Annotated in this window: 42 protein-coding genes and 4 pseudogenes; 26 read left to right on the forward strand and 20 right to left on the reverse strand. The window is 45.3% G+C overall.

The window, feature by feature from the left end; translation table 11 throughout:
* Positions 1–354, forward strand: a 354-nt coding sequence (locus MiSe_RS25090) for a hypothetical protein (RefSeq protein WP_226585869.1), incomplete at its 5' end; no start/stop codon positions are given.
* Here MiSe_RS25090 and MiSe_RS25095 read toward each other — a convergent pair.
* Complete coding sequence (locus MiSe_RS25095) at positions 322–1920, reverse strand: Hsp70 family protein (protein WP_226585870.1); 1599 nt, start codon at positions 1918–1920, stop codon at positions 322–324. The two genes, MiSe_RS25090 and MiSe_RS25095, sit on opposite strands and share 33 nt — an antisense overlap.
* A gap of 72 nt (positions 1921–1992) precedes the next feature.
* Here MiSe_RS25095 and MiSe_RS25100 point away from each other — a divergent pair, with 72 nt between their 5' ends.
* Both MiSe_RS25100 and MiSe_RS25105 read left to right on the forward strand, forming a co-directional pair.
* Positions 1993–3417, forward strand: coding sequence for an AAA family ATPase (locus tag MiSe_RS25100; protein ID WP_226585871.1), 1425 nt, complete (start codon positions 1993–1995; stop codon positions 3415–3417).
* Entirely contained in the window at positions 3407–3961 is a 555-nt protein-coding gene (locus MiSe_RS25105; protein ID WP_226585872.1) for a hypothetical protein, read from the forward strand. Before MiSe_RS25100 ends, MiSe_RS25105 begins: the two co-directional genes overlap by 11 nt.
* A gap of 15 nt (positions 3962–3976) precedes the next feature.
* Here MiSe_RS25105 and MiSe_RS25110 read toward each other — a convergent pair whose 3' ends face one another.
* Positions 3977–4354, reverse strand: a complete 378-nt coding sequence (locus tag MiSe_RS25110; RefSeq protein WP_226585874.1) for a VOC family protein — start codon at positions 4352–4354, stop codon at positions 3977–3979.
* Positions 4351–4929, reverse strand: coding sequence for a hypothetical protein (locus MiSe_RS25115; protein WP_226585877.1), 579 nt, complete (start codon positions 4927–4929; stop codon positions 4351–4353). The genes MiSe_RS25110 and MiSe_RS25115 overlap by 4 nt, the downstream gene beginning before the upstream one ends.
* A 371-nt stretch (positions 4930–5300) precedes the next feature.
* Here MiSe_RS25115 and MiSe_RS25120 point away from each other — a divergent pair, with 371 nt between their 5' ends.
* Positions 5301–5516: a hypothetical protein gene (locus MiSe_RS25120; protein ID WP_226585879.1), complete on the forward strand. Its 216-nt coding sequence runs from the start codon at positions 5301–5303 to the stop codon at positions 5514–5516.
* Positions 5517–5633: 117 nt separating this feature from the next.
* Here the strand turns inward: MiSe_RS25120 and MiSe_RS25125 are convergent, their stop codons facing one another.
* On the reverse strand, positions 5634–5837 hold the full coding sequence (locus MiSe_RS25125) for a hypothetical protein (protein WP_226585935.1): 204 nt from the start codon (positions 5835–5837) through the stop codon (positions 5634–5636).
* Here MiSe_RS25125 and MiSe_RS25130 point away from each other — a divergent pair.
* From MiSe_RS25130 to MiSe_RS25170, 9 genes and pseudogenes are all read left to right on the forward strand, one after another.
* Positions 5802–5918 carry a YqaE/Pmp3 family membrane protein gene (locus MiSe_RS25130; RefSeq protein ID WP_264196698.1) on the forward strand — a complete coding sequence of 39 codons (117 nt, stop codon included), beginning with the start codon at positions 5802–5804 and terminating at the stop codon, positions 5916–5918. The two genes, MiSe_RS25125 and MiSe_RS25130, sit on opposite strands and share 36 nt — an antisense overlap.
* 102 nt (positions 5919–6020) lie before the next feature.
* A pseudogene (locus MiSe_RS25135) lies at positions 6021–6743 on the forward strand (aldo/keto reductase); the annotation flags it as partial.
* 233 nt (positions 6744–6976) lie between these two features.
* Positions 6977–8260: an RNA-guided endonuclease IscB gene (gene iscB / locus MiSe_RS25140; RefSeq protein WP_444980546.1), complete on the forward strand. Its 1284-nt coding sequence runs from the start codon at positions 6977–6979 to the stop codon at positions 8258–8260.
* Between the two features lie 87 nt (positions 8261–8347).
* Positions 8348–8599, forward strand: a pseudogene (locus MiSe_RS25145) (aldo/keto reductase); the annotation flags it as partial.
* Positions 8600–9084: 485 nt separating this feature from the next.
* Positions 9085–12513 carry an ATP-binding protein gene (locus tag MiSe_RS25150; protein WP_226585881.1) on the forward strand — a complete coding sequence of 1143 codons (3429 nt, stop codon included), beginning with the start codon at positions 9085–9087 and terminating at the stop codon, positions 12511–12513.
* A gap of 369 nt (positions 12514–12882) precedes the next feature.
* Complete coding sequence (locus MiSe_RS25155; RefSeq protein WP_226585882.1) at positions 12883–13632, forward strand: energy-coupling factor ABC transporter permease; 750 nt, start codon at positions 12883–12885, stop codon at positions 13630–13632.
* Between the two features lie 15 nt (positions 13633–13647).
* Complete coding sequence (locus tag MiSe_RS25160; protein WP_226585883.1) at positions 13648–14007, forward strand: PDGLE domain-containing protein; 360 nt, start codon at positions 13648–13650, stop codon at positions 14005–14007.
* 493 nt (positions 14008–14500) lie between these two features.
* A complete protein-coding gene (gene cbiQ, locus MiSe_RS25165) occupies positions 14501–15274 on the forward strand; it encodes a cobalt ECF transporter T component CbiQ (protein WP_444980547.1) in 774 nt (257 codons plus the stop codon).
* Between the two features lie 104 nt (positions 15275–15378).
* Positions 15379–16188: an energy-coupling factor ABC transporter ATP-binding protein gene (locus MiSe_RS25170; protein WP_226585885.1), complete on the forward strand. Its 810-nt coding sequence runs from the start codon at positions 15379–15381 to the stop codon at positions 16186–16188.
* A gap of 267 nt (positions 16189–16455) precedes the next feature.
* Here the strand turns inward: MiSe_RS25170 and MiSe_RS25175 are convergent, their stop codons facing one another.
* Positions 16456–17025, reverse strand: coding sequence for a Uma2 family endonuclease (locus MiSe_RS25175; protein WP_226585886.1), 570 nt, complete (start codon positions 17023–17025; stop codon positions 16456–16458).
* Positions 17026–17637: 612 nt separating this feature from the next.
* Between MiSe_RS25175 and MiSe_RS25180 the strand changes: the two genes are divergently transcribed.
* The 10 genes and pseudogenes from MiSe_RS25180 to MiSe_RS25225 form a co-directional block, all read left to right on the forward strand.
* The gene (locus tag MiSe_RS25180; protein WP_226585887.1) at positions 17638–18180 is read left to right on the forward strand and encodes a transposase family protein; all 543 of its coding nucleotides are present in this window, start codon (positions 17638–17640) and stop codon (positions 18178–18180) included.
* A gap of 430 nt (positions 18181–18610) precedes the next feature.
* A complete protein-coding gene (locus MiSe_RS25185; RefSeq protein WP_226585888.1) occupies positions 18611–19252 on the forward strand; it encodes a hypothetical protein in 642 nt (213 codons plus the stop codon).
* A gap of 69 nt (positions 19253–19321) precedes the next feature.
* Positions 19322–19807, forward strand: a complete 486-nt coding sequence (locus MiSe_RS25190; RefSeq protein ID WP_226585890.1) for a hypothetical protein — start codon at positions 19322–19324, stop codon at positions 19805–19807.
* Positions 19808–19825: 18 nt separating this feature from the next.
* Positions 19826–20659 carry a hypothetical protein gene (locus MiSe_RS25195; RefSeq protein ID WP_226585892.1) on the forward strand — a complete coding sequence of 278 codons (834 nt, stop codon included), beginning with the start codon at positions 19826–19828 and terminating at the stop codon, positions 20657–20659.
* A 149-nt stretch (positions 20660–20808) separates the two neighbouring features.
* Entirely contained in the window at positions 20809–21813 is a 1005-nt protein-coding gene (locus MiSe_RS25200; RefSeq protein ID WP_226585894.1) for a multicopper oxidase domain-containing protein, read from the forward strand.
* 449 nt (positions 21814–22262) lie between these two features.
* The gene (locus MiSe_RS25205; RefSeq protein ID WP_226585896.1) at positions 22263–23279 is read left to right on the forward strand and encodes a 4-helix bundle domain-containing protein; all 1017 of its coding nucleotides are present in this window, start codon (positions 22263–22265) and stop codon (positions 23277–23279) included.
* 42 nt (positions 23280–23321) lie between these two features.
* Positions 23322–24593: an iron uptake porin gene (locus tag MiSe_RS25210; RefSeq protein ID WP_226585898.1), complete on the forward strand. Its 1272-nt coding sequence runs from the start codon at positions 23322–23324 to the stop codon at positions 24591–24593.
* Positions 24594–24632: 39 nt separating this feature from the next.
* Positions 24633–25271, forward strand: coding sequence for an IS607 family transposase (locus MiSe_RS25215; RefSeq protein WP_226585932.1), 639 nt, complete (start codon positions 24633–24635; stop codon positions 25269–25271).
* A gap of 51 nt (positions 25272–25322) precedes the next feature.
* Positions 25323–26768, forward strand: a complete 1446-nt coding sequence (locus MiSe_RS25220) for a zinc ribbon domain-containing protein (RefSeq protein WP_226585901.1) — start codon at positions 25323–25325, stop codon at positions 26766–26768.
* A 131-nt stretch (positions 26769–26899) separates the two neighbouring features.
* Positions 26900–27205: pseudogene (locus tag MiSe_RS25225) on the forward strand (iron uptake porin); the annotation flags it as partial.
* Positions 27206–27276: 71 nt separating this feature from the next.
* Here MiSe_RS25225 and MiSe_RS51180 read toward each other — a convergent pair.
* Entirely contained in the window at positions 27277–27402 is a 126-nt protein-coding gene (locus tag MiSe_RS51180; protein WP_264196695.1) for a hypothetical protein, read from the reverse strand.
* A 230-nt stretch (positions 27403–27632) separates the two neighbouring features.
* On the opposite strand from MiSe_RS51180, the gene MiSe_RS25230 reads away from it, so the two are divergent.
* Positions 27633–28067 (forward strand): ferritin-like domain-containing protein, encoded by a 435-nt coding sequence (locus MiSe_RS25230; protein ID WP_226585905.1) that lies wholly within the window; start codon positions 27633–27635, stop codon positions 28065–28067.
* A gap of 208 nt (positions 28068–28275) precedes the next feature.
* Positions 28276–29214 carry an FTR1 family iron permease gene (locus tag MiSe_RS25235; protein WP_226585907.1) on the forward strand — a complete coding sequence of 313 codons (939 nt, stop codon included), beginning with the start codon at positions 28276–28278 and terminating at the stop codon, positions 29212–29214.
* Between the two features lie 316 nt (positions 29215–29530).
* Here the strand turns inward: MiSe_RS25235 and MiSe_RS25240 are convergent, their stop codons facing one another.
* From MiSe_RS25240 to petG, 11 genes are all read right to left on the reverse strand, one after another.
* Positions 29531–31108 carry a glycosyltransferase family 2 protein gene (locus tag MiSe_RS25240; RefSeq protein ID WP_226585908.1) on the reverse strand — a complete coding sequence of 526 codons (1578 nt, stop codon included), beginning with the start codon at positions 31106–31108 and terminating at the stop codon, positions 29531–29533.
* A gap of 86 nt (positions 31109–31194) precedes the next feature.
* On the reverse strand, positions 31195–31632 hold the full coding sequence (locus MiSe_RS25245) for an FGGY-family carbohydrate kinase (protein ID WP_226585910.1): 438 nt from the start codon (positions 31630–31632) through the stop codon (positions 31195–31197).
* A 401-nt stretch (positions 31633–32033) separates the two neighbouring features.
* Positions 32034–33074, reverse strand: coding sequence for a xylulokinase (locus MiSe_RS25250; protein WP_226585912.1), 1041 nt, complete (start codon positions 33072–33074; stop codon positions 32034–32036).
* A gap of 354 nt (positions 33075–33428) precedes the next feature.
* A complete protein-coding gene (locus tag MiSe_RS25255; RefSeq protein ID WP_264196697.1) occupies positions 33429–34073 on the reverse strand; it encodes a mannitol dehydrogenase family protein in 645 nt (214 codons plus the stop codon).
* Positions 34048–34836 carry a mannitol dehydrogenase family protein gene (locus tag MiSe_RS25260; RefSeq protein WP_226585916.1) on the reverse strand — a complete coding sequence of 263 codons (789 nt, stop codon included), beginning with the start codon at positions 34834–34836 and terminating at the stop codon, positions 34048–34050. Before MiSe_RS25260 ends, MiSe_RS25255 begins: the two co-directional genes overlap by 26 nt.
* Positions 34833–35345 (reverse strand): HAD family hydrolase, encoded by a 513-nt coding sequence (locus tag MiSe_RS25265; protein ID WP_226585933.1) that lies wholly within the window; start codon positions 35343–35345, stop codon positions 34833–34835. The genes MiSe_RS25260 and MiSe_RS25265 overlap by 4 nt, the downstream gene beginning before the upstream one ends.
* Positions 35346–35369: 24 nt before the next feature.
* Complete coding sequence (locus tag MiSe_RS25270; RefSeq protein ID WP_226585917.1) at positions 35370–35582, reverse strand: HAD family hydrolase; 213 nt, start codon at positions 35580–35582, stop codon at positions 35370–35372.
* 530 nt (positions 35583–36112) lie between these two features.
* Positions 36113–37159 carry a mannitol dehydrogenase family protein gene (locus MiSe_RS25275; RefSeq protein WP_373872866.1) on the reverse strand — a complete coding sequence of 349 codons (1047 nt, stop codon included), beginning with the start codon at positions 37157–37159 and terminating at the stop codon, positions 36113–36115.
* Entirely contained in the window at positions 37156–37542 is a 387-nt protein-coding gene (locus MiSe_RS25280) for a mannitol dehydrogenase family protein (protein WP_373872867.1), read from the reverse strand. Before MiSe_RS25280 ends, MiSe_RS25275 begins: the two co-directional genes overlap by 4 nt.
* Positions 37543–38382: 840 nt before the next feature.
* Positions 38383–38919 (reverse strand): YciE/YciF ferroxidase family protein, encoded by a 537-nt coding sequence (locus MiSe_RS25285; protein ID WP_226585919.1) that lies wholly within the window; start codon positions 38917–38919, stop codon positions 38383–38385.
* A 501-nt stretch (positions 38920–39420) separates the two neighbouring features.
* Positions 39421–39534, reverse strand: coding sequence for a cytochrome b6-f complex subunit V (gene petG / locus MiSe_RS25290; RefSeq protein WP_226585921.1), 114 nt, complete (start codon positions 39532–39534; stop codon positions 39421–39423).
* Positions 39535–40003: 469 nt separating this feature from the next.
* Here petG and MiSe_RS25295 point away from each other — a divergent pair, with 469 nt between their 5' ends.
* Positions 40004–40378, forward strand: a complete 375-nt coding sequence (locus tag MiSe_RS25295) for a c-type cytochrome (RefSeq protein ID WP_226585924.1) — start codon at positions 40004–40006, stop codon at positions 40376–40378.
* A 68-nt stretch (positions 40379–40446) separates the two neighbouring features.
* Here the strand turns inward: MiSe_RS25295 and arfB are convergent, their stop codons facing one another.
* The 3 genes and pseudogenes from arfB to MiSe_RS25315 form a co-directional block, all read right to left on the reverse strand.
* Entirely contained in the window at positions 40447–40863 is a 417-nt protein-coding gene (arfB, locus tag MiSe_RS25300; protein WP_226585926.1) for an alternative ribosome rescue aminoacyl-tRNA hydrolase ArfB, read from the reverse strand.
* A gap of 78 nt (positions 40864–40941) precedes the next feature.
* A pseudogene (locus MiSe_RS53985) lies at positions 40942–42074 on the reverse strand (ARPP-2 domain-containing protein).
* Between the two features lie 24 nt (positions 42075–42098).
* Complete coding sequence (locus MiSe_RS25315) at positions 42099–43517, reverse strand: hypothetical protein (RefSeq protein ID WP_226585929.1); 1419 nt, start codon at positions 43515–43517, stop codon at positions 42099–42101.
* Positions 43518–43783 lie beyond the last annotated feature (266 nt).

The raw sequence follows: 43783 nt of genomic DNA on the forward strand, positions 1-43783 counted from the left end.
GTGTCCCTACCCGAATTTATGAAAAACGATCCGCAATCTTGTCGGGACACGGCATCAGAAATATTCTGGAGCCATCAAAATTTGATGATTGCCGTGTCCCTACCCGAATTTATGAAAAACGATCCGCCATCTTGTAGGGACACGGCATCAGAAATATTCTGGATAAATGAAAATTGTATGATTGCCGTGTCCCGACGCGAATTTATGAAAAATGATCGGCAATCTTGTCGGGACACGGCATCAGAAATATTCTGGAAAAATGAAAATTGTACGATCGCCGTGTCCCGACGGGAATCTGAAATCTCAAATCTGCAATTGTCTTTAACTCAACTGAACGACGGGTTGATTATCTAAAAGAGTTTGCTTGGTGAGTAAATCTTCAACCGTCATTCTGAGGAAACGTTGACTATCGACTTGGAAAAATACCTTGATGCGATCGCTTCCCGGAAAACCAAGCGGCGTCAGTTGAGCGATAGTTCTCGCACCATCGCGATCGTTGAGGGGTTGTACCTGGGTTTGACCGCTAGCAAGAGAACGAGTAACTAAGCGATCGCCGTCAAAATACACTTCAGTTCCTCCAGTTTCCGCTCCCAATTCTCCCACAATTAACTCAATGCTGGGCTGGCTTTCTACCGATGCACCCAAGAGTAATTCAAAAGGTTCGCTCATCGGGTAAGGTTGCCCAGTTTTAATAATAGGATGCCAGTTGTGGCGGTTTAAACGCCGATCCCAGTAGCGGATACCGTAGCTGTGGTAGAGAAAATCCTTCAGTTCGATGCCTTGGGTGAGTTGCAATGCGCCTTGAGCGATCGCTTCAAAAGGTCGTTCGCAGCGGATTTTCGTTGGCTCAAAATACTGCTGCACCCACGTTTGTACCGCCGGAATTTGTACCGTCCCGCCGACTAATAAAACCGCATCGATATCGGAAACTTCAATCCCTTGTCGCCTTGCTTGCTGGAGTACTTGGGTCATCGACTCGTCAAGACGGTCAAAAAACTTGCGTTCTTTGAGGATAGATTCAAACTGCGATCGCTCCAATTGCAAATCGTAGCTTTCAAACGTTTCATCGTCAAAATAAACTTCGCTTGCCTTTTGTTGCAAAGATAGTTGAATTTTGATTTTTTCTGCCAAACGAGTCGTTAGCGCAGTCGATGCAATTCCCTGAGTTTGGGCGAAATAATCCACCAGCCAATTATCCAGATCCGCACCGCCCAAATTTTGTCCAGCTTTGGCTAAAACGCGGGCAGTTTTGCTTTTTTGGGCTGAATTTTCTAGTTGCTTGTTCCCCCATTTCAGAATAAAACCCAAAGGCTTTGTACCAGCTTGAGAACTCGCATCTAAACGCACCAAAGATAAATCCAGAGTCCCACCGCCGAAGTCGATCACCAACAAAAGTTGCTGGTTAGTCATACCATAGCCTAATGCAGCCGCCGTGGGTTCATCAATCAGCCGCACCTGTTCCACAGGCAGAGATTGACAAACCGACGAAAGCCAATTACGGTAGGCTTCAAAACTATCTACTGGCACAGTTAATACCAAAGATTCCCCCACATCAGGCCAGGTAGATTGCAGTTTTTCTATTATCTGGGTTAAGAACCACTGCCCGACTTGCTCGAAAGTGATAATTTTGCCATCGAGTTCGGGGAGAAACCCTTGAATATCCGCACCTATACCGCGTTTAAAGCTGCGGAAAAAGCGGGGGTCGTTTTTGAGGTCGAGGCCCTTGTCCCGCACCCCCTGACCGATTACAACTCGATCTGACGAGGCATTTTCCACATATAGCAGACTGGGAATCAAAGGGGGATTTTGCGCCTGAGTCAGGGATAAACCCGGTAAACTCAAGGTTTCGGGTTGCTGGGTGACTGGGTTCCAGCGGGTAATCACCGTGTTGCTTGTACCAAAATCGATTGCGATCGCCATTGAGCTAAGTTCACCAGTAATTTGGGGATCGATCTTATTATGGTATGGGAGTTTAAACGCAAACCGGACATCATGAGCGAATCTACTTCAGAGGAAACAGACAAAAACCTGCCTATACAGACAACCACACTGGTTTTTGATCGCAATATCCAGGAGAATCTATCGTTAGAGGGAATTACCCGAATTTCAGTGAGTGGCTATAAGTCTCTTTACGAAGAGTGCAGCATTGAAGTGCGTCCCCTGACAATTCTTGCTGGTGCTAACAGTTCTGGTAAATCTAGTATGATGCAGCCTTTGCTGCTGCTAAAACAAACACTGGAAGCCACCTACGATCCGGGCGCGTTGCTGCTGGATGGGCCTAATGTTAGATTTACTTTAGCTTCTCAACTATTTTCTCAAATACCTGGTAAAAATTCTCCTAACTGCTTGATTGTAAATTTGGAGATAGATGACGCATCCATTAAAACTACCTTTAAAAAAGAACACAACCAGGAAATAGAAGTCATCTCTACAACCTGTAAATATCGGCAGCAAGAATTTACAGTATCGCTAGGAATGAATATCGAAGATGCTGAACGAGAATTAAAAAAATGGATTAGCGGCGATGAACTATGGTCAAATCTTTTTGCCAAGACGGAACAAGAAATTACATGTAGTTTTGGGCGATTGCGGTGCTTTCTCCACACCAACAGCCAGGTCAAGTTGCCGATCGAGAAATTAGGGACAGTTAATTTTACTATTTACGATAGTCGTTCGCACACAAGTTTGTTTGAGTCAGAAATTCGCAGATTGATTCATGTTCCAGCACTGAGAGGAAATCCGGAACGCGCTTATAAGACTACAGCGGTGGGGAGGGAATTTACTGGCACTTTTGAAAATTACGTTGCCAGTATAATCAATCGGTGGCAGAAAACAGAAGATAATCGACTTATAGATTTAGCAAAAGCTCTCCAAACCCTGGGACTAACTTGGAAAGTTGATGCGAAACAGATTAATGACGTACAGATTGAATTGCGTGTAGCTCGTTTGCCTCGTAGTGGTGAAGTCGAGGATATGGTGAGCTTGGCTGATGTTGGCTTTGGGGTGTCGCAAACTTTGCCTGTTTTAGTCGCTTTAATTGTAGCAGAACCGGGGCAATTGGTATATCTCGAACAGCCAGAAATTCACCTGCATCCCCGCGCTCAAGCTGCTTTAGGAGAGATATTAGCTGATGCTGCTAATCGGGGTGTAAAAGTAGTAGTAGAAACCCACAGCGATTTACTGCTCAGGCGAATTCAAACATTAGTTGCTGAGGATAAAATTTCACCAGAAAAGGTCAAACTACACTGGTTCAAACGGCGGGATGATGGGGTTACAGAAGTGAGTAGTACCGATCTGGATGATGCGGGAGCTTTTGGAGACTGGCCTGAAGATTTTTCTGATGTTGCTCTTACAGAAGAAAGCCGCTATCTAGATGCAGCTGAGTCTCGCCTAGCGCAGCGTTCCTATGCCAGCTAAGATTTCCAGGCGTCTGGTGATTGATGCTTCTGTAGCGCGTGCTGCTGGTGGTGAGAATGCAACTAATCCAATATCTCAAAACTGCCGCGACTTTCTTAAAGCTTTATGGGATTTCGGACACATAATTGTGATGACACCAGATATTAAAGAGGAGTGGAATAAGCATCAATCAATCTTTGCCAAGAGGTGGCGCTCTTCAATGGCGGCAAAAAAGCAGCTGGAATATCGCTCTGATATTCCAGAGAATCGAGAGTTATGGAATGCAATCGATCGTCTTGCTGCGACCGACAAACAGCGTGCAGAGATGTTTAAAGACTTACGTTTGATTGAGGCAGCACTGGCAACAGATAAAACTGTAGTATCCCTGGATGATAATACTGCCAGAAAATTTTTTGCTAACGCAGCCGATGAAATAGATGAACTGAAAGATATTGTTTGGGTAAACCCAGCTAAACCGGAAGAGCAAGCCATTGTTTGGTTGGAAAATGGTGCAGCACCAGAAAAAGACCGAAAACTAGGGTTTCGCTCTCAAGAAATTGGTTGAACTACTAAAACGCAATTATTTCAATCGCCAGGGGGGATTAATTCTGTTCTCACCTGCATAGTAAAGACAAATTATATTCCCATCCGGGTCGCGCAGGTAGGCTTCTCTCCACAACCAACTTTGGTCTATCGGATCTTGGTCGAAAACATAACCCTTGCTTTTTAGCTCGCTAACTGTATGGTCTAGATTGTCGCACTCGAAGTAAATAATAGTTGTTGATTGCGGGATAACTCCCGGTTTTTTTTCAATGGAAAAAGTTGCATCTCCATCCGGACATAAAAAGCGAGCATAGCGCGAATCAGCACCGACAATTTGGCTCAAACCTAGTCCCCGATAAAATTCTACTGACCTATTTATATCCGTGACGATAACAGTAACTTGATTAAGCCTCATAGCTTAGTTCTGCCATTAGATAGATCTGCGATCGCCCAAATCATCAAAAACGGAATACCCAGTCCCAAAATTAGATTGCACGCCAACCAAACCAGAGAAGCAGACTGACTCCAGCCAAAAATGACAAATCCCTGTTTGGTAGAAGATAACAACGCATCCCAAATTAAGTGCGCCGACATCCCGACAGATAAACCAATTGTCCCATCCCGCAACCACCGCCACCATTGGTGAGAGCTGTTAAATTGGCTGCGACTGCGCTGCATTCCCCACCAACTGGTGACTAGCAAGACTAGAGGTAGCAAAGCGGAATGAAACAACCAGCTGCGGTGGATTAAAAACCTGAATCTCGTCGAGTTGTAGAGTGGAATATCCCAATCTGGCACCGCCATATAGAACATATCACCGGAAAGAACCGGAATATTTAACTTTCGGAATATAAATAACCCGCTGGCTCCCCAGATCAGATTAATCCGTTTGACCCCAACTTTTGCGTAGCGTTCGAGCAGCCACCAATATCCTGCTCCCACAGCTAACCCGACAACAAAGTGCATCAGTTTATCGACGAAGGAAGGCATACTTACTGACCGAACAGGAACAAAAGTTATCTTCGATACAGTCATTCATGTATATCTTTGGCACTATGGCAAGAAGAAATAATATTTCTTAACATAGAAGTAACGCACGGGTGCAAATACTCCAGGACTGACGCTTAGGCGTTCCTAGAAACCGGGTTTCAAGCTGGGATCTCTGGTGACAAAGCGACGATTTTTCATAGACGTTCCTAGAAACCGGGTTTCCAGCTGGGATCTCTGGGGACAAAGCGACGATTTTTCATAGAAACCCGGTTTCTTTGGGGTTTCTTTAGGTAAGTCCTGTACTCAAAAAAGCTCAAGCGCCGCAACGGCGGCTTGAGAGGAATTGTATTGCCAAAAATAAGGCGGAAGTCATGAACAAAGAGCAATCATCCGAAGTTTCTATATTTTTGAGAAACCTCAGAAGCGGCATTTGGCTGGTGGGAATCTCATCTTGGATTTTCGGTATCACCGATAGAACGATCGCCGCCTTGGCGGATGGTTATCTGTCGGCTTGGGATATCATTCAACTGTGTACAGCATCCTTCTTCTTTGTAAGTTGGCTGTTTTTGAAACCGACTTGGAGGTAAGGAAAAGAGAGAGGAACGAGGGAGAGGAAGAAGGGAAATCAATTTTGGCAATAGGACGGACACGCAGGTAAGTTTTTACTACAGGCAATTCTAGGTAACGCCAAATGCCAAGGTGTTCTAATTAAAAGTTCCTAAAATTATCTGGCTATCTTTCTCCTGTTCCCTCTCGCTCTCCCTCTCCCGCTTGGCGAAGTCTATCATAGAGGCAGCGATCGCGCTTTCCAAGCAGAACAGGAGGATGACATGGATCTCGCCCGTATCATAGTTGCTATTCTTCTTCCCCCATTGGGAGTATTTCTGCAAGTTGGTCTTGGGGGACAATTTTGGCTGAATATCCTTTTAACACTCTTGGGTTATGTTCCGGGGTTAGTTCACGCTATCTGGATTATCGCCAAAAAGTAAATCAAGTCCATCCTTGAGGAATAAGCAAGAATAGGGTGTAGGGTGTAAGCTTTGACTTGGATAGTCTCCCTGCACCCTAAAAATGCATTGAAGCGATCGCATATGACTGAAAAAAAAACCAGGCGTGCTTTCTTAGCCACAAGTATCGCCGTTGCGGGGACAATAGTAGGCTGTAAGGCAATAAAACAAAACGTGACATCGGCTTCAATATCGGCAACAATACCAGAACGCTTGTTAGGTAATACAGGCGTTAAAGTGCCGATTTTGGGATTAGGGGGTGCAAGACAAACTCCTCTATCGTGGGATAATGCCGAAAAGCAAGCCGTGGCAATTATCCAACGGGCATTAGAATTGGGAATACGCTACTTTGATACAGCGGCAGATTACGGGCCAAGCGAAGATTATTTAGGCAAAGTATTGCCCAATTATCGCCAGCGCCTGTTTTTGACGAGTAAGACAGCAGCACGCGATCGCGACAATGCATGGCGACAATTAGAACGCAGTCTCAACCGTCTCAAAACAGATTACCTCGATCTGTGGCAACTTCACCACGTCTCCTTTGAAGCAGAACTAGATCAAATTTTCGCCCGCGATGGTGCAGCGCGCGCCTTAGAAGAAGCAAAACAGCAAAAACTGGTGCGTTTTGTTGGTATCACCGGACACCACGAACCCAACATTATTGCCGAAGGTTTGCGCCGCTATGCTTTTGATACCGCACTCATTCCCATTAACGCCGCAGATAAACACCATCCTCGTCCATTTATTCCCCAAGTGCTACCAGTTGCGCGTCAAAAAAATGTGGGAATCATCGCCGTCAACGACCCCGGACTTATAGTCCGGGGCTTCCAGCCAAAACCGGAAGCCCTTAGTTGACCAGACTAAGTACTGTAGCGTACTACGTTAGAGGCAAGTGTTAAGGAACCTACCAGGGGATGCGTAGCTAGTCCCCTGCTCTAGAACTGAACGATTAAACAGGTGTAAGGGTGAAGCCAGTGTCGTTCGGAAAGTACCGACCTCTAACATTGTCGAAGCTAACTTTACCCGAAAGGAGGGACATAATGTCCAAAGTATTTGTTATTGATTCAGAAAAAAGACCGCTAAATCCAGTTCATTCAGCACAAGCGAGGCAGTTATTACGAAACAAAAAAGCAGCAGTTTATAGGCGGTTTCCTTTTACAATTATCCTAAAAGAACCGCGCCTTGATTTATCTGTATTGCCATTAAGACTAAAAATAGATCCAGGCGCGAAAACAACCGGAATTGCATTGATTGACGATGCCACTGGAGAAGTAGTCTTTGCAGCCGAATTAAAACATAGAGGTTTCGCGATTAGAGACGCTTTGACCTCTAGAAGACAGTTAAGACATAGTAGAAGAAATCGTAAAACTCGGTATCGCAAGCCAAGATTCTTGAACAGAACACGTCCCCAAGGATGGTTGCCTCCCAGCTTGCAAAGTCGAGTTGAAAACATCAGGACTTGGGTTGAAAGATTACGTCGGGTTGCTAGGGTTGCAGCGATTAGTCAAGAATTAGTGCGCTTGAGCCTGCAGTTAATACGCAATCCCGACATCCAAGGGAAAGAGTATCAACAAGGCACGCTTGCTGGATATGAAACCAGGGAATACCTGTTGGAAAAATGGAACAGACAGTGTGTCTATTGTGGCGTCAAAGACGTTCCATTACAGATAGAACATATTCATCCAAGAGCAAAAGGAGGTTCTAATTCAATCACAAACCTGACGCTAAGTTGTTCTAAATGCAACACAAAAAAAGGGAATAAAGATATCAAATATTTCCTCAAAAAAGACCCCCGACGGTTAGAGAAAATCTTGAAACAAGTTAAAACACCATTGGCGGATGCCGCAGCCGTGAACACAACTCGACTTGCATTACTAGAAGTTCTGAAGTCAACCGGACTGCCCGTAGAAACAGGTTCAGGCGGATTAACAAAGTTTAATCGTAGTCAACAAGGATTAGATAAAACTCATTGGCTAGATGCAGCTTGCGTTGGAAAATCAACCCCAACTCTCAATATTAAAGGTGTTAAACCGTGGCTGATTACAGCTAATGGTCACGGTACTCGCCAATCGTGCCGAACTGATAAATATGGTTTCCCAAACCGACACTGTTCTAGGGCTAAATTCCATTTTGGTTTTCAGACTGGAGATATCGTAAAAGCGGTCGTACTTTCCGGTAAGAAGGTAGGTGAATATGTCGGTAGGATTGCAACTCGTGCTACTGGGAGCTTCAATATTTCAACTAAAAACGGGCTAGTTCAAGGAATTAGTTATAAAGCTTGCAAGCATATTCACAAAAAGGACGGTTACTCATATGCAATGTAAAAATATTTTGACGGCGAATAAATTCGCCGCCTCCGTTTTCTTCCCCGGCTTAAAAGTGCGGGGTTTCCAACGTCCCGAAGGTGTCTGATGAAAGTACCAGCATACGGACGCTTATTTAAACCAGGCGTATTAGATGGAATGCACCAAGCATTTGGATACGCGCTTTCACAACCAGGGGTGCATTGTGCGATTATTGCTGCCGAAACAGTCGCACAACTGGAGTCAAATATCGGCGTAGCGCAGGCATTTCAACCCCTGGATGAAAACGCACTAGCAGAAATTGAGCAACGCACATCTATCGCTTGGCAGGATAATACTTTCTTTCGCGCTTGGACTTAAGATAGGGTCATAGCTTTAAATAAGGTTTTTCTATCACAGGACTGACGCGCATATTCCGGGTTTCTAGGAAAAATCGCCGCCATCACCTTTGTTTCTAGGAAAAATCGTGGCTTTGTCACCATAGATCGCCGCCATCACCTTTGTTTCTAGGAAAAAAGCTGGCAAATCACCTTTGTTTCTAGGAAAAAGGTGACAGATTCGCTATCACCTATGACCTATTACCAAAGATACTTGACTGCTGCCAACAGTTTTTTATTCAACTATATGCAAACAAACTGTCAGCTGGAGATTTAGGTCTAAACAAAGGTGATGGCAAGGTCTTGGGTAAGTCCTGTGCCACATACAACAAATTTGACTACCTTGCAGTTATTAGGTATACAATATAAGCTATTGCGGTGAAAACTTACCTCTGACCAGTCCAAATACTTACCTTTTTTTTGTGCCGATTTCAGAAATTTAAAAATTGCTCCTGGCATTTTAGCAAAATGATGCTAACCATTAAAAAACTTAAAAAAAAGTCAACCCAGGCTCTAGTCGCGCTAATTGCAGCAGCGTATCTAGGTAACTATTTTAGTCTTTCACTGTTTTTTGGCATAGATTTTCTGTTTGGCAGTATTGCCGTATTGCTAGTATTGTACCTGTTTGGACTAAGTTGGGGGATTCCAGCAGTAGTTATAGCTAGCTGGCATACATTTATCCTTTGGAACCATCCCTATGCAGCAATTGTTCTGCTCTGCGAAGCAATATTCGTCGGCTACTTTTTCCAAAAAAAACGCAAAAACATACTGCTGCTAGATGGCATTTACTGGCTGAGCATCGGGATGCCATTGGTGTGGATATTTTATGCTGGTTTTCTCAATTTCGAGACAAAACAAGCTTTGCTCGTAGTCCTAAAACAATCCGTTAACGGGATTTTTAACGCTCTAGTTGCCAACCTAATTATAGCACATTTACCTATTGAAAAATGGGTCGGTCGTCCCCAGCTAAAAAGAACTATTTCATTCCGGCGCAGCTTATTAAACTTGTTCGTGGCTTTTGTATTTTTTCCGGCACTGATACTGATGGTATTCGACGGGAATCGGGTGATGCTGAATACTGAAAATAGAATTCAGAGCGAACTGCAATCTATTACCGCAGACTTAGATTTTGAGCTGCAATCTTGGTACGATCAACGGTTGAAAGCACTTACAGAATTAGCGCGAATTGCTGGGAGAAATACACCGATCGACAAGCTTCAGCAAAGCACAGAACTGCTGCAGCGGACATTTTCAAGTTTCTCTAAACTGAAAGTTGCTAACCCCACAGGTACTGTTATTGCCGCCAATCCAATTAGTAATGAAGCAGGGGAATCGACCCTGGGTTTAAATATAGCTATTCAACCGATTTTTGCCAAAATAAAAACCAGCTTAATTCCCCAAATAACTGATGTTTATATGGGGCTGAATCTCAAGCCAAATGTTGAGATAGGCGTCCCGGTTATTGTGGATAAACAATTTCGTGGTTTAGTTCATGCTACGTTAAACCTGAAAGAAATCAGTCAACTGCTAAAATCCCAAGTTAATAATCAAGAATTAAGAATAGAGCTGATAGATAAAACGGGGCGAATTATTGCCAGCAGTCAAGCAGAATCAGCCCTAAGCCAAAGCCTGGAACGTCGCCCAAGTGGAGAAATAAAACAAAAAAATAATGGGGTTTATCAATGGCTACCGCCTAAAGGAAAACTGCCAACTATGATGCGGTGGAAAAAATCATTGTATGTCCAAGAAACTAACCTTGGTAGCAACATTCCCTGGAAACTAATTGTGGCAGTCCCAGCTGCACCCTATATCAGCTATCTAGAAAATGTTTATATCATCGACCTGGGTATTACGCTCTCCATCGCCGTGTTGGCGCTTGTCTTAGCAAGGCTTTTGAGCCGTCAGTTAGTCAGTCCCCTGGCAAAATTAGCCAGCGAAACGACTAACTTACCCCATAAAATAATGGAGGAAAAACCAATTGGTTGGATCGATAGTTATGTGTCAGAAATTGGCTCTCTAGTCGAAAACTTTCAGAGCATGTCAGTGGCGCTTCATCAAAAATTTCAGGAAATTAAAAGCGCTAACGAAACCTTAGAAGAACGAGTGAAAGAACGGACGGATAAGTTAGTAAAAGCTAACAAGAAATTAAGGAATGAAATTATCGAACGCAAGCGAGTCGAGGCAGACCTCAAGAAAGAACGCAACTTTATTTCTGCTATTCTGGATACTACGGGGGCTTTGGTGATAGTTCTCGACGCTCAAGGGCGAATAGTCCGCTTTAACCGCGCTTGCGAGGAATTAACTCAATATGAGTTCGCTGAAGTTGAAGGTAAGTATGTTTGGGAGTTGTTATTAATTCCGGAAGAGTTAGAGAGGGTCCAAGCTGTTTTTCAAGAACTTAAAGAGGGGAATCGTCCGAATCAACATGAAAACTACTGGGTAGCAAAAGATGGAACTCGCCGCTTGATTGCTTGGTCTAATACCGTTCTGATGAATACTGATGGTTCGAATCAGTATGTTATTGGTAGCGGCATCGATATTACCCAACGTCAGCAAGCAGAGTCAGCACTGCGAAAAAGCGAAATTCTGCGGAAACAGGCAGAAGCATTAGAGCAAGCAAACCGGATAAAAGATGAATTTTTAGCGATTGTTTCCCACGAATTGCGGACACCGCTTAATTCTATTTTAGGATGGGCGAAATTGTTGCGCTCGCGCAAATACGACGCACCCACAACCGAACGCGCTCTCGAAACCATCGAACGCAATGCTAAATCTCAAGCGCAACTCATCGATGATATTTTAGATATCTCGCGCATCGTCAGAGGCAAAGTTCGTCTAAATATGCGCCCGATTAACCTCGTACCCGTTATCCAGTCGGCGATTAATTCGGTGTTACCCACAGCGGCGAATAAGAATATTGAAATTGCATCTGTAGGGGCGGGTTTAAACAGCTTGTCTGCTGAAAGCTCAGATCTTTCGTTAAACCCGCCCCTACGCGTTTTCGCAGATGCAGAACGCTTGCAGCAAGTTGTCTGGAATTTGCTTTCAAATGCAGTTAAGTTTACACCCGAAGGCGGAAGAGTAGAAGTAAAACTAGAAAAATTGCAGATGGCAGATTGCAGATTGCAAATAGACAACAAAAATTCCACGTTAAATCTGCAATCTCAAATCTCAAATCTGCAATTAAACTATGCCAAAATTACCGTCACCGATACTGGCAAAGGTATCAGTCCTGAATTTTTACCTTATGTGTTCGAGCGTTTTCGTCAAGCGGATAGTTCCACAACTCGATCCTACGGTGGATTGGGATTAGGACTGGCAATTGTGCGTCATTTGGTTGAACTCCACGGCGGTACCGTCAGCGCCGATAGTCCAGGAGAGGGACAGGGGGCGACGTTTACCGTTATGTTGCCGCTGTTGGAAGAAACTCCGGCAAATGCAGGTGAGCTCCAGAGCTCTGAAGCAGGTGAGAATAAACAATACTCAATGCCCAATGCCCAATTACCGATGCCCCTCAATGGTTTGCACGTACTTGTAGTTGATGACGATGGGGATACGCGTGACTTTTTGATGGCGGCGCTACAAGAGGGTGGGGCGCGGGTAACGAGTGCGACATCGGTGGAGGAGGCTCGCGCATCCCTCCAACAATACCACCCCGACGTACTGATTAGCGATATTGGAATGCCCTCTGCCGATGGCTACGAGCTCATCCATCAGGTGAGAACTTCCCCATCTCCTGAAATCGCCAAAATTCCCGCCCTCGCCCTCACCGCCTATGCGCGAGAAGAAGATAGCAAAAAAGCCCTCGATGCCGGTTTCGGGATGCACCTGCCCAAACCCGTCGAACCCGCTCAGTTAATTTCCGTCGTCGCCCAACTCGCCCGACGTACTGCTTAATACCCAGGGTTTATAAATTAATTGTTAAGAATAACGGGTGTTCTTTGATTTAAAGGATTACAATCTTTTGACGAGGGACAAGTTAATAATGTTTTTTACATCTCAAATCAAAAAAATTTAGTTTATATTAAAATATAATAGTTAAGTTCGCATCTATCTCAGGGTAGATTTGAGTCAAAATAGGCGTTTTTAAACCAAACTGAATCAGTTATAAATACCCCCCTATAGGATTGCATAGTTGACTTAAAGCAGGTTTTATTAGAAAATTGCAAGCGTTATAATATCGCAGTTTAGAAAATGATTATCGGTAATATAACCCCGAATTATATTGGGGCTTGGAAACAGCTAACAGCCAAGTGGTAAGCAAAAATGATCGCACTTCCATCCTCTACAATCTCATTCTCAAGCTTGCTGCACTGGGTAATACAGCCCCAGTTAGCCATGCACATTCCCGATGGGTTCTTGAGCCTACCCGTTAGCCTCGTCACTTGGATACTTGCGATCGCTTTAATTGCACTATGTCTAAACCGAGTTGAGAGCGAATATCAAGAACGGGCAGTGCCTTTGATGGGAGTGTGTGCGGCATTTATTTTTGCGGCTCAAATGATTAATTTTCCCATACCAGGAGGAACATCGGGACACTTGTTAGGTGGAACGCTAGCAGGTGTTTTATTAGGGCCTTGGGCTGGATCGTTAGTCATGGCGGTAGTATTTATCGTGCAGGCGGTAGTGTTTCAAGATGGGGGTATCACAGTCTTGGGTGCAAACATCACCAATATGGGATTAATTGGCACGTTTTGCGGTTACTATCTTTATCGCACAATTCGCCATGCCCTGGGAAGAGATAGTTGGAGAGGGATTAGAATTGGGACAGCAGTTGCAGCTTGGACAAGTGTGGTAATTGCCTCAATTTTATGTGCCATTCAACTAGCAATATCGGGAATACCGTTAGGAGTAGCTTTAGTAGCAATGGCTGGCTGGCACGTGCTAATCGCGATTGGAGAAGCGCTAATTACAGTAGTGACAGTAAGTTTTGTTTGGCGCACGCGACCAGATTTACTTTATCATCCGCCTCGCAAAAGGAGCGGATCTATTTCCAGTTCTCTTTCATCGCGATAAGGAGTTGAGCGAAAGATGAGTAATACAAATTTGCGATCGCGCAACCAGGCTTTTATTATTGCTGGTTTGGGTATTTCCCTGCTAATAGCAGTGTTACTTTCTCCTTTCGCCAGTCAAAATCCCGATGGTCTAGATCGCGTCTCCCAAGACTTAAAATTTGATACAAAGGCTGCTGAAGAAACACCCGCTAAAAAGTTGCCTTTCTATCAGATATTTGACGAATATACCGCCAGAGGAGTACCAGAAGCGATCGCCACCCCAATCGCCGGTTTAGTCGGCACTTTAGTCACCTTTGGCTTAGCTTGGGGCGTTGGTAAATTGGTAATTCGCCGTTCTGATACTGATAGAGACAGCGATGATCAGGTGAGCAAGTGAGCAGGTGAGCAGGTGAGAAAATTACTTCCTTCTTTTCTCTTCTTTCTGCGTTCTCTGTGTCTGGATTGATATCATGTACGTTGAATTGCCCATAATAAAAAAACCTCACCCAGTCGTTGCGTAGGGACACGGCATCTGACGATATCTCGGACAAACAGATAGCGTTAATCATGCCGTGTCCCGGCTGATGATTATGGGTAATCTTAAGGACATGATATGATTCGTTAAATAGGTATTCTTAGGTCGAGAAAAGAGTCAACCTAATTTCAATCTAAAATCTTGCAAGGGGGCGGGTTTATTGACGTTATCGGTTCGAGTCAAAATTGGTTGGTAAAACCCGCCCCTACACAGATCCCAAATCCCCAATGGCGGCGGCGGGTTTATTGACATTATCGGTTCGAGTCAAAATTGGTTGGTAAAACCCGCCCCTACACAGATCCCAAATCCCAAATCTGCAATTCTTCAATCTGCCATCTAAAATTTACCCCAAATGTTGCTACACGTTAATGCATTTCATCTCGATATCGATAGCAAAGGCAAGACTTGGTGGCACAAGCTTGCGCCCCGCACGCGCCTGCTGTGTACGATTTTGCTCGTATTTGCTATTGCCTTAACTCCCAACGGTCGCTGGTGGACTTGGGCAATTTATGCAATGGGCGTACTGGGTGTTGTGTTAATTAGTCGGATAACTTTGCCCGTTCTACTAAAGCGAATTGCCGTAGAATTTGCCTTTATTAGCGCTGTTCTGTTGGGGACTTTGTTTCGCAGCGGTGGCGAGGTTGTAGCTGCTTGGGGGCCGGTGAAAATTACCACAGAAGGGTTGTTGGTATTGGGGAGCGTTACAACCAAGGCGCTGCTATCTCTAATAATGCTAAATCTGCTAACGCTTACGACTTCAATTCCGGCGTTGCTCAATGCATTAGTGGCATTGCGAACTCCACGGTTGTTGGTAGCAACTCTGGCGTCAATGTATCGCTATATTAGCGTGTTAATTGGCGAATTTAATGCCATGCGGCGAGCAGCAGCATCGCGCAATTTTACGGGTAACGGTAGCTGGAAACGCCAAGTGATTGGCAACATGATGGGGTCGCTGTTTATCCGCACTTACGAACGCGGCGATCGCATCTACCAAGCCATGCTAGCTCGCGGTTATCAAGGCATTCCACCCTTTGACGTTCCCCCCGGTGGACGACACGATATCGTCGCTTTAACTTTAACCTTAATCTTGACACTACTAGGACAAGTTATTTACCTATTTAAATGGTAATCGGTAATGGCGTTCCCAGCCAAAGCCCGGAGAACGATGGTAATAGGAATAATCATTACCAATTACCAATTAGCAATTAGCAATTAGCAATTAGCAAACTTCAAATGCACCACAACCCCATATTGATCGAAAATCTCACCTACACCTACCCGGATGGCACGACAGCTTTGCGGGAAATTAGTATATCGATCAAAGCTAACGAACGAGTCGCATTAATCGGTGCGAATGGTTCGGGAAAATCTACGTTGCAATTACACTTAAATGGTATAATCCTGGCGCAAGCAGGACGGGTGAAAATCGGTGGGTGGCCTGTTTGTAGCGAAAATTTGGCAGAAATTCGCAATTTTGTGGGGTTGGTATTTCAAAATCCAGATAATCAATTATTTATGCCCACGGTGTGGGAAGATGTGGCTTTTGGTCCGATGAATCAAGGTTTGCGCGGGGAGGAACTAACAAAACGAGTGCTAGCAGCAATGGCGGCGGTGAGTATCGATCCACAACGCTATGGTGAGCGGAATACGGAGAATTTGTCTGGGGGGGAAAAGAAACGGATTGCGATCGCAGGGGTATTAGCGATGAACCCCCAAGTGCTGGTATTGGACGAACCCTCGGCACAGTTAGATCCCCGATCGCGCCGCGAGTTAATCAATCTACTGCGAAGTTTACCCCTAACTCAACTGATCGCTACCCACGATTTAGATATGGCATTGGAATTATGCGATCGCACTGTAGTTTTAAGTCAAGGTCAAGTTGTCTTCGATGGTAAAACCGAGCAAGTGATGAGCGATGGGGATTTCTTACTACAGCACGCTTTAGAATCACCCCTGGGCTACAGTCGTCCTTATTGTTTATTAGCAGACGCACCCGGATACGCCACCCCCATCCCTCGCGCCGCCATCCCCCATCAGCACTAATATTAAGGGCACGGCGACATCAAAATATCGGTGCTAATAGCTAATAGCTAATCGCTAATCGCTGCTCTCTACGCCAAGAAACCCGGTTTCTACGAAAAATCGTTGGGAAAGGAAACTCGAGATATGCCTCCCTTCCGCACTCGCGTTCGACTCTTCACCTTTGTTTCTGGCCTGGTCGTGCGTAAGTCCTGAGCTAATCGCTAATCGCTAATCGCTGCTCTGGAGGCAATTGACCATTAGCAATTAGCAATTAGCCATCACATGATATCAACTTCCTAACCTCAACCATCCGAACACATCCCCCACCGTTAGCCGCAAATTTGCAACCAAGTTTGGAACGGGTAACAAATCCGTCCCCTCCTCAAACAGTTCCGGTTGCTGTCCGGGTGGGTAAACCAGCACAGAGCGTTCATCCGGGTCGATCAACCAGCCTAATTTGCAACCGTGCCTGAGACAGTGCAGGATATTCCCGGTGACTTTAGTTTGACTTTGGTCTGGGGAAAGAATTTCAATTGTCCAATCTGGAGCCGCCTCGAATACATTGGCAATATCGCCATTTTGATCAACGGGTATCCTATCCCAAGCGAACACCGCCACATCTGGTACAATTGACCGCCCGCCAAAGCTACACCGCAATTCTGGAAAGGCAAGGGCAATTCTCGGAGTTTTCGCTACGGCGTTGATAGCGGTGAGCATTTTACCTCGAATTGTGCTGTGTTTTCCTTGTGGCATTGGTTTTTGGATAATTTGACCGTTGATGTACTCGCTGGCTGGCTTGGTTTCTGGCAGTTGCAGAAATTCTTCCAGCGTCAGGGTTTTTGTCGGGGTCTGTACCATAAGACGCAAGCCTCCCATGCTCTGCCCTCATCTTAGACTTCACCAAGAAGACGCACCAGACAAAGGAGTTGGGGAGACGCTCTGGGCGACCATTCTCAAGTGAGAAGCTACCGGTCTTATGAACAAAATGCTTCCTTGCTGGAATCCCCTGGCTCCTATCATCGTGTGTCTCCCCGTCCCCCTGTCCCCCCGTCTCCGCCTCCTCTTCGCCCGCCCATCGATACAAATGAGAATTATTGACAATAAACCCCCGCCCTCGTATGATTTAATTTCAGTCGGAAACTTTTGCCAATAATTTTCAATAGTAGGGTCAAGCCCTGCTAGATTTTGCCTAACTATGGAAAATAGAAAATTGCAGCCGACACCGACTTTGGTGTTGGCAAGTACGAATGCTTACAGATCGAGAGAAAGGGAAGCACTTTCACAAAAGTTAAGCTGTTGAAATAATTTTGAAGTTTTTTAAACAAAGCTTTTAACTCTTTAGTTTTTGCTATTGAGGTTGGAATCCACCTCAATAAAATCAGGACTTACGCAAGGGCGTTCCTATCACCTTTGTTTCTGGGTAGATCTCTAGTTCCTTGCTCGACGATTTTTCACAGAAACCCAGTTTCTTTGCGTTATCTATTTGGCTGTTGGCAATTTGCCAGCAACGCTTTTACTTGGGTACAGGTAAATTTGCAGTTCATGGTGACAACTGTATCAGGAGGAACATTTTTATTCATGCATCTACATCTGACACATCTACTGAATTTACCAGGCGCGATCGTTGAATCCCTTACTGATTCTGAAGATTTGATCTGTTTGAGGTTAAGCTTTTTAGCCGAGGGAATTGAATGTCCTCATTGCCGTAACTATACCGAAGAATTGCATCAAGTGCGACCAATTATGGTAAGAGACTTACCAGCCTTTGGTAAAACGGTGTATTTGCATCTGCCGCGCCGTCAGTTTTATTGTAAAGCTTGCCAGCGCTATTCCACAGAGCGACTGGATTTCATCGATTGGCGTAGAAGATATACCCATCGATATGAAGAAAGCATTTACGAGCAAGCGAACAACTCAAGCATCGAGATAGTCAGCCAAAAACAACGGCTGAGTTACGAGGAAGTCAAGAGCATTGTCAGGTCTGTGAGTAAAAAGAAAAAATCAACTTCATGAAAATATATATTTGCAGTTTTAATTTATCAGAAAATTTTATCACCATTTGCCATTTAGTTTAAAAATAATTGTTTAAATAAACATAAACAAACCGCAAATATTTAGTAATAAAAGCGTAATATTTAAAATAAGCTTGGAATCTGTAAAAAGAGGTTTATCCCTATCGCATAAACGCCGCCGCTTCAGTGTATCAACCATAACCGATCGTCGAAGGGTGAGGGTGATAGATTCAGATTCGAGGCGCGTGAGCTTCAGTGGCAGAAGCATCCAATTTGTCAATATAACGGATTGCAGGCGCATAAGGTACACCTCTCGTTTGTATAGCGGCTGCCATTTTTGCTGCCGCTATACAAACAAAGCCAAAAGGCTTTCCCTCACTCGCTTACAATCCGCTGTAAAACTCGCTTGTCAATCGTTTCTGAGTAGCCAGATGAACGAAAAATTTTCTATGGAAATGCAATCCCAGCCTGATTCAATTTCAGCGGGATTTCCCAAACAGTTAGATATTGCGAAGGTCAGCGTTTACGCCCTCAGCTTTTTATCAGCAGGGATGTTTCTCTTCTTGCCATTCGTTAACTTATTGCATCCCAGTCCTTGGCAGAGATGGATGGGAACAATTCACGGCTTTGCATCATTATTAGCGACTGTCGTAGCCGTGTATGCAGGGCATTTAGCCTTTCCCTTGCTGCGCGGCGTGAATAAAATCCTGCCCCAAATGCGTACCCTCACCTTTTGGTCAACTTTTATCGCATTTTTGGGAATTGCTACCGGCAATTTAGCTTACATGCGATACCGCGCAGGTATGAACTTCGGCGGCGCCAGGGCATGGCTGAGAGAAAACTCGCCTTTAGTGCAGTACGTTTTGATGGAATACCACGAATTTACCGTACTATTTACCTTGCCCTTGGGAGTCGCTTGCACTTGGATTTTGTGGCATTACGGCGACTCAATTCTAGAAAAAGAAAACCGACCCGTTCTCACAGCAACCTGCGTGGCTTTAATGGCAATGATGTTTTTTGCAATGGGTGGATTAGTCACAGGAATTGGTGTAGCCAAAGTCCACGCATTGTAAAAACATTGGATTGAGAGTTTGGGAAAAAAATAGCGACTGAAAAAGTAGAGAGATTCGGAGGCGCATGAAATGACTCGGCAACTAACTCGCGTAACCAGAAAAGCAGCGGAAGACGAACCGATATATGGCAAAATTTGGGGATGGTTAAAACACTTTCCCAACGGTTTAGCTGAAGGTGCCCAAAACCCACCCACTGTTTCCGGTCCAGCAGCGGCGGCGCTAATTAGTGCGGGAATTGGCTGTGTGACGATGATGGTGACGCACCATTTGTCGGATGCAGATAAATCTAAAGCAACGGAAAAATTTGTTCACTCTCTCGGCGGGTGGATACCGGGAAGTTACAACTCAAGCGAATTGTGGGGCAACATTGGCAGTTACACCGGCAAAGAAACAATGTTGTTAGTAGGTTGGCTGGTGAGTTGGCCTATTCTTTACGTGATTTTGAGGAACAAGAACGTTAAATCAAGAACGATATTCTTCTGGATGTTTGCCTTGTTCGTTGCAGCCACTGCTATGAGTTGGCATCCTTTGTTCCCCTATTTACCGTTGATGTAAAAAGTGTGAGGTTTAGTTATGCAAGAACCAATCAAGCCAATGCCCGCCAGGGAAATGCACAAATATGTTTGGGGTTTTGTGGGAGTATTTTTCCTGATTGCGGGGAGTTATCCTATCTCTTTCTGGCGAGTCAGTCAGGATCAGAAATTTGCGGGTTTTCACGTCAAATCTTTCACCGACGCTGGTAAGCCAAAACTGCCATCTGATGCAGCAGTAGCCGTTCAAACGCCTGCTACTAATCCTGCGATGAATGCATCGGTAGCAGTTCAACCTGGTAATCCTGCTGAAACAATGGCAACGATGAATAATGCATCGGTAGCAGTTCAACCTGGTAATCCGGCTGAACAAATGGCAACGATGAATAATGCATCGGTAGCGGTTCAACCTGGTAATATGGCTGAAACAATTGCTAGCAGTAGTAACGCAAATACTTTTGCACAGCCAGAAAAAATAACAGATGCCAACCAGTCCACCGCGATTGTAAATCCGACTATTGGCAACAATCCTTCTCAACAGATTGTTGGTAATGACAGTCAAGTTGCGCTTAATCCAACTGACCGAGTTCAGCTGAGGGAGTTAAACCAGAAGGTGTACGACCAAATAGCTAAAAATTGGCAACTTGGTCGCAGGTTTGAGCAGTCTCTGGTTTACCGCGTCAGCGCGACGGCTGAGGGAGCGATCGCATCCTTCAAACCCGTCAACCAAAGCGCATCGGACTTGGTTCAACAAACCCCTCTGGCAAACTTGCTGCCATCTTCGGTATCAACTAATACCCCTGTGGCTGACTTTAGGGTAGTATTTACATCTCTTGGCGTACTCGAAGTTAGTCCCTGGGATGGATTCGGAAAGTAGGGGCACACTTTAACGAGATATCTCGTGCTTCCGTGGATTGATTGGTAAAACCCGCCCCGCAATCAGCAGTTCTCTGGCAAAATGCATAATATTGTCAACAACTTCTTGAATAAATTTGCAACAATTAACTAGGAATTATTGGCAATTCAATGCAGAATCTTCCCATACCAGAGAAAAGAAAACCTTGGACTCGACGCCAACTCCTGCAACTCGCATTAGCAGGCGGCGTTGGCGTCACGGGTGCAGCCTTGGGACTGCAAATCCTAAGTGCAAAACTCTTGCCCAGGGTAAAAATACCACCTCTACCCGGCGATACGCCAGACGGAGGTAACGGTATTAACCCGATGAACGTCCTGCGTGATTTTGATTACGGCACTGTTAAGCGAGAAAACGGACGGACGATCCGGGAATTCCGGATTACAGCGAAAACTTCCACGCTGCAACTAAACAGTGCGGTAACTTTTAATACCTGGAATTGCAACGGGCGCGTACCGGGGCCAACCTTGCGGGCGAAACAGGGCGATCGCGTGCGAGTCCTTTTCTATAATCAAGGCGGACATTCCCACTCGCTGCACTTTCACGGCACCCATCCCCCTGAAGCAGATGGCGTCAAACCCATCGCCAATGGCAAGGCCACGATTTATGAATTTGACGCGGAACCATATGGTGTACATTTATACCACTGTCACGTTGAGCCGGTGACCCGTCATATCGGCAAAGGGTTGTACGGCATGTTCATCGTCGATCCACCCGGCGGACGAAAACCAGCAGATGAGATGGTATTAATTATGGCTGGGTACGACATCAACGACGACAACCGCAACGAACTTTATGCGTTTAACGGGTTACCCAACTACTACCATCACCATCCCATCCCGATTTACAAAGACCAACTGATTCGGCTGTACGTCCTCAACATGATTGAATACGATCCGGCGGCGACGTTTCACCTGCACGCCAATTTCTTCCATGTGTATCGCACCGGGATGACTCTGACTCCCAGCGAGACAAACGACGTAATTACGATGGGGACTGCGGAACGACACATCCTGGAATTTTCCTATCGCTACCCCGGTAAGTACATGTTCCATCCCCATCAGGACATTATTGCCCAAAACGGCTGTATGGGTTTGTTTGAAGTCCTCAACCTCTAGAAACCCGGTTTTTCTAATAATACCTTCGCCAATTTTCTGCAACGCCCACACCCACCAAGGGTGTGGCTACACAAACTTTGCAAGGCGTAGCAGGCTCAAATCATTGCAGGCTGCTCTGGCAGCCAAAGTTTGTATAGCCGCACCCTTTAGCCCACACCCACCAAGGGTGTGGCTACACAAACTTTGCAAGGCGTAGCAGGCTCAAATCATTGCAGGCTGCTCTGGCAGCCAAAGTTTGTATAGCCGCACCCTTTAGGGTGCCGGATGCCAGGCGAAGGTATTGTCTAAAAAACCGGGTTTCTGAGAATCTGCGATAAATTTGCAGCAATTACAGCTAGCAAGCCCGCAAGCCAGGAGCTTAATCAAAACTTCTGATTTGCTTATTGAAAAAAAAACTCATCAAATGCGAGAATGAGGTTCTGATTTATCCGCTAAGAAAATCCTTAACCATGAGCGCTTTTCGTTCTTACTATTACACCCTTGCGATCGCTAGCTTGATCGCGTTAACTAGCTGTAGCAGTTCTACGACTACCAACAATACACAAACCCCAGCCGCCGTATCACCAGTAGCAAGTAATACTGAAACGCATAGTCATAACCACGGGGGTGGCAAGAAAATTAACATCAACTCGGCGATTCTGTCCGAGTTAGATAAATTAGAAGCTAAGTTAGGCATTCCGGCGCTATCGAATCAAATTCAAGCCGGTCGTCGCTACGCTTCTCCTGAAGAATTAGTCTCGAAAAAAGTACTAACTCAAGCGCAGTTTGACCAGATTAAAGAAATGGTGACCATTGAAGATGTGGTGCTAACTGGGTCAGCCAAAGATGTTGACTACATGACCAAATTAGGTTTGATGAAAGGACATCTTTTGGTCGCCAAAGAACTGCTTGATTTACAACAGGCAAAACAGGCAGAACCCCACATCGGACACCCGGTGGAAGAAATTTATACCGATGTGGAAGAGCAGTTAAAAGAGCGTAAAGTTAAAGAATTCAAGACAACTTTAATTAGCTTGCAAGATTTGGTGAAATCTCAACCCAAAAACGCCAAAGTTGCCACAGAATTTGGCAATTCGATGCAAGCGGTGGATAGTGCTATCCAAGGGATACCGGAAGCGCAGCGCCAGTCGCCTAAATTTGTGCTGCAAGTGATTAACGAGTTGCTCGATGCGGCGAATGCGGAATATGGGGCGGCGATCGCTAATAATAAAATATCAGCGCTGATTGAATATCAAGACTCGCGCGGGTTTGTTATCTACGCCAATAATCTTTACCAAACCATCGCCGCTCAAATGGCAAAAGAGCATCCCGAAGCTCATAAAGCCATTACTACCAGCATGGCGGAACTAGCAAAAAATTGGCCTACCGTCACCGCACCCCCCGCACCTGTAAAAACTCCAGAGCAAGTGACGCAATTGATTAAAACAATTGAGCAAAACTCTCAAAAAGTCATTGGAAATGGCTGATGGGAAATTTTGGCAAATTTTCAATAGAGGAGTGAGTTAACAATGCCTGAAATAGTGTGGAAGTCTCTGCTGTTGACACCAGCAGCATTATGTGCTGCGCTGACGTTCTGTAGTACAGCGATCGCAGCAGAAACGCCAGGGTCGAGGGACAGCCTCAATCAAGTCACCTCGGTATCTCAACTTACCGACGTAGACCCAACCCACTGGGCTTTCCAGGCATTGCAATCTCTCGTCGAACGCTATGGTTGCATAGAAGGATATCCGGATCGGACGTATCGGGGCAACCGCGCCTTGACGCGCTATGAATTTGCCGCTGGGTTAAATGCCTGCTTAGACCGAATTCAAGAACTGATTGCCGCTGCTGTTGCCGACTTGCCGAGTCGAGACGACATCGCCACAATCCGGCGCTTGCAAGAGGAATTTGCCGCCGAACTCGCCACATTGCGGGGGCGGGTAGATGCGCTGGAAGCACGCACTGCCAGATTGGAAGCGAATCAGTTTTCCACCACAACCAAACTTAGAGGAGAAGTTATCTTTGCCCTCGCTGGTGCCTTCGGCGACGAAAAGGCTAATAGCCAAGATGATATAGAAGACAACATCACTTTGAGCCATCGCACCCGTCTGAATTTTGATACCAGCTTCAGCGGCAAAGACCAACTAAGAGTGCGCTTGCAAGGCAGAAACACGACGCCCCTCAGCGGGGATGTCACCGGCACTAACATGACCCGCCTCTCCTTTGACGGGAATGAGGAAAACGACATTCGCATTGATGACATGTACTATCGCTTCCCCTTGGGTAAGCAGACCACAGTCTGGGTGATTGCCAACTCTTTTGGCTCAGAGAATATTGCCGACCCCCTCAATCCCTTGCTCAGAAGCGACGGTAGCGGTTCCATTTCCCGGTTTGGGCGATTTAGCCCCATCTACCGCCTCGCCGAAGCAGCGGGGATTGCCCTCAACCATCAATTTAGCAACGCCGTCAATCTAACAGTGGCTTATCGAGCCAGAAATGCCAACAATCCCAGCGACAAAGCTGGACTTTTTGATGGTAACTATGGTGCTTTAGCTCAGCTGACCTTGACGCCAAATAAAAACATTGGTGTGGCACTCACCTACGTTAATTCTTACTTCCCCGGTAGCGGCGTCGATACTTCCGGAAGTACCGGCAGTGCTTTCGCCAGAAGACCTTTCGATCAAGTTGCCACCTTCACCCATTCCTATGGTTTGGAAAGCACCTTCCGGTTGAGTCAGAACTTTACTCTTTCGGGTTGGCTGGGTTTAACTCAAGCTGAAGCGGTTCAGCAGAACGAATAGAATCTGGTTAAATCTATGTATAACCGACAGATGGCGATTATGCATAGATTAGAAGACTTAGTTCAGATCGGAGAAGCCGCCAAAATCCGAGGTGTAAGCATCGATACATTGAGAAGGTGGGAGCGTAGCGGCAAACTCAAAGCCACTAAAACCGAGGGAGGGCATCGCCGTTACAGGGTTGCTGACTTACTAAAAATCGACAACCCTTGCCCTCAAAAATACACGGTAATCTATGGTCGAGTCAGCACCCCAGACAAAAAAGAAGATCTAGCGCGCCAAATAGGATTGCTGGAACTCTACTGCCAACAACATGGGTGGAAAGAGATTTACACCCTCAAAGATATAGGTTCGGGACTTAACTACAGAAAACGCGGACTGTTAAAACTGATTGACCTACTTCAGCGCGATGAAGTAGGTCGTTTGTTGATTACAGACAAAGATAGATTGTTGCGGTTTGGTTCAGAGTTGATTTTTACCCTTTGCGAAAACAACGGCGCGGAAGTAATTATTTTAAATAAGCCATCAGACATAGAACCAGAACAAGAACTCGTAGAAGATGTCTTGGCAGTAATTACAGTAATGTCTGCCCGTTTGTACGGCAAGCGGTCGCGGCGCAACCTCAAAGCAATGCAGGCAATGCACGAATGTGCCGAAAAAATCGTTGAACTTGAGGATTGACAATACGAAACTCTGGTTGTACGATACATGCATAGATTTAAAGCAAATTACGTGGCTCGCAAGCAACAACAGAAAATTGAAGAGGTTTACGCCCAGGTGATACCTGTTGTTGCTTGTGCGGACGAGGCACAGATCGAACGAATAATGCACCTGTGCGCCATTCCCAGGGCGCTAACCTATAACAAACTTGGTTCTTTGCAGGGGTGGGAAAAAGACTGGAGAAAGGCAGATCCGATTGTCCGCTCAGCGCGAAAACCCTCCGATATTGGACTCCCTGCAAAACTTTGGGAATGGTCGGTTTCAGATGCAATGAAAGCAATCGGAGCGCAGCAGGAAGCAGCTAAATCTTTGATCGCGCGGAAGATCGAAGAGCGAACTAAAGACGAAGCAGAGCGTGCCAGATTGCTGAATCTACTGCACAACAGCCCGACCACATACCCTTGGTTGCACCGACAATTTCGCCAGCTATTTGTGCGCGGGCATACCTTCGTCCGCAACCAAATTGTCTATCAAAACAGTGGATACAAATGCAAGCGATTGACGAGAAATACAGTCGTATTGCAGGTTGCAGCTTTAAATAAAGGTTGCCGAATTTCCCTAAAGCTAAAATGCCGACACATAATCTCTGGACAGATTAGATTAATTCGCAACCAGTTCGGTCAACTAGAAGTGCATTGCACCAGAAAAAGGACACTGGTTCTACCTTCTTCAAAGCCCGACAAGCAAATAGGTATTGATCAAGGTTACACCGAAGCGTTCTATACTTCTGACGGCGACAAGATTGCCGATGGTCTGGGTCAACTAATGACCGCTAAAACTCACCGCATTACCCGCTCCAATCGCAACCGATATAGATTGCGTTCTTATGCAGCTAATCATCCAGAGAAGGCAGAAAATATTCGGCTAAACAACTTGGGACACAAGGTAAAGTCCCGTCGCCTTCAGCGAGAGAAGGCAACTATTCAAAATTTTATTCGCCAAGATTTGAGGCGAAAGATCTCTGCACCAACTCAAATCTTTGTAGAAGATCTCTCCCGACCGATTACTCGAAAGCAGCAAGCGAAACATATCAATCGCTTGCTGAACCAGTGGATGAAGGGCGAGTTACAAGCTTCAATCGAGAAGATCGCATTGGAGACAGGATCTACTGTGTCTGCGGTAAATCCTGCTTACACGTCGCAAGTTGATAGCCTGACCGGGACGTTATTGGGTCAACGGGAAGGAGATCGCTTTATCCGGCACACGGGGGACGCGATTCAAGCAGATGAAAATGCCGCAAGGAACGTTCTGCATCGCGGCTCTGATAGTGAGATTACTCGTTGGATGAAATATGCAGAAGTTCGCCAGATATTAATCCGGCGGACTGTTTGGTATCTAGCTTCGATTGGCAAGTCTGTTGCATATGCCCTTGAATTAGGATGGCTCAATTCTAAGTTTAGGGCAGAGGCAATTGAATTGGAAGCTGATGTCACCCAGCGGGGTGCTGGGTACGGTTAAGCTCCGGTAGGTGGGAGAAGCTCCAATGCTTCGCAATTGTCCCTAACGATGACCATCCACGGATGAAACCAGCAATCTGAGACATTTCTAAGTTGTCTGCCCAGATTTTCTTAGTTTTAGTTCACCCCAAAGCAGGAGCAAACAAAGGCAATGATGCCACAATTTTCAACTGGGCCGTCACCTTCGGCTTCCCAGATCTGGGTAAAAAAGGCAACCTAGCTGGGTTTGTCGTCGGGATGCCACCTAAAGTAACCGATAACGACATCAACACCCGCGAAGACGAAGACACCTCATTACACCTAGAGGCGTTCTACCGCATCCAAGCTACTAACAATATCTCTATCACTCCGGGTGTGCTGGTAATTACCAATCCAGAACACAATGACAGCAACAACACCATCTACGTAGGAACGGTTCGCACCACCTTTAGTTTCTAGGACTTACGCAAGAGCGTGCCAAACCAAAGATTTTTCATAGAAACCCGGTTGCTTTGCGTCAGTCCTGGTTTCTAGACTTGAGACTGACACGGCGACGCGCCCAACCCTTCCGAGGCGGAGAAATTTTCCACACACCTGGGGCTATGTCCCGTCCATAGAAACCCGCTTTCTGCGTCTATCTCTGGTGCCAAAGCCACAATTTTCCTAGAAACCCGCTTTCTGCGTCTATCTCTGGTGCCAAAGCCACAATTTTCCTAGAAACCGGGTTTCTTTGCGTAAGACCTGAGAATAATTCTCGCTAAATCCAAAAACACGCCGTTGAATCTCAGTTGCCAATCTTGAAAGAAATGGAAAGAAAGATATATGGGGACTCAAATTAAATCTAAAATTGTAAATTACACTTGGCCTAATTTACCCCTAACAACTAATGAGAGAACTTGACCAGGAGAAAGCCATCCACCTGCTGAACACCATCATGGAATTTGAACTAGCGGGTGTCGTGCGGTATACCCACTACTCACTGATGGTGACTGGCCCGAATCGGATTCCGATTGTCACCTTTTTCAAGATGCAAGCCACCGAATCTTTGACCCACGCTCAACAAGTGGGAGAGATTCTCACAGGTTTAGAAGGTCATCCTACCCTGCGGGTTGCACCGATCGAGGAGACTTACAAACACGCGGTCAAGGATATTTTAGAGGAGACACTGCACCATGAGAAAAAAGCGCTGTTATTGTACAAAGAATTACTCGACGTAGTAGAAAATGCCAGCGTTTATCTAGAAGAATTTGTTCGTACCATGATCGGTACAGAAGAAATGCACACCATAGAAATAAAAAAAATGTTGCGGGATTTCAGTTAAACGCTAATGGGTAATTGGGAATTGGTAATTGGGTTATATTTATAGTAACCCAAGTTGGTTAAATAGCTGGCTAACTGCTAATTGCTAAAATTTTTTTAACATCGGCTATTAGCCATTAGCAATTAGCAGCCCTAACGAGATAACTAGCAACTTACGTTAGTAACAATCTCTTGGCCATTACCGATTACCCATTACCCAATGACAAATTATGGATCTTAGTGCTGCTTTACCGACATTTGTAATTACCCTGCGCGAGGGAGTAGAAGCCGCCCTCGTGGTGGGAATTGTCCTAGCTTATATCAAAAAAGCCCAGCAACCTCGGCTTAAATCTTGGGTTTATGCTGGCGTGGGAGTTGGACTGATAGCTAGTGCTTTGGTGGGTTTATTATTTGGCTTCGTGGTGCAAGAATTAAGCGCATCTAATCCCAAGTACGCACCCGCAATCGAGCCGTTTTTGGAAGGGGTTTTTAGCGTTATTGCGATCGCAATGCTGAGTTGGATGCTAATCTGGATGACTCAGCAAGCACGCACCCTCAAAGCACAAGTCGAAGGCGCAGTCGGTTCCGCCTTAAAACAAAATAACACTGCTGCTTGGGGCATTTTCAGCTTAATATGCATCGCCGTTTTGCGCGAAGGCTTTGAAACCGTCTTATTTATTTTGGCGAAATTTCAGCAAGGTTGGGTTCCCGCCTTCGGTGCTGTAACGGGATTGTTAGGTGCGGTAGGAATTGGCGTTTTACTATTTAAGTGGGGCATCAAGATCAACATCCGCCAATTCTTCCAAATCATGGGGATATTATTGCTGTTGATCGTTTCTGGGTTAGTTATATCAGCCCTAGCACATTTCGACACCGCCGTCCATACCTTAGCGCAGATGGATCGCCAGTCCGAAGCATTATGTTTCTACTACGAACACTTTGCCAAAGACCCATCCTGCATATTAGGGCCGATGGTGTGGAATACCAGTAAAATATTGCCGGATCGTCAGTTTCCTGGTATAATCCTGCATACTTTGTTTGGCTACACCGACAAGCTGTATTTGGTGGAAGCGATCGCATACCTGCTGTTTTTAGCCACCGTTGGTAGCGTGTATTTCCGCAGTTTAGGCGGGAAACCCAAACTATCGACCAGCAATAAATCAGCTTAACTAATAACTCAAGTTGCTAGTTATAAACTGCGGTGTTGCTAATTGCTCATTGCTAATTGCTCATTGCTAATAAAGGATTTTTACTCACAGCTTGCCATTAGCCATTAGCCATTAGCCATTAGCTGCTATGCATGAGATAACTAGCAACTGGCGTTAGTAGCATTGTATGACTCCTCCCCTGCAAGCGGAGGGGATGAATGCATCATATCGTTTCCGGTTACATTAGAATTACTGCACGTAGTGTCAATTAGCAATTAGCAATTAGCAATTAGCAAGAAAGCCAATCATTCCGATGCAACCGGATTTGATATCAATTCTAGTTCTTTAACCGAAGGTATTGCTGCCAAAATCTAGTAGATGTCATCTCCTTGGCAGCACTTTTCCATTCTTTACTTACCGATGACCATTCGATGCTACTTTTAGCCGCAACGTTAAACCACCTAGTCAAAAGCTTAACGCCAGCTAATTTATCTATTTGCTTTTGATTATCGTAGCTTTTACTCAGCTTGATAATGTAAGAGTGAAAGGTTTCCAGATTGAGTTTTTTGATAAAATCTGGGCCTTTTGTATAGTCTTCAAAAGCTTCTATATACACCGGCGCGCGAGCGTAATCAAATTTTGATAAAGACTCAATTACGATTTTTGTAATATGCTTGAATGCATCCATATATTTTAGAGAATAATGGATAGCATAAGCTGCTAGATCGTTGCGAACATAATAATAATTTTCCCAATTTATATTTTTGGCAGAAGCTGGTAGATGCCACACCGCCAGTGAGGGAAAAGCGACAATGTTCTTGCCCAGATCTTTTATTCTTAAACCAAACTCTACATCATCTATTTTGATAAAGAAAGGCAGCGGCAATTTAATTTGTTCCACAAGTTCCTTAGAAAAAGAGAAAAACCAAAATCCACCATAGTCTATATTTTCTTCCCTGAGCAACCTGTTAAGAGAATTAACATCTCGTAAATCGAGGTTTTTATTTACAGGAGTTAATGACCCAGAGCCAAATCCTCTATTTTTAGCATAGGCGTTGTACAGCGCTCCTGCTTCATACAACATATGCTTTTTCTGTAAATTTAGCAGTCCGCCAGCTACGGCAAAATCAACCTTGGCGTACTCATATAAAGAAAACAATCTATAAATACATCCACTTTCTAACTCTATATCATCATCCATCAGCAAAAAATGAGAGTAGACGTTTTCCTCTAAGGCTTCAATTAACCCTCTAGTAAAGCCACCACTTCCACCAGCATTTATATTGGGAACCAGTTTCAGCTTTGGCTTGGTGAAATCAGCTTCGTTTAAAGTTCTGCCATTATCAACAACAAATATTTTGAAATCCTTACTTCGCAGTAATTCATCTTGAAAAATAGTAGCTGTATTTTTGATATAATCTTCCTTTTTGAAGGTGCAAATGACAATCCCCAGCGATACTTCTCTGGTTGGATTTTCATCAGTTGCTATCCCCGACTCTTTAAATGTACCCTGCTCGCTCAAACAGGTTATTTCAAAATATATTCTGCCAGCGCTTTCATTCTGAAGCAGGTTTATGGGGCCAATTTTGACTGGTTCCGAGAATTGACAGTTTTCAAAGTTTGCTTGACAAACAATCTCTTTTTTGGTAATTCTATTAACTTCTCTACGAACGGTAACTTGAAAATCGCCTTCAAGTTGCAGCAAATAGTAGATGTAGTTCAGAGTTGTATATTTAGTATAAAAATTTTCGTAAAATGAATTAAAGTAAGAATTGGTGGAGAGCGTGTCTCCCTGACGTAACAAAACTTGTTTGTCATCTGACTGGTAGTTTATAGATGCAGCTTCATTACACTGGATGTATAAATCAGAGGCGTCGGCTGATTTGGGAAGCTTGATTCCAGCTACTATATGCATTTAATACCTACCTATTATCTTAATAAACTACAGCCTCACTGGTTAAAAATGTAGAAGTAAATACCTTTTATTACTTCTTCCTTGAGTCATAATTTTTGTTGTAGCCGTGGATACAAAGATTGATATCGCATCCAAGCCGCTTCTAAGGCCGAATCAACTGGTTGAGGAGTTGCAACAAGCGTTGGTGTGGCTGTTAGTTTGAGCGTGTCATTAGCATCTGCGTAGACGCCAATTCCTATACCCGCCAGGAGAGCAGCACCACGGGCGGAAGCAGCAGCAACGGTAGTTGCATAGAGGGGTATTTTTAATACATCAGTCAGTAATTGTTGCCAGGATTTTTCTACCGTTCCACCGCCTGCTAAACGCAGTTGTGTCGCTTTTAAACCTGTTGCCTCAAGTGCCTCAAAACCTTGTCGCAGGGCAAAAGCAACTCCCTCTAAAGCCGCCCGCATTAAGTGCGCCTGGGTGTGATGAAGTCCCAGCCCTACCCATGCGCCGCGTACATAGGGGTCAAGTTGAGCCACTCTCCGCGCCTATTGGTGCGGAGATTCTGGCTAGAAGTTGGAGTTAACTTGTCACCCGAACTTGTTTGCACAAATTGGCTATCTGGTTAACTTTTTCTAGCTATGGGTCGAACTGCTCGCTCCGGGCAATCAGGTACACGTACTTTCAGACTCGCTTACTCGCTTCGCAGTTTCAGATCAACGCTTTCATGCCGACCACTAGAACGGCTCCGTCCTTGGAGTATTACCTCCCCCATGAAAACTTCCCTGATTATTTGTCCAATCTAAAATCCCAGTACTTTCAACCGTGGATATCGGACAATTTCAATGTGGTCTTTAATACCACTACTAAAATTCTATCATGTTGATGGCGGTTAAAACCGCTCGTGTCGATTTTCCGCCCCGCAATCTTCTTGACGGGGCTACCAATCTCCCGAACTTTTTAGGTGTGGAGTTCGCTCACCTGTGAGGTATGGCAAAAATGTCAAGCCTTCACATCCTGGGGGCACAGAAAACGCTTTAGTATAAACTTGCTGCCAACTCCATCCCAGGATACTTCGCACCCACTCCAGTGCTAACCCCGCATTTTGCATTGCTGCCAGGGTGTACCACTGGTGAGGTAAGGCGGCTCGATATAGATGCGTACAACCATGAGGATCGATAATTGGTTGGGAGCGAGGTGTAATGATTTGAGCGCCTGTACCAATGGTTAGTTGAGCTAATCCAGGTTCTATTAGTCCGTTACCAAGTGCCGCCGCTGCCGTATCCGCAGCACCGGCGATAACGGGTAAGCCAACTCTTAAGCCAAGATGCTCTGAAGCCTCAGTTGTTAGGTAACCTGCGATCGCACTAGAAGCGATAATTTTTGGTAACCAATCCCAACGCAGGTTCAGCGCCGAGATCGCATCAGTCGCCCAGTTATCCGACACAACATCGTAAAGCAAAGTACCGCTAGCATCAGATGGTTCGGTTGCAACTTCTCCAGTTAGCCGCAATCTCAGCCAATCTTTTGGCTGAAGCGCCCAACGCGCTTCGGTGTAGACAGTAGGCTCATATTCTCGCAGCCACAACAAACTTGGCCCCGCCATGCCAGCGGTAATTGGATTGCCCAATCGCTCTAAAATAGTGCCATCGAGCGCATGATAAGCGTTCAACGTGGCGCTAGAGCGAGTATCTGCCCAGAGGATAGCACGACGCAAAGGCTGACCTGAATCATCCGCTAGGACAATACCATGCATCTGTCCTGAAAGTGCGATCGCTTGTACTTGCCCAGCATAATTTCCCACTGCCTTTCTAACAGCCTCGCCAACCGCTAACCACCAATCCATTGGCTCCGATTCAGCCCATCCAGGGCGGGGTGCATGAACGGGATAAGAGCTTGATGCTTCACCTGTAACGCTTCCGTCTGTCGCTAGGAGCAATGCCTTAGCAGAACCCGTTCCTAAATCTATGCCAAGTAGCATTGGGCTAATCCTCACATAGTTAAAAGTTAAGAATAGAAACTTATACGAAATCCGGGTTAACTACCCCCTTTATCTTCTTCCTCTTCTTCCTTCTTTCTTCGCGCTCTTCGCGTCTTCGCGGTTCGTTTAAAAGGGGGGTATTAGAAGCGGATTTGGTATTACTCCTTTCGCTGCCCGAAGAATTTGTTTTATTGAACCGCGAAGGCGCGAAGGACACGAAGGAAGAAGATAGCTAGCTTATCCTTTGCCAAGCTAATCCTAAGTGGATAATGTCATTAGTGTTTCTTTAGCACCAAATTCATACAAACTACGCAAAAAGTCAGCAACAGTATCGACGAAACGTGGCGACTGTATTCAATCTCCAAAAATTTCAAAGATGTTGAGTAATGGTGTGGGATCTGTTTTACCTGATCGCGCTTTTTGAGTCAGAATGTCTGCTAATGGGTCATCAATGGAGATAGGACGGTTTTGGTCGTCATAACCATTGAGATAGCGACACCAAGCAGCAATAGTCAAACTTAAATAATCAATTGCACCTCCCAGTTGTAATTTATCCCGCAGCGAACCCAAAACAAATTTAGGAATTTTAGCCGCTCCATTCAGGCACAGGCGGGGAAGTTGATCGCGAATTTTAGGATTGGAAAACCTTTCAATCAGGGTCTTTTTATAATCGTCTAAATTAATTCCAGGAACGGGTTGAAGCGTCGGTGTTATCTCATCCATCAAGTTAGCGACTGCTTGCTTAAACAACGGATCTGCCATGACTTCATAAACGTAGGTATAACCTGCCAAAGAGCCGAGATAGCCAATCAGCATATGGCTGGCGTTGAGCAACCGAATTTTCATCATCTCGTAGGGATGAACGTTGTTAGTCATCTGTACGCCAACGGATTCCCAATTTGGTCTACCGGCACAAAAGCTATCTTCGATTACCCACTGGATGTAAGGTTCTGCGACCCATGGAAACGCATCATCAATCCCAAATTGTTCCGCTACCATTTTGCTCTCGGCTGGGGTTGTCAGCCAGCGGTGTAATGCGAGGGACCATGCAGTTAGGAAAGGCAAGGTTTTGAGCAATCCAACTTGCCAAATTTGGCTCGCGCATTTGGGCAAACGTCGTGAGCATTTTTCGCACCATGTTACCGTTGCCCTGCAAGTTGTCGCCAGACAGAATTGTCAAGGGCGCTAACCCGTTTTTACGTCGCTTTTCGAGTGCGGCTGTTAAATAACCGTAGGTGCCAATTGGTTCGTCAGGATGTTGTAAATCGTGCTGAATTGTTGGGTGGTTCCCATCGAATTCGCCGCTTCCTTCTATGTAGTAGTAGCCGCTTTCAGTGGTTGTTATAGTTACAATTCGGCATTCAGGATTTGCCATTGCTTCGATGACTGCTTGACGATTGTTTGGTGCGAATAGGTAGCGAGTTATTGAACCGATGATGCGAGCGCGATCGCATGAAGGCGATCGCTCCACCAAAGTATACAAACAATCTTGAGACAGCAGGGCATCCCCCATTCGTCGATCGAAGTCAAAATCAAGCAATCCAACACCACAGATGCCCCACTCACTACCAGGATGCTGATGCAAATATTCATCGAGATAGAGCGCTTGGTGCGAGGGATGAAATCCACCCACTCCTATATGCACTATTCCATTAGCAATCTGAGAGCGATCGTATTTGGGTACGCGCACGTTACCAGGTAAACGAGGCAGGGATGCTTGATTTAGTTTGATTGTTGAACCTGTGCTGATATTGCTGTTCATCTTAAAACTGGAGTTGGTGATAATAACCCGATCAGATCCTGCATCTGCTCGATAACTTGCTGGGCACCAGCGGAAAAAAGAGCATCTGCACGAATTATTCGTTCATCATTGCTGATATGAGTTCCCCCTACATAACCGATAATCTGACCAATTCCAGCAGCAACGGCAGCCTTTATTCCACTAATAGAATCTTCAATTGCTAGGCAATCCGAAACATCAGCTTCCATACATCTCGCAGCATGTAAGTATATGTCAGGAAGCGGCTTTGGTCGCGCAACGGGGAGAGAGTCGTTAGCGCTAAATATCTGCTCTGTTGGGAAATATTTGGTCAATTGGGCTGCACCAAGACAAGCACTCAGCCGCTGTAAGCTGCTGTTACTTACTAATGCATATTCAATGGCATTGTCGCGCAGGTAAGACAAAACTTGGGGCGTTCCTGCTGTCGGTTTTGCCTCTATAGTAAGCCGTGCGATCGCTCTCTTTTCTTCTTCAGCTACTAGCCTGTCAATATCGCGATCGCTAAGACTGGTTAATCAGTCTGCGTAAATCTTTTTGAGTATTTCCCTGTCAGGTTTTCCGGCAAAGTTTTTCACAAAGTCCTCAAGCTCATAATGTCGAGCGCCAGGAAACTCAAGAGCCACTTCATTTGTCAATTTACACGCGCTTTTAAGTGCTATGGTTTCGCTATCTACGACAGTTCCATCACAATCAAAAAGCCCGACTTTATTACGCTGAAACGGTTTCATTAAAAACACCTTCCTCACAGTAATTATTAAGCTCAGATCTTGCACCTACCGTTTTATATCATATCCGCTTGTATCGGCACGCGGGGGGCGGGTTTATCAATATAATTCGCTTTTAATCAAAGGTATCTGGTAAAACCCGCCCCTACAACAACATTAACCATACGAGTCCGATACGAAGCGAATCAATATTAGCCCGCCCGGAAATCAATTTCAAAGGCTTTGAGCTACTGTTCTCTGAAGCGGAATGAAAGCTTATTATAAGTGTTTAGTCCTCTGAGCGAGGACTTTCGCTACTCGCTGTGGGAATTTATTCCCTGGCGCGCTATGAGATTGGTGCAAGATGTGAGCAAGCGTATTCAATAGTCCGTAGTTCTGAAGATCTCGCAAAGCTTGGTAGCATTCATCATCTATTAACGCAAGTTGCTAGTTATAAACAAGGGCGTTGCTAATTGCTAATTGCTAATTGCTAATTGCTAATTGCTAATTGCTAATCTTGGATTTTTACCAATTTCGCCATTAGCCATTAGCCATTAGCTTCTATTTATGAGATAACTAGCAACTTGAGTTATTACCTGTGTTTGTTCGCAATTCTCCCATCCCAAAATCTCGCTAATCGCCGCGCCTTCACCAATCGCTGTAACTACGCTGGGGGTATCCTTAACATGATAAGGTTGACCAGACTCGCTCGCCCCTTCTTTAACTGCAAGCATCCACGCCGCAATCGGAAGTATCAGACGCTTCATGCTAACCTTTCGGCTATAAGCATCCTCAAGTATGGGAAGTATATACTTACCTATTTTCCTCGCTGTTTCTGAAGCAATTCTCTCAGTAGAATCGGGCAGATCCTCGTTACTCAGCCTTGGTAAAACCCGATCTATATATTCTTCACACAAGGAGGGCGGTACGGGTGTTGCTGCGGCGATATCTTCCATCAGCAGCCGAATAAACAAGTTGATTTCCGGTACCCTCATCGCCTCATGCATATACTCTATACCTGCTCTTACCGCTAAACAGGCGATGAAGGAGTGCATCGCATTCAAAAATCGAGACTTAAGATACAGAAACGGTCTGATGTCACGAGTCATAATCACCCCTGTATCTTCCCACTTGGGGCGATCGCTTGTGAAATTCTCCTCTACGACAAACTGCCAAAATGGTTCTGTGACAATCGGACTGCGATCGCGCACCTGCAACAATCGGCTAGGGTAATCATAGTCAGATTCTTGCTCCCCAGGCACGATCCTGTCTACTACTGTATTCGGAAACGTCGCGTTATCCCTGATGTATGCTGCCAGTTGAGGATCGATTTGCTCAGCGTAAGCTAGCACTGCTATTCGCAGAATATCGCCGTTTTTTGGCAGATTGTCGCCAGATAGGGTGGTGAAGGGGGTGAGGGAGCGATCGCGTCGTCGGCGTAGCGCTTCTACTATAAAGCCAATGGCAGTAGTTGGAGTGGAAGGATTTTGCAGATTTTGCGCGCTCTCTTCATTCCCTGTGTCGAGATTAAAACTCTTGTCTAGATGGTAGCCTGCTTGAGTAATTGTCAAAGTCACGAGATGCACAGAAGGCGAGGTCATCTTTTCCAGTACATACTCGCACTTTTTTTACCATTAACGATTTCTTTGATAGAACCTATAACTTCCGCTTCCTCACGATTTTTAGCGGAACTAGAGTGTTTGGTTAAAGTGTAAAGAAATCTCTGGGGTTTCAATTTATTAATCGTGCCTTGACTCTTGAGGCTAACCCCACAAATTCCCCATCTCTGCTCTTGGGGTTCCTTCTGTGCAAGATAGTTATGTATGATGTAGGCGAGGTGACCTCGAAAAAAACGACCCGGCCCGAAATGGACGATACCTGTATTAAGCGCCCTCCTGTTGTAAGCAGATTGTTCCCTCCACAAACCAGTTACAGTACCGAGGCGAGAATTTGGAATGCTGGGCGATCTGAGTAAGTTAACCATTTGAGTTCTTAGATAGGTGGATAATCAGGTAAAAAGAGTAGGTCAGTCTGGGTATACCCAATGACCTACAAGCAGCACAAATATTTCAAAGTGCGAAAATTTCAGGCATACTCTGTAGCATCACAAGGAAACGTTTAGCCACAGGGTAATTAGGGTGTGGCAGCTAGAACAGAGAAAGAAAAAATCAGGTAAACCTAATCAATTACTCCCTGCGGTGCCGGAAGAATTTGTATTGAGTAAACTGGACAATTATTAGTTTGCGTAGGCGGACGCAAGGCAAGTGTAGCCACACCCTTAAGGGTGTCGGCATGTGGTGCAAGATGTAAGTAGATGAAATTGTCTTACAACGTATTTACTCTTGGGAGCATGTCAGGTTTGTAAATTTACGCCGACACCCGCGCATGGTGCGGCTATACAAACGAAGCCCGCCTTCGCGGGCTAAAGCTTTTAAAGCCTGCTCTGGCAGGCTTTGTTTGTGTAGCGACACCATGGGCGGGTGTCGGCTACAAAGTTGACATGCTCCCTTTACTCTTCCTATACTGGCAGGTTGATTTTGTGTAGTCATTGTTATTGTCCTAAAGGTTTTACCCTGCGTTCTACACCCGTTCCTTTAGCCTACCTTTGCTACCTAATATGCTCGTCGTACCAAAGATATATATTGCTCTTAAAAAAATTGATTAAAGCTAATACTAAATGTATGCATACAGCAATGTGTATGATTAATTGTTATTGTTTCAACTATTACAATCATAAAGGAATAGTCAGAATATATGAAATAATTAATAAACAGGAGCGAGGCCATGAGTACCCCGATCCTATGCTGAATTGGAAGGAATAATATTAGCGACTGCCATTACCAGCAGACATTGCCTGCTCAAGTAACTGGGGCAGGCACTGCTCAAAGGTTTGAGCTGTCTGCTCTTCCTGTTGCAAGTTCTGCTGTAGCAAGTCTACGATTTCGGTTTGATTCATCTGTTGGGCACCTGTAATCAAGCCGCGATAGGAGGCGATTTCCAAGTGTTCGACTTTAGTTTGCGCTCCGGCGATCGCAACATCCATAACAGCAGGATTGTCGATAGCTGCTACTAACTTTTCACCGTCAGCAAACAAACCAGCGGCAGCTTCGCAAGGAATCCGTATTGGCTCGTGCCCCATGGTATTAAAAACCTGTTCTAGGTTCTTTATTTGCTGATCGGTTTGCTTGATATGCTTCTCAAGCAACGACTTTACCTGCTCGTTTTTAACCAGGGGCAATGCTACCTGTATTCCTTCCCGGAAGACGTGTTCGGCATCGTATATGCTGCCAAGTTCGTACATGAACTTTTCTGGCAAAGACTTGATTGTTCCTGTAGTTGCAACTTCGTTTACGCTAACCATTGTTATTCTCCTAAAGGTCTGACGCTGTACTCCACAGTCGTACCTTCAACCTACCTTTGCTAACTAGCCCAATCGTCATACCATAGGTATACCTGACTGTTAATTTACTTGGTAAAGCTCAATACAAAACTAATAAAAAATTACCAAGTATTAGCTACTTATTCCTAAATTTTTAGGGAGCGAACTTAGCCTATGTAGTTGTTAATACTTAATAAATTTATTGTTTTATACCAAAATATAGATTTTAATTCTCAAAAAATTTGATTGTCTTATAGCACAATAAGCACAGGTATCGATCTTTTGACAGGGAGTTTTCGGGGGCTATCCTACGATCGGCAATTGCCAAACGCTGTTTAATCGCTGGCGGCAGAGAGACGGCGCTCAAGCGCCTACTACGAACGGAGAGACGGCGCTCAAGCGCCTACTACGAACGGATTTCCGTAAAACTGGGCATAGAGGCCGGGGAAATTGATTATACCCGCTGGCTCTATGCCCGTCAGATTACAACCCTAACTGATTGCCCCGCTTGTACTGCTCGTAGGCGGCGTAAAATAGGCCAGCGAGGGTTACCAGAATCAAGCCGAGTACGATGCCTGAAAGTAGGGGTTCTACCATGTCAGATCTCCTTGGGTCAGTTTTCTAACCTGTATGTTAACGTTTATTGCTAGTTTCCCATATTACCGGCGATCGCACACCCTAGCAGCAACCTAGCAAAATCCTTAAGACTGGCTTAAATCCAGCACCAGCGACCTGAAGGGCGAGTGATAATAGCTTGCTTGCTAGAGCCGGAAATCTTAAGCTATGTATATGAATAAAAACTTCCTTTTACATCCTGACTTTAACCCTGAGTCCAGTCACCCGGGCGCAAACAGCGGCAGGCATGGCCTTGGAGTCAGGATGCTAGCGCAATGCGATCGCCCCTAACCCTCTCTGTAGGGCTATTTCTATGGGGTATCCCCCCTGGAAAGCACCGTTGGCTTTAAAAATTGTCTGTCGATATAAACCTGATACCATAAGTATTCCGAATCCACTTGCTCTGACAAGTGCGGAGGGGTGAAAACGGGAAGGTTAAATAGGAAAAAGTTTGGAAAAGCAAGCTCCTACACCAGAAGTTTTAGTTTGGCAACTCATCGGCACATCTCTAGCTGTGCTGCTGATAATCTTGTTGGCAAATTTAGGCGTTCGTCAGTGGCAGTTACAAGACCCTTATATAAAACATGTCTTGTCCCTGACGGGCGATCCAATTCGGGGTCATGCTATCTTTCAGATGAACTGTTCTGGGTGTCATGGGTTACAAGCCGATGGTCGCGTTGGCCCCAGTTTGCAGGGAGTTTCTAAGCATAAGTCAAAAATCGGTTTGATTCATCAAGTCACCAGCGGTGAAACGCCACCGATGCCGCAGTTTAAACCTAATCCGCAAGATATGGCAGATTTGTTGAGTTATTTGGAAGAGCTTTAATTGCTAATTGCTAATTGCTAATTGCTAATTTGGAAATTTTGTAATCGTTGGTGGCTCTTTGGTGTTTCTCATTCATCTGTTACTTTCCCTCGCATGTTTTTAATTTGCGCTCGCTTGCTTTTACTATCCAAACGTTTTCTTTGAGAAGCTCGCGTCGGTTTGCTTTTTTTACGGGGTTTGGGCAGGGCGATCGCACTCTTAATCAATTCTTGCAATCGTTGCAATGCCTCTTCCCGATTCTGCTCTTGGCTGCGGTGTTCCTGAGCTTTGATGACGATGACACCTTCCTTGGTAAGGCGTTGATCGCTCAGTTTCAACAGTCGTTCTTTGTAACAATCGGGCAGCGAGGAAGCCATGATGTCAAAGCGCAGATGAATCGCTGTTGCCACCTTATTTACATTTTGTCCCCCCGCTCCCTGAGAGCGAACCGCACTCATCTCAATCTCATGCTCTGGAATGGTGACTGTGTTGGAAATTTGCAGCATAATTCAACAATTGTGGACAGATGAGATTTCGCTTTAACTAACTCTTAGCTTATCTCTTAGCAGACTATTGCGCTCGCATTATCTTTGTTGTTTTGCTTTCTGTCGTTCTCGAGCGTTAATCAGATAGCCGAATCCAGCGCGAGCGAGGCGTTGAATGAATTCATCGAGTGTATTTCCCAGACTTATGGCAGTTTCTTCTAAATGCCATTGATGCGCTGCAAGTTGTTTGAGGAGATAGGCTCTTTTGGTTTGCGCTTCGGAAAGGCGATAGGTTTTGAGATATTCCAATTGCCCGTTTTCTCCCACGATCGCTTCTCCCATATGATTCTCAGATTTCAGATGCAAATCCGTTATAAACCGTTGCAGCGTAAATCCACCTGCTGTATAGATTCGCTTGCTTTCAATCGGTCTTCCTAGGAGATTGCTTGCCATGAAACCTTGAAATTCTGCCCATTGCGATCGCATTATCGCCAGTGCTTTTCCCTTTCCAAGTCATTTACTTTACTTTCATCAATCTCTGCTTCAATAGGAGTTGTTCTACCATGTCAACCATATTGATAGATTAATTCACTAGAGAAATCTTGCAGCAAACTGCTATGTAAGGCACGATAATCTTCTGGTGTAGGTACTACAAATGCTGAGGCAAGACTTTCAGAAACAAATAGTAAAACGCCTACTTGATGTTCGTGAATCTCAAACACCCGCAGCGCATCCTCTAGCGCCGGAATCGCGCGTTTGCTAAAGGAAAATTCAACTCGTGGAGAAAGCCCTTGAGATTTGGCGCGGCGCGAGTAGCCTTCCCAAGGGATTTCTGGATCTGAAAAATGGCTCGACAGAAAACCTTCCATTGCTAGGTGTAGGGGCAGAAATCGTAACTGATTCTTTGCTTCCCGCTTCGCCATTCGGTGCATGACGCGCCAACTATTTATGCCGTTGTTATAGAGTTTTCCTTCAGAGATCAATTGTCCGCCCATCGCTGCCACGGGGCTACGGTTATCGCTCCAAGATAGCACCAATCCATGAGGAATGTAGGATATGTATTTGATGCCCCGATCGAGCCTTTCATCATCTTCGTCATAATTGCGTTTTAGCAGTCGCAAATCCTAGGGTACTTGACGGCGCAATAATGGAACGATCCGAACTGCGCCCCAGACTTGAGAGGGAGCAATCTCTAAATTGTCAAGTGCGTTCGCGCCAGCGTTGGGAGGCATAGCGCTGCCAATAGATGTGCTTTTCTAGCCATTAGTTTGCCCTAGAAGTTGCTGTGCCTTAATTGCTAAATATTCCTCTAACTCAGAAAGCGAAGCCGTTCCCTCTGCAAATCGCGCAAAACCAAGCACCGTTGGTAAATCTTCTGCATCGCGCAATCCCACAGTGGGAATCAGCGGGCTGATAGTTTTCAAAGTAAAATCATCGCTGTTGAAAACAGGATTGCCATGGATAATCGAAACTCGCCGCTGCGGATCTAACTTGGTGCGATAAACTCGCAAAATTTCCCTCACCCCACAAGGCGGATCGTTCTCCCAACCATCGGATACGATCGCGATCAAATCCGGTTGTTGAGATAATGCTGCTAGTAACGGCGTTGCTAAATCTGTTTGTCCGCGCGGCGTAACTTGGAGTGGATTGTTAACAGGAATTGTCCAAAAAGCCTGATATTCTTCCGCAGCAGCTTGCAACAAGTAATGCACTGCCAAAGCTATTCCTAGCGGGCGGCGGCGTTTTTCCGACGAGCCTGAACTAGAGTAACTGCAATCGAGAACTGCTGCTACTCGTTTGAGTTGCAATGGCGCTTTCTTTAGGGTTATTCTTGCCGCTCTCATCAACGCTGTTTCTAATTCTTCTCCTCGTTCTTCTAAAGACAGAACATAAAGCGCCAACTTTGTCAAGGGTAAACGATGCCAATCAAGTTTAATTTCTGTATCGGCGCGGTCTGCACTGCCTTGGAGTCGCAATTTCTCTCCTACAGTCATTTGTTGTTCAATTCTAGCCAGAAAGCGATCGCGCTCAATATTATGTTTCATGGCTAAACTTTCTGCCACTGTAAATGGCAGATCGTAAACCGCTTTGGCGCTGTAGAAACCTTGGCGAAACTGTTCAAATAACGGCGTTTTAAATTGACGCTTCCAGTGCCGAAAGATGAATGCACCGAGTTCTTCATCTAATTTGAAATGGGCGTGAGTGGCGATCGCTCTCACTTTTGAGCGGTATTTCACAGCTTGGAATGCTAAGCGATCGCCTCGGCTCGTGAGATAATGATGTGCGATCGCCCGCGCTCGTCGGTTGTTAATCCCCCGTTTGCGTAACTGCTCCAAAAGTCGCCATGCTCGTTGTGGCGGTAGCGCATGTAAAGCCGCAGTAATTAACCCATTCTCTTCCGCTCGATGATTTGGATCTGTTTGTTTTCCCGTTGCCAACAGTTTGAGAATAATCTGAGCTTGATTGAAGTGATTAATTCCAGCTGCCAAAGTGCGAGCATACAGCAGCCGATAATTGCCCATGATGTAGTCGTGCAGGAAATCGATCGACACTCGCTGTCCGTAGGCATCATCATAAAACTCGCGCTGTCGGGTGCAGGCAAGACAGGCATTGATAAACATCACCAAATCTTCCCGTGCCACTCGCTCAAATTGCTGCGCCCATTCTTGTTGCACTGTTCTTTATTTCCTGCTTTCTAAAACCGTTTTCTCTTCCATCTGTAACAGATCCCCCTAAATCCCCCTTAAAAAGGGGGACTTTAACTTCAGAGGTTCGCTTGCTCTGCAAAAAATCCCGTTGCCAAATCTGACGCCGCTTAAAAAGGGGGACTTTAACTTCAGAGGTTCGCTTGCTCTGCAAAAAATCCCGTTGCCAAATCTGACGCCGCTTAAAAAGGGGGACTTTAACTTCAGAGGTTCGCTTGCTCTGCAAAAAATCCCGT

This window comes from Microseira wollei NIES-4236, assembly GCF_020521235.1.
Classification (GTDB): Bacteria; Cyanobacteriota; Cyanobacteriia; order Cyanobacteriales; family Aerosakkonemataceae; genus Microseira; species Microseira wollei.

Coding starts and splice junctions, on each gene's coding strand:
- MiSe_RS25105 (WP_226585872.1), top strand. CDS start 3,407: ATGCCAGCTAAGATTTCCAGGCGTCTGGTGATTGATGCTTCTGTAGCG.
- MiSe_RS25200 (WP_226585894.1), top strand. CDS start 20,809: ATGCAGAATCTTCCCATACCAGAGAAAAGAAAACCTTGGACTCGACGC.
- MiSe_RS25195 (WP_226585892.1), top strand. CDS start 19,826: ATGCAAGAACCAATCAAGCCAATGCCCGCCAGGGAAATGCACAAATAT.
- MiSe_RS25095 (WP_226585870.1), bottom strand. CDS start 1,920: ATGGCGATCGCAATCGATTTTGGTACAAGCAACACGGTGATTACCCGC.
- MiSe_RS25185 (WP_226585888.1), top strand. CDS start 18,611: ATGAACGAAAAATTTTCTATGGAAATGCAATCCCAGCCTGATTCAATT.
- MiSe_RS25155 (WP_226585882.1), top strand. CDS start 12,883: ATGATCGCACTTCCATCCTCTACAATCTCATTCTCAAGCTTGCTGCAC.
- MiSe_RS25215 (WP_226585932.1), top strand. CDS start 24,633: ATGCATAGATTAGAAGACTTAGTTCAGATCGGAGAAGCCGCCAAAATC.
- MiSe_RS25170 (WP_226585885.1), top strand. CDS start 15,379: ATGCACCACAACCCCATATTGATCGAAAATCTCACCTACACCTACCCG.
- MiSe_RS25175 (WP_226585886.1), bottom strand. CDS start 17,025: ATGGTACAGACCCCGACAAAAACCCTGACGCTGGAAGAATTTCTGCAA.
- arfB (WP_226585926.1), bottom strand. CDS start 40,863: ATGCTGCAAATTTCCAACACAGTCACCATTCCAGAGCATGAGATTGAG.
- MiSe_RS25230 (WP_226585905.1), top strand. CDS start 27,633: ATGAGAGAACTTGACCAGGAGAAAGCCATCCACCTGCTGAACACCATC.
- iscB (WP_444980546.1), top strand. CDS start 6,977: ATGTCCAAAGTATTTGTTATTGATTCAGAAAAAAGACCGCTAAATCCA.
- MiSe_RS25115 (WP_226585877.1), bottom strand. CDS start 4,929: ATGCCTTCCTTCGTCGATAAACTGATGCACTTTGTTGTCGGGTTAGCT.
- MiSe_RS25260 (WP_226585916.1), bottom strand. CDS start 34,836: ATGAACAGCAATATCAGCACAGGTTCAACAATCAAACTAAATCAAGCA.
- MiSe_RS25100 (WP_226585871.1), top strand. CDS start 1,993: ATGAGCGAATCTACTTCAGAGGAAACAGACAAAAACCTGCCTATACAG.
- MiSe_RS25190 (WP_226585890.1), top strand. CDS start 19,322: ATGACTCGGCAACTAACTCGCGTAACCAGAAAAGCAGCGGAAGACGAA.
- petG (WP_226585921.1), bottom strand. CDS start 39,534: ATGGTAGAACCCCTACTTTCAGGCATCGTACTCGGCTTGATTCTGGTA.
- MiSe_RS25235 (WP_226585907.1), top strand. CDS start 28,276: ATGGATCTTAGTGCTGCTTTACCGACATTTGTAATTACCCTGCGCGAG.
- MiSe_RS25250 (WP_226585912.1), bottom strand. CDS start 33,074: ATGCTACTTGGCATAGATTTAGGAACGGGTTCTGCTAAGGCATTGCTC.
- MiSe_RS25120 (WP_226585879.1), top strand. CDS start 5,301: ATGAACAAAGAGCAATCATCCGAAGTTTCTATATTTTTGAGAAACCTC.
- MiSe_RS25110 (WP_226585874.1), bottom strand. CDS start 4,354: ATGAGGCTTAATCAAGTTACTGTTATCGTCACGGATATAAATAGGTCA.
- MiSe_RS25275 (WP_373872866.1), bottom strand. CDS start 37,159: ATGACCTCGCCTTCTGTGCATCTCGTGACTTTGACAATTACTCAAGCA.
- MiSe_RS25285 (WP_226585919.1), bottom strand. CDS start 38,919: ATGGTTAGCGTAAACGAAGTTGCAACTACAGGAACAATCAAGTCTTTG.
- MiSe_RS25150 (WP_226585881.1), top strand. CDS start 9,085: ATGATGCTAACCATTAAAAAACTTAAAAAAAAGTCAACCCAGGCTCTA.
- MiSe_RS25160 (WP_226585883.1), top strand. CDS start 13,648: ATGAGTAATACAAATTTGCGATCGCGCAACCAGGCTTTTATTATTGCT.
- MiSe_RS25210 (WP_226585898.1), top strand. CDS start 23,322: ATGCCTGAAATAGTGTGGAAGTCTCTGCTGTTGACACCAGCAGCATTA.
- MiSe_RS25280 (WP_373872867.1), bottom strand. CDS start 37,542: ATGGTTAACTTACTCAGATCGCCCAGCATTCCAAATTCTCGCCTCGGT.
- MiSe_RS25255 (WP_264196697.1), bottom strand. CDS start 34,073: ATGGTAGCGGAACAATTTGGGATTGATGATGCGTTTCCATGGGTCGCA.
- MiSe_RS25240 (WP_226585908.1), bottom strand. CDS start 31,108: ATGCATATAGTAGCTGGAATCAAGCTTCCCAAATCAGCCGACGCCTCT.
- MiSe_RS25205 (WP_226585896.1), top strand. CDS start 22,263: ATGAGCGCTTTTCGTTCTTACTATTACACCCTTGCGATCGCTAGCTTG.
- MiSe_RS25270 (WP_226585917.1), bottom strand. CDS start 35,582: ATGAAACCGTTTCAGCGTAATAAAGTCGGGCTTTTTGATTGTGATGGA.